The sequence below is a fragment of the Acinetobacter sp. 24-47-67 genome, assembly GCF_056779735.1.
In genome coordinates, this window is the sequence record NZ_JBWYIK010000001.1 from 113,585 (window position 1) to 171,255 (window position 57,671).

Genomic DNA, 57,671 nt, shown 5'->3' on the forward strand with positions numbered 1-57,671 from the left:
AAGGTGCTATTACGCATAGCATTTTAAAAGATGGGCATGCATCATTTGCCTATCAAACATTTAAAAGTGGCTACCAACAATTTAAGCAAAAGTAAAAAAGACCCACTATGGGTCTTTTTTAATCATCGATACAAAACTGCAACGTGTTATTAGACTGCTAGGCATTTCATTTTTTAGAATTTTTCGTTAGATTTAACAAATTGTGTACACAGTTATAATAAACAAGACAATAGGTAAAATCATGAAAATCAAACTAGCGCTTATTTCAGCATTGGTTGTATTAACAGGTTGTGCAGGAAGTTATCCAGAACGTGTTGTAACCAAAGGACCTCTCATCTGTGCTACTGATGAAATTTGCCCTGAGCTTGCACTCCGTTGGAATGATGAAAAGCGTAATGGTTTTAAAATAACTGCAGATGTAAATGACACTATACAGCACGATATAAAACAATTGAACTTTATTGTTGATGGTCAGCCTTATGTCTATTCAACAATTCAACCAACCCAATATGCAACTGCAGCTGGTGTAACGAATTCATCTAATTTTATTGTCGTTCCTGTAAGTTTTTTAAACTCATTTAGAGACGCAAAACAAATTGATCTAAAAATCGTGACAGCTAACGGCGAAGTGACTCGTCCCATCCTGCAAGCTGACGGTCAGAAGTCTTCTGCTTACTTAACATTTATCAAAGGTTATACAGGTCAAACTATCGAATAAATGAATTATTCACTAAAAAGCCAGTTTGTTGAACTGGCTTTTTTTTAAGGCTTACAACTTTTTTGATAACTTGTTCCTAAATCTTGGAATGATAACTCAAAAGAATTTCTCATTTTTTTTGCAAATAATGCTTCTTCTTTTGCTTTAGCCATATAAATATTCTTTTGTGCTATTCGCTCTAAAGCATTTAATGCATCTGCATATTCACAAGCTCTTTGAATGATCAACGAAATATTCTGCTTACTATCGACCGATTGATGTAATCGAATTTGACTCGCTTCAATTTCGTTATAAATTGACTTCACTTCAATATCAAACTGAGATTGTGTTAAGCCATTCGCATAACTATACGATAATCCGCATAAGACCATCGCCCCAACCAATATCCTTATTTTCAATTGAATTCCCCATAAAACGTTCAATTGCAATTTTAAAATTATATTAAAAAGCCAGATCAATCATCTGGCTTTTTACATCATACGCTTTTTTACTTTGGTTAAATTGGCTCAAATGGCGCAACAACGTCGGCATTTTGGGCACGATGACGCATAAAGTGATCCATTAACACGATTGCAAGCATCGCTTCAGCGATTGGTGTCGCACGAACACCCACACAAGGATCGTGACGACCTTTAGTAAGAACATCCGTATCTTCACGATTAATGGTAATCGTTTTGCCTGGTGTGGTAATAGAAGCAGTAGGTTTTAGTGCAATTGATACACGAATATCTTGACCACTTGAGATACCACCTAATATACCACCAGCGTGATTCGCTAAGAAGCCATCAGTTGTCAGTTCATCACGTGTTTCATGACCAAATTGTTCAGCCACGCCAAAACCATCACCAATCTCTACACCTTTAACCGCATTAATTGACATCATCGCATGAGCGATATCAGCATCTAAACGGTCGAAAACAGGTTCTCCCCAGCCTACGGGTACTTTAGAAGCAATAATTTCAAGTCGTGCTCCACAGCTTGTTCCTTTTTCACGCAATGATGTCACAAGTGCTTCAAAGCGTGGTACGGCATCAACATCACCACAAAAGAATGGATTATTCGGCACTTCATTCCAATCTAATTTTGCTGTTTTTTCAGTTCCGATTTGAGTTACATGCCCACGGATTTCAATACCAAATTTTTCAAATAAGAATTTTTTAGCAATTGCACCCGCTGCAACACGCATCGCTGTTTCACGTGCGCTTGAGCGACCACCACCACGGTAATCACGGAAACCATACTTTTGTGTATAAGTATAGTCTGCATGACCTGGACGGAAAGTTTGTGCGATATTACCGTAATCTTTAGATTTTTGGTCTGTATTACGAATTAAAAGACCAATGGATGTCCCAGTGGTTTTACCTTCGAACACACCTGAAATAATTTCAACTTCATCTGGTTCTTTGCGTTGTGTTGCAAATTTAGAGGTACCTGGTTTACGACGATCTAAGTCTATTTGTAAGTCCTCAGCTGATAACTTCAGACCTGGTGGAACTCCATCTACAATCGCCATCAAACCAACACCGTGAGATTCACCACAAGTTGTTACACGGAACAATTGTCCAATACTATTGCCAGCCATGTTCAACAACTCCTTTAAACTTGAACAGATTGAATGAATAAATCACGATATTGACGGCATTGTGCTGCAGTCAGTGCAAAAATACCTGATCCACCACGTTGGAATTGCAACCAGTAGAAATCAACAGTATTAAAGTTTTGCTTCATCGCCCATTCTGAGTTGCCCACTTCAATGACGATTAAACCATCTTCAGTTAAATAGTCTGCGGCTTGAGCCAGCATTTTACGCACAAGATCCAAACCATCTTGACCCGCTGCCAATGCCAATTCTGGCTCGTGATGAAACTCATCTGGTAAATCTGCCATATCTTCAGCATCGACATACGGCGGATTAGAAATAATTAAATCGTATTGATTTTCAGCAGGTATTTTAGCGAAAAGATCAGATTCCAATAAAGCGACTTGATACTGTTTATTGTGATGCTCACAGTTGATTTGAGCAACCTCAAGGGCTTCTTTTGAAATATCAGTAGCATCGACTTCAGAATCAGGGAATGCATATGCCAAAGCAATTGCGATACAACCAGAGCCAGTACACATATCCAAAATACGCTGTGGAGTTTTAGGATTTGGATTCACTGGCAAATTATTGACCGCTTCACCCATTTCACCATTTTCAGTCAAACAATAAGGTGCAAAACGATTTTCAATTAGCTCAACGATTGGTGAGCGTGGAATCAGTACACGCTCATCTACATAAAATGGTTTACCAAAGAAATAAGCAAGATTTAATAAATATGAAGTAGGAACACGGTCATTGATACGACGTTCGAGTAAACTCAAGAATTCCGCAACTTCGCTTGGCAGCAATTTTGAGTCTAAAATCTCAGCATCGGCATTCCAGTCTAGTGACAAAGTTTGTAAAACTAAAGCAGAACTTTCAGCAAAATAATCTTCAGTACCTTGACCTAAGTGTGCATCGTATTGACGTAATGCTGTAACACCAAAACGAATAAAATCTCGAATAGTTGTTAAGTTTTCAGCGGCTTCCTGTAGATGTTCAGGGCTAATAGTCGGTCGATCCACTTAAGGCGTCTCCAAGGTCAATTTTTTAAAAACGGTCTATGATACCTTGTTTTATCCTATTAATAAAAAGTTCTATCCGTGTTATTCGGCAAATTTGTATTGAAAATTTGAATAGTTAGAATTATCCATTGAATAAGGTCTACTCATTCAGGTTTTAAAATAGCGAGAAAGTTGATTAAAACTAACGATATTGAAAATAATCGTGTATACTCGAAGCCAACTAGAAAATTTATGTTGTTTCATTAAATCTTTTATTTCGCAGTGTTAGTCATAATCCTACGTTTGGTTTCAGATTTTAAGTTTCATTTTTTTTCCAAGTTACATCATTGAGTTCAAACTCATAACATTAAAGTTTTATTAGGATTCCTATTATGTCTAATACTGTTAAAGGTACAGTTAAATGGTTCAACGAAACTAAAGGTTTCGGTTTCATCCAACAAGAAAACGGTCCTGACGTTTTTGCTCACTTCAGCGAAATCAAAGGTTCAGGCTTCAAAACTTTGGCTGAAGGCCAACAAGTTGAATTCAGCGTAACTCAAGGTCCTAAAGGTCCTAACGCTGTTGACATCGTAGCAGTTTAATTAACTGTTAAAAAAAGCGGGCTTTGCCCGCTTTTTTTCGTCTCTCGAAAAGTTCACCAGACTTGAAAAAGAAAATTTAGACTCAAACTAATAAAAGTTAAAGTGAATTTCAAAAGTTAAAGTATGAGTTATAAACACAATAATTTAATGGCAATGCGTCAAAATTACTGGAGTGATGATTCTTCCCCTCGTGTAACAACAGAAAAACAATTTCTTAAGCAATTTTTGATGGATCATCAAATTTTTGAAAATCCAAGTTCGGATGATGTTAAATATTTTGTCTTCAGCTTACCTAGCGTCATTATTATCAAAGCATATGCCCTTGGATTTATTCATGAAACTGTTGTCAACTTAATGAAATTATTCATTTCAGAGTATCGCGTGTCTCTGTCGGCTCGAGTTCAACTCCCAGTTAAATATCGACTTTAAAAATGCTTAGGCTATTTAAGTTTGAATAAATTGACCATTTATACACCTGATATTGAAATACTTGAACTATTTTAATACGTTCATAACATGTAATATTCAATACAATGATTTCTCTGCGCGATTCGCTTAAAGGACCTAAACTTCATGTCAGATCAGAATGAAAAGCTTAAACAATTAAAAACTTCTTCAATGGATCGCCGTCTTTCGATTGCGAAAGCTTCTCTACTGGCTGGCACACGCTGGGCTGCTTCAAGTGCGAGTTCTATTTTTTCAAGCGAAGAAGAAAAAGAAAAAAAACGTAAACAAGCGATGAAAGAACAAGCTGACTTTCTTGTTGCTGAAATCGGTAAATTAAAAGGCTCTATCGTCAAAATTGGTCAAATGATGGCGTTATATGGTGAGCATTTTCTACCTGAAGAGATCACGCAAGCTTTAAACACTTTAAATAATCAGACCGTTGCCCTCGCGTGGCCTGCGATCCATGAGCAACTGCGCAACCAACTTGGCTCTAAACTCGATGATCTCACCATTGATCATGAGCCTTTAGGCACCGCATCATTAGCACAGGTTCACCGTGCAACACGTAAGTCTGATGGTCTTGAATTGGTGCTCAAAGTTCAATATCCAGGTGTAGCAAGCGCAATTGACTCAGATATGAGCTTGTTTAAGAACATGCTCAAACTTACACGCATGGTTCCTCAAACTCGTGAATTTGATCAATGGTTTGATGAGGTTCGCGAAATGATGCACCGTGAAGTAAATTACAAAATTGAAGCTGAAACAACACGTCGTTTTAGAGCGCGTTTAAAAGATGATCCGCGTTATGTTGTTCCACAAATTATTGATCAATATTGTACAGATCAAGTGCTTTGTATGACTTTTGAGCGTGGTGTTCCGATTAATAGCCCAGTCATGCTTTCACTCCCTCAGGAGCGTCGCAACAAATTAGGTGAAGCATCGCTTGAAATTGCCGTTCGTGAAGTGTTTGAATGGGGCGAGATGCAGACTGATCCTAACTTTGGTAACTACCTAGTACGCTTAGGTGACGGCGCGCAAATTGAAGATAAAATCATTCTTTTAGACTTCGGTGCGATCCGTCAATTTGATGATCAACTCCTCAAGGTAGCTCGTAATTTAATTACCGCGGGCTATCATCATGATGCTCAAGCCATGGTCAATGCTATGACAGGTTATGAGTTTTTCGATGCAATGCCATTAAGCATTAAACCTGACATGGCAAAAGTGTTCCTTCTAGCTACTGAAGCTTTTAGTACTTATAGCAATAATCCAGACCTACCAACAGGCATTATGGATGAACAGCAGCGCTATGATTGGAAACAAAGCCAACTGCATAGCCGTGTGATGCAACGAGCATCCAAGTCGATGGCATCGCGCTATTTTTCAGTTCCACCGAAAGAATTTATGTTCATCAGTCGTAAGTTCATAGGTGCATATACATTCATGACTGTGATCGAAGCAAAAACAAATGTGCGCAAAATGATCCAATCATATGTTTAAGGAACAAAGACCATAGTGATCTATCGTGTCACTATGGTCAATTTATTAAATAAAAAATTGAATTACTAAAAAGAATATATCTTAAATTTCATTAGAATACCTATTCAATTACCATTTATCTGTTTGGTCAAAAAAGTCTTTTAAGCTAGTCATTTTCGACATAGTCATTTCACTAAACACATGTCACGATCTTGTTGTATAAAAAAACCATCAGGGAATTTACAACAATGAATGATATCGCAAACAAAGCGCAAGGTTTAGGCTTAGCCTTGATCACTAAGCTCGCAGGCAGTGATTTAATCGATCAATTAAAACTAAGAAAAATTATCGAACGCTCGCTTTATCAAGGTTCTAAGGCTGGATTTAAAACCTTGGGCTCTACACAGAAAATTTTTAAACAAAAATCCAATACTCCGACTCAACGTCTATCCAATCAGCAAAAAGGGTTATTTGATCTCAGCCTTTCTGAAGAACAACAGATGACTGTTGATGCGATGCAACAATTTGCTCATGAAGTTCTCTACCCCCTAGCACATACAGCCGACCACCAAGCTACTTTTCCAGAAAACTTATGGGCTCAATTTAAAGATTTAGGTGTCAATTATTATGCATTGCCTGAACAATACGGCGGCGTTGCTTCAGAAAAGAATGTGGTTACAAATGTGCTGATCGCAGAGCAACTTGCACAAGGTGACTTCTCATTAACAGCTACATTACTCTCCACGTTCTCAGTCATTAATGCAATTACACAGTGGGGTTCAGCAGAGATTCAAAATAAGTATTTGTCGGCATTTAGCGAACAAGATGATCTATTTGCAACTTTTGCTGTTCAGGAAAATACACCTGCTTTCAACCCTTTCCAATTAAAAACAAAAGCGACACGCCAAGGCGATCATTTTGTCATTAATGGTGAAAAAACTATCGTTATTCTAGGTGAGCAGGCAGATCTTTTATTGGTTTCCGCAGATTTAGATGGAACAGCTCAGGTTTTCATTGTTGAGCGAAATGAAACGATTTCATATAAAGCAAATCCAGCAATGGGGCTGAAAGCAACCCAATCTGTGAGCCTAAAATTTAACAACACACCAGCATTTAAACTAAATGAGCAAGATTTTGATTATTCAGCGTTCATTGATCTGGGCAATTTAATGTGGTGTGCAATGGCAGTGGGTACATGCCAAGCGGTTAAACAATATTGCATTCAGTATGCCAATGAACGCACCGCATTTGGTGAACCAATATCCCACCGTCAAAGTGTTGCATTTATGATCGCGGATATGGCTATTGAAATTGATGCTATGAAAATGTTGGTTTTGAATGCTGCAAGCCGCGCAGAATCAGGTTTAAGTTTCCATCGTGAAGCATACTTAGCACGAATTTTGTGTGCAGAAAAATCAATGAAAATTGGCACTGATGGCGTACAACTCTTAGGTGGACATGGCTTTACCAAAGAACATCCAGTTGAACGTTGGTATCGGGATTTGCGTGCTACTGCCATTATGCATTCTGGTTTACATGCTTAATCAAATAATAAAAATTTAAGGACAATGATGATGAATTTAGAAAATCCGAAAAAATTTAAAATGCTTGTTGATCAAGCTCATCAGACAGCGTTAAACGTGCTTCGCCCTATTTCACGCAAATATGATAAAGCTGAACATGCTTATCCCAAAGAACTCGACATGTTAGCATCCCTATTGGATGGTATGAATGAAGGTGGCGATGGCATGAATGCTGGCGCTGCCGTCAATAAACGTGGAGATACGACTCAAGGCAACAAAAATGGCGTGAACATGTCTACTGCTTTGGGTGTAATTGAGATGTGTTATGGCGATACTGGTTTATTACTTACCATGCCTCGCCAAGGATTAGGTAACTCTGCAATTGCTGCTGTAGCCAATGAAGAGCAACTTGAACGCTTCAAAGGAACTTGGGCTGCGATGGCAATTACCGAGCCAGGCTGTGGATCTGATTCTGCAGCAATACGCACCACAGCGACTAAAGATGGTGATGATTATATTTTAAATGGCGAGAAAATTTTCGTCACTTCTGGTGAACGAGCTGATTCAGTCGTGGTTTGGGCAACACTCGATAAAAAACTTGGGCGTGCAGCAATCAAATCATTTGTTGTTCCTAAAGGCACGCCTGGCATGACCGTTGAACGTCTTGAACATAAACTCGGAATTAAAGCTTCAGATACTGCTGTCATTCGCTTTATCGATTGTCGTGTCCCTGCTGCAAATTTATTAGGCAATGCTGAAATCGATGTTGCAAAAGGTTTCGCTGGCGTCATGGAAACTTTTGATAATACACGCCCTCTTGTGGCCGCAATGGCAGTTGGGTGCTCTAAAGCGTCTTTAGAGCGTATCAAGGAAATTTTTAAAGACCAACTAGATGCTGAATATGCCACCCCCTACCTTCAATCCTCAAATATTGCAGCTCAGATTTATCGTATGGAAGCAGAATGGGAAGCTGCTCGTTTATTAACCCTAAAAGCTGCATGGATGGCTGACAATAAAAAGCCTAACTCGCGTGAAGCTTCAATTGCAAAAGCGAAAGCTGGACGAATTTGTAATGAAATTACATTGAAGTGTGTCGAACTTGCTGCAAGTGTAGGCTATACCGAAGATGAGTTGTTGGAAAAATGGGCGCGTGACTCCAAAATACTAGATATCTTCGAGGGTACACAACAAATTCAACAGCTTATTGTTGCGCGCCGTGAACTTGGAAAATCATCAAGCGAATTGAAATAAATCACGTTGAATTAAACTCAACTCCGATGAAACTTAGATATACTCTGTGAAGATTTACTAAGTTTCATCAATTATGTACTTTATTCGAACTATTCAACCCCAAGATAATCCCCATATTGCAAAAATCATTCGTGAAGTCTCAGTGGAGTTTGCTCTCGCTGCTGAATCAGGCTTCGCAGTAGCAGATCCAATTCTAGATCAACTCTATGACGTTTATACAAAACCTCACTCCATATATTGGGTTATTAGCAATGACCAACACGAGGTCTTTGGTGGTGGGGGCATTGCACCTTTGCTGGGCCACGAAAACACCCTAGAGATACAAAAAATGTATTTTATGCCCTCAATACGAGGTTTGGGTTTTGCAAAACAAATTCTAGAAAAATGTATCCAATTTGCACGAGATCAGGGTTACACGCAAATTTATCTCGAAACCACAGCATCTCTCTTGCAGGCTGTAAAATTATATGAAAAATTAGGTTTTCAACATCTACAACACCCATTAGGAAATACTGGACATAGTGATGCATGCGAAATACGCATGTTAAAAGTATTATAAAAAAACCGACCCATGGTCGGTTTTTTTATTTTTGAGTGTTAGCCCAATAATTTATCAATAACACCAAATTTTTTAAAAATTTTTGCTCGTCGTTTTGGATGAATATTGGCTTTATTTAAATCGCCACCATAATGGTCAAATACGCGCTTATCCATAATTTTAAACCATAACTTAGGTATTAAAACTGGGATCAACATCGTCGCATATCCACTTGGCAACACTGGCGCTTCTTCAAAGTTTCTCAATGCTTGGAATGGTCGTGTCGGATAAGCATGATGATCCGAATGGCGCTGCAACTGGTATAAGAATAGATTGGTTGTGATGTTATTATTATTCCAACTATGTTCAGGCATAGTACGCGAATAACTTCCATCTTCTTTCTTTTCTCGCAATAAGCCGTAGTGCTCAAGATAGTTGACCATTTCAAATAAAGTCACACCGTAAAGTGACTGTATGGCTAAGAATGGTAAAATTTTCTTACCATACAGTTTCAGCATCGTTGCGTGAAAAGTTGCACTAATGGCTGCGCCGTGAAATAACTCATTTTTCAGTGAAAAGAACGACTCACCCTTACGATTTAATCGATGTTTTTCAATCTGTATTGCTGACTTCAAGCCACCGCTAATGGTTCTTGGAAGAAACTCGTAAAAGGTCTCACCCATCTTAGAAGTCGCTGGATCTTCTGGAGTAGCTGCGCGCTTATGATGCCCATATGGGTGCTCAATACGGAAATGATTGTATCCAAGTGGTGCTAGTGTCACGTGTGACCAATAATGATCTGCACGCTTCGGTCGATGGCATAGTTCATGGGCAGTATTCACACCAATACCGTTGATCAACCCCATAGTACAACCAATCAACAACTGATCCAACAATGGGGTTTCTTTACGAGAGACCACGTATCCAGCAAAAAAATTGGCTGCATATTGTAAAGGAACAAACATTTTTACTATACGATCATAGTAAGGATCACTGACTAATTTTTTGATCTGCTCATCACTCGGATTATTCTCATCAGTACCGACCAAAGCATCAATGGTGGGAATAATTACGTGTAATAATAAAGGTCCACCTAATGCAAACAATTTTTTAGTTGCTTTAGGTCCGTATTGATATCCAGCCAAAAAGCCCATCCCTAATACAGGTAGTGCTGGACTAAGCAACCATAAGTAACGCTTCTTATCCAGTTGTAAGCCTCGCGCTATCGGGTTCTGACTCAATAACTCTTCAACTTTTACCTTTGCATTCACTTGCAATTTTCCTTTTCTATTTCTTATTTTTATCTTTGTTCATTTCAAATTTCAAATACAGTCGTAATCGTCCAAAAAAGCTATTGAGTCGTATTTCCACAACGATTTTGAAGCTAAAATACATTATAGAAATCTTTACACATGTTAAGATTCAGCAATTGTAAGCGTATAGGGAATATACGAAAAACATGGATGCCCTCAGTCAAGTTTTTGAAGATATTCACCTCAAAAATACGGAATATCTCTACCTTCAAGCACAAGGTAAATGGGCTTTTGAGTTAAGTCATCAAACAGCCATGATTACCTATATTTTATTATACGGTGAAGCCTTTTTTAAATTTCAAAATGGCGAACAGCTACACTTAAAAGCTGGAGATATGGCAATTATTCCTTCTGGAATGTCACATCAAGCCTATAGCCATCAAGAACAAACATTAGTCAACATTACTCAAATAGATCATTTATTTAAAGGTTTAAGAGATGATGAAATTATCCTCGGTGACGAAGATGATAAATCTGAGAAATCTCTCATCTTCAGTATACGATCTAACATGGACAGTATTATGGGTGGACCATTGATTCAAGCCTTACCCACTTATATCCATTTAAACAATGCACTGAATGCTAGAGAGCCGGAGTGGTTAAGGATCGGGCTTTATTTCGTGGCTGATGAAACCAAGATGAACCGACCTGGTCGCCATAAGATTATGGATCACGTGGTGAGTATTATGTTAATCGAATGCGTGAGAGATTACATTTCCACGCTTACAGATCAGAATAACTGGTTAAATGCACTTACTCACCCAGAATTGAGCCCTGCATTTTCAGCGATTCACAGCCAACCAGAACGAAACTGGACTGTAGAATCATTGGCAGAAACTTGCTTTATGTCGCGTTCAAAATTCGCTCATTTATTTCAAAATATGGTGAATGAAACACCATTAGCATACTTACAGAAACACCGTTTAAGATTAGCCAGTCAACTTTTACGCTTGAGCCAGCTTTCAATCCAACAAATCGCGCACAAAGTTGGTTATTCATCAGAGACTGCATTTAGTCAAGCCTTCAAAAAACATTATCTATGCAGTCCAAGCCAGTATCGGAATACTTATTTGAATTAATCGAATTAAATAAATCATAGCAAAATAAAAAAAGCACCGAAGTGCTTTTTTTATGAAGATAGAATTACTGGTGAGTTACTTAATTTTTGCAACTGACTTTAAATACTCAGTGTAATCTTTAAGTAATTGTGTACCACGATAGTTTTGATAAAGCTGTGCAAGCTGCTGTTTTTCTTCAGCCGAAATCGAATCCATAGATGGTTTTTTTACCTCAGCCACACCGATAATTACCATTTCATTTGGTAATTGAGCTGTAGTCACAGACCACATTCCTGCTTTAGGTGCAGGCACACTAAATGCAGCACGTTCAATTTCTCGTTTAAGACCTTGAGAACGAGTAAACACACCTGCATTTACGAAAGATTGCTGATGCTTAGTTAAAACCTGCTGTGAAGGTAGTGTTTTAAAATCCTTTAACATTGCAGCAACTTTTGCTTGAGCAGCTTCATATGCCTTTTGATTCAACAGCTTTTCTTTAACCTTCGCTTTGGCTACTGATAAAGGTTGAACACCAGCTTCACGGTATTCACGAACTTTCAACCAAACTGTATCACCATTAGCCAATTGTATATTGCTGGTCGCGTTACGATCACCATTTTTTACATCTTGACTAAAGATCTTAGCTTTTACAGCAGGATCCGCTAGGACTGTATTTTGAGTTGCAAGAGTTACATTATTCGCAGTAACCAATTTAGCCGATTTTAATTCCTGAGGGACTACATCTAAAGCATCGCTACTTACAACGAGCTCATTCAAACCATTTACTAGATCAGAATAAGCATTGGCATTTTTAGATTTTAATAAATCAGCTTCAAGACGTGCTTTTTCAGACTCAAAACTAGCAACATTCACTTGAGCAGCTTTAGCTTGAATAATATGTACACCAAAATCGGTTTTTACTGGCTTAGAAATCGTACCTTTTGAAGCTTGAACTGCATTATCAAAAGCATCACCGAATACACCGACTTCATAACCAACAACTCGACCCGCATTATCTTTGGAACTAGAATCTTCAGAATACTGTTGAGCAGCCTCTGCAAAAGATAATCCTGATTGAATTTTTGCATAGACATCATTGGCTATTTTTTCAGCCTCAAGCGCAGTACGATTATCTGTTGTAATCAAAATATGTTGGACTTCAACTTTGGCATTTTTATTTTGTTGAGTTACATATTGATCATAAGCTTGTTTTAATTCTGCATCTGTAACAGTTGTTGTGGCATTTGCTACCATAGCAGGCGTTACCAATACATAATCAAGATCAACTGAGGCAGGTTGCTTAAACAGCACTTTATGTTTTTCATAATAAGCAGCGACTTCAGCATCAGTTATTTTTACAGACGTTTTGTAATCATCCAATTTTACAGATGACATAAATAACGTACGTTGCTCACCTTGTAGATTTGCGATTTGCTGAATATCACTTTGGCTTACCAAAGAATTATCACGAATGCTTGAAACTAACATTTGAAGCGCATGATCTTGTCTTAAATTTTGGATTAGACCCTGGCTCGTCATATTAATTGATCGAAGATAGTTTTCATAAGCTTGTTGTGAAAATTTACCATCAACCTGCAGACTTGGCTGTTGAGCAATCATTTGTTCAATCTGAGCATCACTTAAACTGATGCCTAACTTTTCAGCCTGCTGAACCAATAAAGCACGATCAATTAAACTATCTAGAGCCATTTGTTCAATATACGATTGATTCAGAAGTGATTCATCACCTTGAACCATTTGTAAGAATTGATCTTTATAATTCTTCGTTTGAACTTCTAGCTCTTTATTAGAAATTTCTAAATCATTAACGGTTTTAGCAATCCCATCTTTGTTTCCACCACCGAAATAGCCTTCAATACCGACCAATGCCAATGGTGTCAAAAATAATACTAGAAGGACTTTGCCGAGCCACCCTTTAATGAGTTTACGAAACGATTCCATAGGTATTCCAATATTTTATTTCAAAGCGATTCTAACTGATAATCCAAACCGAATATATCAGATGAAGCCATAAATTTTCTTTTTAATAAAAAACGCGCCAAGTCGGCGCGTTTTGGACTTAATAAGAATTAAGCTACAGAATCTTTTAAACCTTTACCAGCTTTAAAGCTAGGAACTTTGCTTGCTTTAATTTGTAATTCTTCGCCAGTTTTCGGGTTACGACCAGTGCGTGCAGCACGATCTTTAACGCTGAAAGTACCAAATCCTACTAAAGTAACAGAGTCACCTTTTTTCAGCGCTTCGCCAATAGAAGCAATAGTCGCGTCCAATGCCTTACCAGCATCAGTCTTAGACAATCCCCCTTTCTCTGCAATCGCATCAATCAATTCTGATTTATTCATGAAGATTACGTCCTCTTATATCGTTTGTTTAAAATCCAAGGCTTGTATTTTAAAAGGCCATGACGACTTTATAGCAATGCTTTGGGGGGAAACGCAATACTGCTCGACCTGTTTTGATCAAAATAAGCGACAAAAAATACCAAAATTACAGTTTTATCTCTAAATCCATCATTTTTTTTCGAGTTTGGCTCGTAAAGCTTGATTTTCAGCAATGAGCACATCTAATTTCTGGTGAATATCTAAAATCATATTCTCAAGATGTTGTACATCTTTAGTTGAGACGAGCCCAATACGATTAAGCGAAGTACTCACCCCATGATCTAAAAGTTTTTCCACCTTATCTTTTTTATCCGTAACAGACTCTTTAGTTTTTTCCGCAACTTTGTTTACTGTTTGATCTGTAAATTCAACCGTTTTTGATTCAAGCTCTTCACCAACTTTGACTAAAGAGTCAAACATTTTATTACCTTCTTCCTCTGCGCGAGAAAAAGCACCTAAACCAGCAAGCCAAATTTGTTTAGTATATTTACGAAAATCAAGTGTGGACTTGCGTTGATGCTTTGTTTTACGTGAGTTTGCAGGTTGTGAGTTGTCCATTAATTCCTGTTCTTTATTGTTATTTACATCTTGATCCACCGTTACACTCCTGTATATTTTAGCCTCTAAACTGACTATTCGTGCATAAAATACATTGATAATATCAAATATCGCTATTGAACCTTGTTCAAAACTGTTCTACAAAGCAATGATAAATGATGTAATCTTAGACTTAATTTAAGTTTGTGTTAATAGAACTTTTTAGATTTATTAAATTTGAATAGGATTTTTTTATGAGTGAATCGCAACAACAACAAGGTCATACCCGTTTGTTGCTTAACATTGTTATGTTAGTTTTAGAGACATTCTATTCTTTCGTCTTAAAACATGACTATGTTGTTCGCCTTCAAGCAAAAAAATTTGTAGAACAACAAATTACAATTAAAATGAATAGCTATATCCCCTATTTTGACTTCTATATCCAATTTACGGATAAAGGCATCTTATTTGACCTTCAAGCGCCAGAAAAAGAACCTGACCTCAAGGTAAGTAGTACTTTAGTCGATATCATTCAAATTTTCGGGTTTGCAAACCGCAGAAGTTTGAAAAAAATGCGTATTGAAGGTGATCAAACCCTTAAAGACGAATTCAGAGATTTAGCATTACATCTCTCAACACCGAAATTACTTTCAGATTGGAAAAACTGGTTAACAACAGCTTCTGAAGACCAAGATACAAAGGCTTCGAGAAAACGCATTGCACCATTACTTGAAAAAATTGACTTACAAAGATCTAAAATCAATACACTTCAAGTAGAGGTAAAACAATATAAAAATCGTATTCGTCGCATGCAAACCAACCAAAAACGTATCAATATTGCGTTCGGGATAGTTTCGGTTCTCTTCGTGGCTTTAATCGTGTATAATTTATTGATTATTTATTAAAATAATAAAGTTTTATCTGTTTAAATCCTCGCCATATTTAATTCCGATTAATTTAGTTGGTTTTTAGAAAAAATACTTGACTAAATTAGTCGGAATTCATAAAATTTCATCATCTAGCCTTTTACACGTGTATCGAATCATGCGCTTAACCACTCGCGGTCGCTACGCAGTGACTGCATTACTTGATCTAGCTTTGCAGCCGACTGAACAAACCATTACTTTGGCAGAAATTGCTACTCGCCAAACTATTTCTGTGGCTTATTTAGAACAACTATTTGCTAAATTAAAGCGTCATGGCTTGGTTTCGAGTGTACGTGGTGCTAATGGTGGATACCATTTAGCGCGTAATGCTTCTGATATTACGGTCTTAGAAATTATTGAAGCTGTAAACGAAACTGTTGATGCAACACGTTGTGACCACAAAGGTAACTGCCAAAATGGCGCAATGTGTCTAACTCACGATTTATGGCAAGAACTCTCCCTCCACATTGCCGATTACTTAGCTAAAATCTCTCTTGCTGATTTAGTTGCTCGCGATAACGTTCAAACTGTTGCGATCCGCCAGAATACAGCTCCATTAGATTCAGCCCTTTTATCGGTTACAGGTATTTGACATGAAACGTCCAATTTATCTTGATTATGCTGCAACGACTCCAGTCGACCCACAAGTTGCTGAGCGCATGATGGAATGCCTTACATTCGATGGGACTTTTGGTAACCCTGCATCACGTTCGCACGCATATGGTTGGCAAGCTGAAGAAAAAGTTGAATACGCTCGTGAGCAAGTTGCAAATCTTGTAAAAGCAGATCCACGCGAAATCGTTTGGACATCTGGCGCTACAGAATCTGACAACCTTGCATTGAAAGGTGTTGCACAGTTCTACGCTTCAAAAGGCAAACACATCATTACGAGTAAAATTGAACATAAAGCAATTTTAGATACTTGCCGTGAATTAGAACAAGAAGGCTTTGAAATTACCTATCTTGAACCAGAAGCTCAAACAGGTCTAATTACTCCTGAAATGGTTCAAGCCGCTTTACGTCCAGATACAATTCTTGTTTCATTAATGATGGTCAATAATGAAATTGGTACTGTGACTGATGTTGCCGCTATTGGTGAATTAACTCGTGCGAATAAGACATATTTCCACGTAGATGCCGCTCAAGCTGCTGGTAAAGTTGAAATCGATTTATCAACCATGAAAATTGATTTAATGAGTTTCTCTGCTCACAAAATTTATGGCCCTAAAGGTATCGGTGCACTTTACGTACGTCGTAGTCCACGTGTGCGTCTTAAAGCTCAAATGCATGGTGGTGGTCATGAGCGCGGTATGCGTTCTGGTACGCTTGCAACTCACCAAATTGTTGGTATGGGTGAAGCATTTGAACTTGCAGGTAAAAACCTAGTTGCTGAACAAACTCGCTTACGCACTCTACGTGACAAACTTTGGAATGGTCTACAAGATCTTGAACAAGTTTTCTTAAATGGTCATCCGACTCAAAACGTAGCAAACTACTTAAACGTAAGTTTTAACTTCGTTGAGGGTGAATCTTTAATGATGTCACTTAAAGATGCTGCTGTTTCATCTGGTTCAGCTTGTACTTCTGCAACATTAGAACCTTCTTATGTTCTTCGTGCATTAGGCTTATCTGATGAGTTAGCACACAGTTCAATTCGCTTCAGTTTTGGTAAATATACGACTGAAGAAGACATTGATCACGTACTAGAAGTGACAAAAGCTGCTGTAGAAAAATTACGTGACCTTTCTCCACTTTGGGATATGTACAAAGAAGGGATTGATCTGTCGAAAGTTGAATGGACAGAACACTAATTTAAACCAAACACATGCATCTTATTAAGCTTAAATATTGAAATTTAATAAGATGCACCCATATTAAATATTATCAGCCGACCCTGAGGTTTGGAGACGCATCATGGCTTATAGCGAAAAAGTGATTGATCATTACGAAAATCCTCGTAATGTTGGTGTTTTAGATAAAAACGCAGAAAACGTAGGTACAGGTATGGTCGGTGCACCAGCTTGTGGTGACGTTATGCGTCTTCAAATCCAAGTGGATGAGAATGGTGTAATTGAAGAAGCTCGCTTCAAAACTTACGGATGTGGTTCTGCAATTGCTTCAAGTTCACTTGTAACTGAATGGCTAAAAGGTAAAACTTTAGACCAAGCACAGCAAATCAAGAATATTGATATTGCAAATGAACTTGCGCTTCCTCCTGTAAAAGTACACTGCTCTGTACTTGCAGAAGATGCAATTAAAGCTGCTGTAGAAGACTACCGTAGCAAAAAAGCGAAAGCTTAATTTAGCGCTTGATGATTGAATGGAGTTTTCATGATCAATTTAACTGAAAATGCTGCAACTCATATCAGCAATTATTTATTGAATCGCGGTAAGGGTGAAGGTATTCGCGTTGGTGTGAAAACTTCAGGTTGTTCTGGATTGGCTTATGTTCTCGAATTCGTTGATGAAGTTGACGAACATGATCAAGTCTTTGAACAGTTTGGGGTTAAAGTTTTCGTTGATCCGAAGAGCCTTGTTTATCTAGAAGGTATGGAAATGGACTATGTTAAAAATGGTCTAAACGAAGGTTTTGAATTCAACAACCCAAACAAAAAAGGTGAATGTGGTTGTGGTGAATCTTTCACTGTTTAAGATAATCATTCTCTTTTTACCTGATTAAAACAGTGCCCAGCACTGTTTTAATTCTATTCAGCGCCCACTTTTATTTTTCACTATTTTGGAATTTCCAATCCATGAATCATTTTGAGTTGTTTAATCTCCCTGTAGCACTCGATATTGATTTAGCAACTTTGAAAGCTAACTTTCTAAAATTGCAGCAACAATATCATCCAGATAAAGCTGAAAATAAAGACCAAGCCTTGATCAAATCTAGCGAAATCAATCAAGCTTATAAAGTTTTATCTCAAGTTGACAGCCGTGCTGGATATTTACTTACACTCAAAAAACAAGACTATCATTTAGATCAATCCATCAATGATTTCGAATTTTTACAATCTGCATTAGAAATTCGTGAACAGTTAGATGAAGCTCAAAGTTCTGAACAACTTTCATCTTTAAAAACTGAAGTGCAACAATGGATTGATGGTTTAGTTCGCGAATTCAAAATAGACTATGAAGCTGAAGATTGGGCTGAGTCTCGCGATACTGTTCGAAAATTACGTTTCTTCCAAAAAGTGATGAATGATATACATCAAGCTGAAGATCGTATTCTCGATGATGAAGATTTTGACTTAGATGACGAATTCTAATTTTATTTTTTTGTTTTATTTTCAAGGGATTTAACACATGGCACTCTTGCAAATTGCTGAACCTGGACAATCAAGTGCGCCACATGAACATCGCATTGCTATTGGTATTGATTTAGGTACGACCCACTCTCTTGTAGCAACTGTGCTTTCTGGCAAACCTAAAGTTCTAAACGATGAACAAGGTCAAGTGTTACTTCCTTCTATCGTACATTATGCTGAAAACTCTACTGTGCTCGGCAATGACGCAAAACCGTTTATAACTCGTGACCCACAGAATACTATTGTCTCTGTAAAACGTTTTATGGGACGCTCAAAAGCTGATATTAAATTTCAACACCCATATCAATTGGTGGGTGAAGACAATCAGATGCCTGCTTTTGAAACAGCGCAAGGTCGTAAAACACCTGTCGAAATTTCTGCTGAAATTCTAAAAAATCTAAAAGATCGTGCTGAAGCAAGTTTAAAAAATCCCATAAATGGTGCTGTCATTACAGTACCTGCCTATTTTGATGAGGCACAACGTCAAGCAACACGAGACGCTGCACAGCTCGCTGGTTTAAACGTACTGAGATTATTAAACGAACCTACAGCAGCAGCTGTAGCGTATGGTTTAGATCAAGCAACAAATTTAAGTACAGATCAAAATTATGTGATTTACGACTTAGGTGGTGGTACTTTCGACGTCTCCATCCTACGTTTCTCACAGGGTGTATTTGAGGTACTCGCTACAGGTGGACACACTGCACTTGGAGGCGATGATTTAGATCGTCTTATCGTCAAGTGGGCTAAAAAATCACTCAATATCGAGACCTTAGATTATAACGAGTATGCACACTTCCTTGTTGCAGCACGTAAAGCGAAAGAAGCTTTATCGGACCAAGATCAAGTTAATCTTCAGCTTTTAGAAAACGAATTAACTTTGGATCGTTCAACGTTTGAAAGCATCATTAAAGTTGCTCTAGATAAAACGATTTCAGTGTGCAAACGAGTATTACGTGACGCTAAATTGAAATTAGACGATATAAAAAATGTCGTTTTAGTAGGTGGCTCTACTCGCTCTTATGCGGTACAAAAAGCTGTAGCAGAAGTATTTAGTCAAGAACCCCTGTGTACCATTAATCCAGATGAAGTCGTTGCAATCGGTGCTGCAATTACTGCCAACCAATTAATTGGTAATAGTACAGATGGTTCTCTACTACTTGATGTAACACCATTATCACTTGGTATTGAAACCATGGGTGGACTAGTAGAGCGATTAATTTCACGCAATACTGCAATTCCTGTCGCTCGTCGTCAAGAGTTCACCACGTATCAGGATGGTCAAACTGCGATGTTAATCCATGTTGTCCAAGGTGAGCGCGATTTAGTAGAACATTGCCGTAGTCTCGGACGTTTTGTTTTACGCGGCATTCCACCGATGACTGCTGGTCAAGCACGCATTGAAGTGACTTATCAAGTCGATGCTGACGGTCTCTTATCGGTATCTGCTCGTGAAACAACATCTAACGTCTCAGCTCAGATTGATATTAAACCATCATACGGTTTATCTGATACTGATATGGAGCGCCTACTGGTTGATGGTTTTAAATTTGCAGCAGAAGATAAAGCCCTTCGTCATTTACATGAAACTAAAGTTGAAGCTCAACGAGAACTTGAAGCTCTTTCTCAAGCGCTTAAAGCTGATATTAAACTCTTGACTGAACAGGAAGCTCAGGATTTAATTTCTGCACAAACTCATTTGGCTCAACAACTTGAAACTTCTGATATTGAAGCAATTGAAGCTGCTGTTGCTGCGTTAAAAGTTCATAGTGATGCATTTGCTGCAAAACGAATGAATCAACATATTGATCATGCTCTCAAAGGCACTAAGCTTGACGATTGGTCAAACTCAAACTAAACATAGGTAAAAATTTATGCCACGTATTAAAGTTCTTCCACATGCGCAAATTTGCCCTGAAGGTGCTGAGTTTGAAGTTGAGCAAAATGCCAATCTTTGCGAAAGCCTTCTAAAAAATGGTATCAAAATTGAACATGCTTGTGATATGTCTGCAGCTTGTACGACCTGCCATGTCATTGTTCGTAAAGGTTTTGACGGTCTTGAAGAAATGAATGATGTAGAAGCAGATTTACTCGATCGTGCTTGGGGTTTAGAGCCTGATTCACGTCTTTCTTGTCAAGTAAAAATTGAAAATGATGATTTAGAAGTTGAAATTCCGAAGTACACGATTAACCATGCTTCTGAAAATCATTAATCATTTGTAAAACCATATAAAAAAGGTCACTTAAGTGACCTTTTTATTTATGTAGATATAAAATCCTAATTTAGATATTTTACTTCATCAGATAGTTTTAACTTCACAATACCAGAAGAGTTGGTTAAATCCTGCTGAAGTTTAATACGTTCAATCATTTTTTCTAAAACTGCGATTAATTCAGCATATTCGTAATTTTGTACTTCTTCCATATTCAGCACCAGTTGAAACCCTTTGTACTCGTAATCAAACCAATGTTGATGGGTTTGCTTGGTGCTATATTTTTCCATGACCTGCCAACTTTTAATTGAACCATGAATCCCTTTCAGCTCTATAGGTTCCTGAGGTGCACAAAGATAATAGTTTTTAACTAACTTATAAGTCTCATCCGAGATTAAAATTTCATCAATTTCTGCAGCATTTTGAAGTCTTGCAGCTAAATTTGCATCCCGCCCAACAATGGTATATGCCATTCGATGAACTGCGCCATAGTTACCAACGTGACAATAACCTGTACTAATGCCCATACGTATATGCAGTGCTGAGTATCCCATTTTCACCCAGCGTTCACGCAAAAATTTCATTTGTTGACGCATTGCCATCGCCATATCGATGCAATTTTTGGCATCTTGTTCAACCCCTTGCGAATCTGGATCTCCAAAGAAAATGAGAATCGCGTCTCCCATAAACTTGTCAATTGTTCCACCATATTGCTTGGCAATTTCAGTCATATGGCTCAGATAGTCATTCAAAACAAAAGCTAAGTCATCTGGAATAAGAGTCTCTGAAAGCTCAGTAAATCCCTGAATGTCAGAGAAAAAAATCGTAATTTTTTTTCGTTTATATTCAAGTTTCGCTTCAGTTTCACCACGCATGATTGATTGCCACAATTGAATTGGTGCATAGCGGCTTAACTGATTCGATAACTCAATATATCGATTCATTTCTTTAAAATAAGTTTGACGTTGAACATCTAATTTTTTTACACGTCGATTCTGATAATAATTAGCAAAATTCACAAAAAGAATCGCACATATACACGAGACTACGGACAATTCGATTGAAGTTTGCTGGAAATAATCTTCAAAACCAAAAATAAAAATTGTACAAATATAAAAAACAATGATCGCAACTAAAATTGCAATCGAACTCACCATCATCGAAATTTTATTATTAACGGCGGTATACACTAATCCAAACAGGAAAACAAATGTTGGCAACAAACTTAAATGCACTGCTGCTAAGGCGGTAGCTACAACAACAACATCAATAATAAAGAACGCAAAACGTCTGGTTTTACTACCATAACGATATTGGATACTGTGTGAAATTCGGGGCGCTAATAGAATCAGCAAGAAAATAAATAGAGGGTATAAAATCTGATAATTTTGGTTTTGTGAAGTGAAATAATAGATCACAACAAGAATCGCGATCATCACATACCCCATCATCCTGAGGAGTACTTCAAATTGCTGTGGCTCTTTATCCAGCATTCGTTCAAATGGCAATTGCTATTACCTCAATTCACATTATTTTTATTCTTCCCTGAAATTGACGTATTTACTCCATACGCCAATCGAAAGGCATGTCACCTTGACCACGTAGCGCGAGCATGAGCGTTTGACGCATATGCGCTAAAACATCATTACTGTAAGGAACTGCAGGTGAAGCACCCCAAACAGGCTTAGGCCATGCAGAATCATTCTGATAACGAACTACATGATGAAAATGAAGTTGAGGAACCATATTTCCTAGTGCTGCAACGTTCATTTTATCCGCACGGAAAACTCGAGATAATTGACTAGATAACCAGCTAGATTCTCTTAAAAATTGTTCTTGGTCTGCTTGGCTTAATTCATATAATTCAGTTACACCAGGAACACGCGGTACCAAAATCAACCATGGAAATTGCATGTCATTCATTAAACGACAAGTTGAAAGTGGAAAGTCGCCAACAAAAAAAGTATCTTGAGCAAGTTGTGGATGCAAACTAAACATATATTTATAAATGACGCAAAAATTAAATGGATAGCTAATACTAACACAACAGTTTTAGACTGAGTATTATTAGTCATGTGTTTCGATACAAAAAAATATGTATTTCATTGATTTGAATCTCACTCATTCATTGCAATGCATCGCTAAAAAATCAACCTATAAGGTTGACTGTCAGCCAGTGCATTTTGAGCAATGAACAAGTATTGATTCAAGCCCAACTTAGATCAGTTGAGCCCCCTCATCAACTCATCTAAAAGATCATTAATAAACTGAATTCTTTTATCATTTTCCTCAAGCATAACCATCACTTTCAGACGTTGACCACCGTCCATTCTAAAAAATGTCGGATGTTTTTGCATCATTTGGATAATACTCATCGCTTGAACAGGAGTATCAGGTGAAAATTCAATTTGGCCACCCTGCTTACTCAAATCAATCTTGGTAATACCTAATTTTTCTGCTTTTATACGCACCTGATGAACAGTAAAAAGATATTTCACTTGTTGAGGTAGCACACCAAAACGATCGATAAGCTCCATACGGATATGATCGAGTTTTTCTTGTGTATCCGTATTACTAATTCGCTTATAGAACAATAAACGCTGATGCACATCACCTAAATATTCATCTGGAATTAATGCAGGCATATGTAAACTAATTTCTGCGGTGAGTGACAAAGGTGCATCAAAGTTAGGAGTCTTACCATTTTGGATGGCTTTAGTCGCTTTCTCAAGCATTTCCATATATAGACTATATCCAATTGCATGCATTGAACCACTTTGCTGCTCACCTAGAAGCTCGCCTGCTCCACGTATTTCTAAATCCTCTGTCGCCAATACAAAACCAGCGCCTAAAGTAGAAGCACGCTGAATGGCATCAAGTCGTTTTTCAGCATCACCTTTTAAGCCTTTAATAGACGGAACCATCAGATACGCATAGGCTTGATGATGAGAGCGCCCCACACGACCACGCAGTTGATGAAGTTGTGCCAAACCTAGCTTGTCTGCTCGCTCAATGATAATTGTATTGGCATTTGGTACATCAATTCCCGTTTCAATAATGGTCGAACACACCAATACATTATATTCTTTATGATAAAACTGCTGCATGACCTGTTCTAACTCACGCTCACGCATTTGACCATGCGCAACTGCAACCCGAGCTTCAGGAACTAACAACCGAATATTTTCAGCCGCTCGTTCAATGGTATCCACTTCATTATGCAAAATATAAACCTGACCACCACGTAATAGTTCACGCAAGATCGCCTCTTTCATCGTGGCATCGGTCTGCTCATTGACAAAGGTCTTAACAGCGAGACGGCGTGCAGGTGGTGTAGCAATAATTGAGAGGTCACGCATACCTGAAAACGCCATATTTAAGGTACGCGGGATTGGCGTAGCGGTTAGCGTCAGCATATCTACATCGGCACGCATCGCTTTAATACGTTCTTTATCTCGCACACCAAAGCGATGTTCTTCATCAACAATCATCAATCCAAGTTGTTTAAACTGGACATTTTCCTGCAAAATTTTATGCGTTCCAATGACGATATCAACTTTACCCTCTGCCAAATCTTCGATCGTTTTTAAGTGTGTTTTATTTGAGCCAAATCGAGATAACACTTCAATACGGATAGGCCAATCAGCAAATCGATCTTTGAAAGATTCATAATGCTGTTGCGCAAGTAAAGTTGTTGGAACTAAAACAGCAACTTGCTTATTGTTCTGTACAGCAACAAAAGCAGCTCTCATCGCCACTTCTGTCTTACCAAATCCAACATCACCACAGACTAAACGATCCATTGGTTTAGCTTGTTGCATGTCGTATAAAGTCGCTTCGATAGCATTCGCTTGATCAAGCGTTTCTTCATAAGCAAAACCACTAACAAACTGCATATAAGTAGTGTGATCTAATTCAAATTGGATACCTGGTTTTGAGTGGCGTCTTGCTTGAATATGAAGAAGTTCGGCTGCAACATCATGTATCTGTTCTAGTGCTTTGCGCTTAGCTTTATTCCAAGCATCAGTACCAAGTTTATGCAGTGGTGCTAAATCAGGATCACCTCCACTGTATCGACTAATCAGGTGCAAATTGGTGACAGGAACATAGACTTTGGCATCATCAGCATAATTAAGTTGCAAAAATTCGTGGTCTTGATCATCAATACATAAAGTCACTAATCCCGCATAGCGACCTACACCGTGATCAATATGAACTACAGGAGCACCTATACTTAATTCAGTTAAACTTTTAACTAAGAACTCTTCAGAAACTTCATGCTGGCGTTTTCTACGGCGTTGTACAACACGATGCTCATAGAGTTGATTTTCTGAAATGACAGATATTTGTCCCTTAATCTCCAAGCCACGTTCAAGTGGTGCATGCGTTACTGCTACTGAATATTGTTGATTAATAAACTCCTGATAATGCTCTACAACAGGAATTTCACCCATACTTGCTCGCAAGGAGTCCTTTAACGATTCACGACGTCCCGCACTTTCAGCGACGAGTAAGACAGGGTGTTGCGCAGCATCAATAAATGATTTTACAGCATGAAATGGCTGTTGATGTTTAGGCTCGACCGCTAAACGAGGTGGCTGTTCAGCAGAGGTATTAATTACACCCGCTTTAGGTTCAAAAACTTCGTCAGATGCGATAATACGAGGAAACTGATTGAGTTGTTCAAAAATTTGATTTTGTTGAAAGAAGATTTGTTCTGGAGCTAATAAAGGTTGATCAACATTATGACGTCGGTCTTCATAACGCTGATAAATATCTTTCCAAAATTGAGTTAATTCACTTTCAATATTGCGATCTGTAATGACAATGGAATGATTTGGTAAGTATGATGTAATACTACTTTGTTCTAGCATTTCTTTTTTTGAAAAGAACAGCGGAAAGTAATAGTCCAATCCCGGTGAAGATATACCCTCCATTACATCCTGATAAATTGGATTTTTTTTCGGGTTCGCCGTTGGAAACTCTTCAGCATAACGGTCTCGAAATTGAGCTCTACCTTCTTTTAAAGGAAACTCTTTAGCTGGTAAAACCTTAAAATGTTCAAGTTTCGTCGTGGTCCTTTGAGTTTCTGGATCAAAAAATTTTAAAGAATCAATTTCATCATCAAACAAATCTATTCGAATTGGAGCATCTTGCCCTGAAGCAAAAATATCAACTAAACTTCCCCGAACAGCAAATTCTCCATGATCATATACAGTATCGACCAAATGATAACCAGCCTGAATCAGGCGTTGTTTCTGCTTTTCTAAATCAAATTTTTGCCCAACGCTAATATCAAAATGCTCACCTAACACCCAAGACGTCGGCGCAACACGTTGTGCCAAAGTTGTGCTTGAAATGAGTATTATCCCTTTTGTTGGCATATTAGAGAGCACTGATAATCTTTCTGAGACAATATCTTGATGCGGAGACAACCGATCGTAAGGTAAGATCTCCCAATCTGGAAAGATGGTGGGCTTCACACCATAAAATTCAAGTTCACTCTCAAGTTGAGCTAAATGTTGATTATTTCTAGCTACCAGAACAAAGAGTCGATCAGAGTTTTGACTTATTTCTTTTAAAAGCAAAGCGATGGCAGAGCCTTTAAGCGCCCCTAACCATCTTTTTTCGCCAGATTTTATTTGTGATAGATTAAGTTGAGAAATTTCTTTTTGGAACATGAAGATCGCTTTAAAAGTCTGGTAGGACATTGCACTATTTTATCATGTTCAAAATCGAGAATGAGTTATTTTTAGATATCACAAACATTCAGTCGCAAACATTAGCGCTCACGTTTGAATTCACGATAATAATCATTGAGCAATATCACGAATTTTTTTAACTGTTCTAGATTCTGTTGATTATTACCTAATCTCGTTGTAAAACGACCTGTATTCAACTCGAGATCTATTTTCTCTTTGATCAACATTCCCCGATAAAATAAATTCTCCAAATCATCAAAACGAGTAACCTTTCGGTTCGAAAAATATGACAATCTTTCATTTAGTTCATTCAAAACAACGTCATCGATAATATATCCTAATTCAGGATCATGACGAATTTGATGAGTCTGTAAATAAACTTGCTCAGCCGATGGTTTTTTTTGAAACAAATCAGAAATTTTTTTAAACATAGTTTGGGAAGAAAAGCTGAAAACTCAAAATGATGGTCTATCTTAGCATCTGGTCACGAATACACCTATATTCATGACCAAAAAGCACTCAAACTAAAATTAACCGTAATTTTTTCTTAAATATTCTACAATTTTCTTCGATTCGAACAATTTTACGCCTGTATTAGGATCAACTAAGTACGGGACTTGTATATCCTTCCCCTTGCGATTCATTACCTTTACAACCTGCTCGCGTTTACCGCCAGCCAAAGGAATATATTTCCCAGGCTTCAATCTTAAAATCGCTGGTCCTTGATCCTGCCAACGCTCTTTAGCAACATTATGAAACTTAAATGGTAATTCAAGTTCTGTGAGTTCAGCGCGCACGATTCTGGTGTATGGACTCGCTTCAAACCCCCACAGCTCAATTAAATGCTCGGGTTGTGGCCTCTGCTTAATCGCTTTATTTATAAAAATCCCACGAGCACCATTAATCAGTGTTCCAGCTAGAGCAACTACAGGCAATTTGGGGTAGTGTGAGAATTGCTTCGGTGTTTGACCTGTCTCACCATAATGCTTAAAAAGATAGTGAATAATATCCTGAGACTCGTAAAGTTTAGCCCCAGTATTTTCATCAATTAAAAAAGGAAATTGAATCTTACCACCAAGTGTTTTTACTTGATCTCGATAGACCCTTCCACCTTTCGGACAAGGATACACTTCGTAGTCAAGATTAAGTAAAGTCAACACCTCTCTTACACGACGACAGAATGGTGATCCTTCAAATTCGTAAAGCTTTAATGCTTTTTCTGGCTGTTTAGGAAACGGTGTACCTGAAGTCCCACGTCCACCTTCTGCAACAGCTGAAGCTAGCGCCTGAGCCACTTTTAATTGATGAATCACCATACTGATTACCTCGTTTTTGTTTTATTTAAATTAATCGACTAATTTTGTCTTGGACACAATAATTCCATTATTGTCTGCATAGATATAATCACCTGGTTGGATTGTGATATTTCCAATTTGAATCGTGATATTGGTTTCGCCCACCCCTTTGCGATTACTTTTTTGAGGTATAGCCGCAAGTGCGTGCACGCCTAGATTTAAACTCGCAATAGCATCAACATCTCTAACACAACCATTAATAATGACACCACCCCATCCATATTTAACGGCAGACTCAGCAATCATATCTCCCATCAATGCACAACGCATGGAAGAACCACCATCTACAACTAAAACTTTGCCTTGCCCATCTGTAGCGAGTAACTCTTTTACTCGTGAATTATCCTCAAAACATTTAACAGTGACAGCTTCACCCCCAAAGCTTTTTACACCGCCGTAACTTTTGAAGAATTTTCCATCAATAGATGGATACAATACTTGAATATCTAAATCAGGATGGTCATCCAGTAAATCACACGTCACAAATGTTGGCGTTGTCACTTTTTATACCCTCAGTTATGTTTTTGAATCTCTAAATTATCATAAATCTTAATTTTTTCATTTTGAGTTCTTGCGCTCACGACCATAGTATTAGCGACTTGCTCTGCTGTCACTGGCTTATATTTGAATGTATTTGGCAGAAATTGCGATACTCGCTTGAAAATACTCTGAGAAATATCTTCGAGTGTCCTTGTTTCAGCTCTTTCACCAATTAAGAGTGAAGGTCGAATGATCGCCAATTGATAGAGTGATAATGATTTTAGATAATTTTCTAACTTTCCCTTCACTTGATTATAGAAGAATGGAGATCTTTCATTCGCACCTTCCGCACTTACAATTGCAAAAAAAGTATCGGTATTCACGAGCAAATCAGCAAAATGAGCATTTATCTCAAAATCGATATTGTAAAAATTTTCTTTAGAGCCTGCTTTTTTAATTGTACTTCCTAGGCAACTAAACGCATGTGAGAATCCAGAAGCGTCCTCATCATTTAACATTAAAAAGTCATCAATGACCAACTGATCAACTTTGGTGAACTGTTCAAATTGTTCATCATGCTTACGAACAACTACGACAATTCTTTCGCAATCTACCAATTGATTCAAATGATTTACCAAAGATCGACCAACTAAACCAGTTGCCCCTATAACTATTGCACTTTTAATATTTTTAATCATTTTTTCGCCATTCCTTCCAATATTTATATAATCTAACGTGCTAACCGCATTTTATCTGCATCAAAAATGTTGTCAAAGCATGTCAAGACTTGACTTTGCCGCATCATTTAATCACAATATGGCACTTGTTTACGGGCTGGTGTAAATTCTTCTAATGTTTGTATTTAGTTGAAATTTCAGCCCGCCCAGACCAATCAATTTCAAGGAGTGCACGAGTGGCAAACTCTGCTCAAGCAAAAAAACGTGCTCGTCAAAACGTTAAAGCACGTAAACACAACGCAAGCTTACGTTCTATGGTTCGTACTTACCTTAAACGCACAGTAGCAGCGATCGCTGCAGGTGACTATGCAGCAGCTTCTGAAGCTTACAAAACTGCAGTACCTGTAATCGACCGTATGGCTGACAAAGGTATCATCCATAAGAACAAAGCTGCTCGTCATAAGAGCCGTTTAAATGCACAAGTTAAAGCTCTAGCTTCTAACTAAGTTGCGTTAAAAAAAGCCCTTTAAGGGCTTTTTTTATATTTTAAATTTACCAACAATACTTAAATAATATTAAAATTACTATCTTTCTTGCTCTACAAATTCACGAATAGACAGCTCATTACATTCACCACGCCATATCCATTTCAATTTTGCATCTATGAATGCTTCACCTTCAAACCAAACAAACAAACCTTCCATCATTTCTGGCCAATCATGCTGACTAATTTGTGTTTTACCTGAAATCACAGCCAGAATACCAGCGAGAATAGTGTCATGGCTAACCGCCAAACTTAATCCATGATTCTGTTGAGGGTGAGTTTGATAAAGCAAATGTAAAACATCAATCACACCTATAATTGGCTGCTTCATCCCAGGTAAAGTATTGTTTACAAAGCTATTGATAAAGCCCAAAGCACCTTGTTGCTTAAAATATGGCGCAGCTTGCTCGATATCTAAAACGAAGCTACCAGGCTCGACCAAAAGCCCCTGCTCAACAATTTTAATATGATGGGTATTTGACTTAGGATTGATTTGATCAGCACCTTGAATCATCAGTGCTGCAGTATCAATACAACGTTGAATTGGACTAGAAATACAGTGTTCAATCACACGATCTGTTTGATCAATAAGATAAGCCCCCCAAGCCTGCGCCAGATCCTTACCTTGATCTGTTAATTGCAAATCATATCCAGCGAGTCCTTGACCCACCACCATTTCACGTATTGAGTGGCGAGTAAATAGTGTAACAGGCACAGCAACATCGGGCAGTAAATCAACCGCTCTGAGCATACTTGGAGGAAGCAACTTCAGCGACATAATAATTCTAATAAATGAAATTAATTTGACTATAACACGATGAAATTATAGTTCCACTCCCCTAAAGTACATTTGACAACGCATCTAAAGCCAATTGCCTCATTTCAGGATCACGATAGGCGATAAAACCATTATTCAAAACAGTATCACGCTGATTATAGGTAAATGGCACAGAATCCAAGGTCAACAAACCACCCCCTATACTCTCTAGCAAGCCTTGTCCAGCACTGGTGTCCCACTCAGAGGTTGGATGAAATCTTGGGTAAATATCTATCTCACCTTCAAGCATCATGCAAAATTTATAAGCACTTCCAGCTTCACGACGTATAACCGGTATTTCTCTTTCAATATAATCAATATAGTGTTGATACTTAGGATTTTTACTACTATGACTCAGTCCAATTTGGATGGCATCGACTGGTGAGGCTTTAAATTTGCAATATTTTTCCCAAATATTGTTCATAAATGAATATTTATAAGGAAGATCCGTCAAATAGCCCATATACATAACTTGCTCTGTCGGCACGACTATAACTGAAAATACAGTTTGATGGTTCTGAATAAGACTCAGATTAATCGTAAATTCATCACGCTCATGAATAAACTCCTTCGTACCATCCAAAGGGTCTAGCATCCAACATTGAGGCCATTCATGTCGCTCCGAATAATCACTTTCTTCAGAAATGATTGGAATATCAGGTGTAAGTTTTGCAAGCTCTCTGAGCAGATATTGATTGACCTTTAAATCTGCTTGAGTTACAGGAGAATGATCATCTTTTTCGTTGATTTTAAAATCACGTCCAGCACAATAATTTTGATATTCTTCTAATAATATTTGGCTTGCAACAGCCAAAATCGGAACCAAATTTAACATTTGCTGATCTTGGGGAGCATGCGTTGTGATAAACATGGATAAAACCTATTTTTTCTGGCGCTACACACTCTAAGCACGACGATCATATTAAGAACCTCAGCCTAAAATGCAGCGTGATTTAATTTGCATTGTTGGATTTATATTTATAGTAGCAAACCTATAAAATATAACCACTTTGAAACACATAACCCATTTCAATCATAAGAACTCTAACACTTTTAAAACAAAATCCGAAGCGTGATTGCCAACAACCCTCAATACATCTTAAATAACACCTGCAATAGTTCCAAAAATCAGAGCGCGCCTTAGAGTCAGTATCAACATAAAAAAACAAGCCTTCTTAAAGAAGGCTTGTTTTTTATTTTTGCTCTTTGACTGGACTTTCAGGCTGTTCATTCGGTTTTTTTACAGGCTCTTTATTTTTAAAAGAGTCCTGATTACCTTTATCCTCATTAGATTCTTTGTGTGGTTTCGAACTATTATCATGTTTTGTCATACTTCAAACTCCTATGCACCATTTTCAAAAAAATATGATGCTTTCATAGCGACTTCTATACTATTTTTGTATTCATTCTCAAGATCTAAATTTGTGACCTCACACATCTAATTCGATATAATACGAATGGAATGAAATATAGAAGTAACCACGCACACCCATTCTTGAAGTTCAATTTTAAAATGCTGATGCGAGTCCAACCTTTTGCATCAAATGATGGTGTAAATCGATATTTAAATAACACCCATTTTGTTGTTTTTATTTGTGCTAAATTGCAACAATACCTGAGGAAAGATGAATGAATAAACCCATCATCATGTTCGACATGGATGGAACCCTACTCGATCTTGCTTTTGACGATTTAATTTGGAATCACAAACTCCCTGAGCGACATGCCAAAACTCATCAAATCAGTTTAGAACAGAGCAATCAAATTCTATTTAAATTTTATCAAGATCATAAGCACACGCTCGATTGGTATTCTACGCGCTTTTGGACAGCCAAAGTCGGCGTTGATACCTTTCAGCTTCAACACGATCACAAAGAATTCATCAAGCCGAGACAGGGATGCATTGCGTTATTATCAAGCCTTAAACAAGCTGGATACCGAATGTGGTTAGTCACCAATGCTGATGAAAGAGGTTTGGCATTGAAAATGAATCAAGTTGACCTTACCTCTTATTTTGAAGTGATGATCAGTAGCGAAACGATCGGTTTTGCTAAAGAGCGTTTTGAATTTTGGGATCAATTACAGAAAATGCACCCATTTGAACCTCGTCACTGCGTTCTCGTTGATGATACAGCGGTAGTACTCGAAGGTGCTAAATCTTTTGGTATCGAACACCTAATCACAATTACCCAACCATCTAGCGCTCAACCTGAGCGCGAAAGGTCTAAACTTCAGTATCCTGCAATCAATGATCTAAGATCATTAATCCCCTATTTAGACCAAATTAACCATGAGAAAGAAATGAATGTCAAAACAGCATGAAACTAAAATCACAGATTCAATGCGAATTGATAAGTGGCTTTGGGCAGCACGCTTTTTTAAAACCCGCTCAATTGCCAAGGCAGCAATCGAAGGTGGTAAAGTTCATCACAACAATGATCGCGTTAAAGTTTCCAGAGAAGTACGTGTAGGAATGGAGTTAACGATTCAGCAGGGATTTGAAAAGAAAACCGTCATTGTGAAAGCATTATCGTCTGTTCGAGGTGGTGCGCCTGCTGCACAATTACTCTATGAAGAAACTGAAGTCAGTATCGCGCGTCGTGAGTTGCTTTCTGCACAAAGAAAATTGCATAATCTTGCACGACCAGATCATCGGCCAAGCAAAAAAGATCGACGTGATATTACAAGATTCCGTCAACAAAATGGTCAGCAATATGACGAAGTTTGGTCATACGATGATGAATAAGTTAAAGCGACAAATACTGTCGTTTTGAAGTTTAAAATTATAGAACAGTCCGATTTTTTCTGTCACTATAAATGCCGTGGACATTAGACTTAATTAAAGACATCCACTTAAGTTATCAGTGATTTACATCGTTTTGAGGTTATGAGATGGATGATAATAAAAGCAAAGCACTGAGTGCTGCTTTAAGCCAAATTGAAAAACAATTTGGTAAAAATACGGTAATGCGCCTTGGTGACAATACTGTTCAAGCTGTAGAAGCTGTATCTACAGGCTCTCTTACATTGGATATCGCACTAGGTATTGGTGGTTTACCTAAAGGCCGTATTATTGAAATTTATGGTCCAGAATCATCAGGTAAAACCACCATGACACTTCAAGCGATTGCGCAATGTCAAAAAGCTGGTGGTACTTGTGCATTTATCGATGCTGAGCATGCTTTAGATCCTCAATATGCTCGCAAACTTGGTGTAGATATCGATAACTTATTGGTGTCACAACCTGATCACGGTGAACAAGCACTAGAAATTGCAGATATGCTGGTACGATCTGGCGCTATCGACTTAATTGTTGTCGATTCTGTAGCAGCCTTAACCCCTAAAGCCGAAATTGAAGGTGAAATGGGTGACTCTCATATGGGTCTACAAGCACGCTTGATGAGCCAAGCATTGCGTAAAATTACAGGTAATGCAAAGCGCTCCAACTGCATGGTGATCTTCATTAACCAAATTCGTATGAAAATTGGTGTCATGTTTGGCAGTCCAGAAACCACTACTGGTGGTAATGCGCTCAAATTCTATGCTTCTGTACGCTTAGATATTCGCCGCATTGGTCAAGTGAAAGAAGGCGATGAGATTGTTGGTTCTGAAACACGCGTTAAAGTGGTGAAGAACAAAATGGCACCTCCTTTCCGTGAAGCATTATTCCAAATCATGTACGGTAAAGGTACAAATCAGCTTGCTGAATTGGTCGATCTCGCTGTACAACAAGAACTTGTTCAAAAAGCTGGTGCTTGGTATTCATACCAAGGTAACAAGATTGGACAAGGTAAGAACAACGTGATTCGTCATCTTGAGGAAAATCCTCAACTTGCACAAGATCTTGATCGCATGATTCGTGAACAGTTGTTAACCACAGCAACACCAGCTCCAACCGAAGAAAATGACGAAGAAGCTGATTTATTTGAAGTATAATTTTTCAAAAAATTTGAAATCGAAGCGCCCAAATTATGGGCGCTTTTGTTTAAGAGCATGGATTTAAAATGTCAGAGAAGTTTCCCAAGTTCATTCATTATGAGGACTTAAAATCAATAATGAATGAAGATGAACCTCAACATCTCATCAATGATCAACATGTGGCTAGCCAACACCCGAAAAATCAAGCATCAGATGAATGTGATTTAGATGACAACCATTCATCAGCTCTAGCACAAAATAAAGGCTTAACAGGAACTCGTTTGAGATCGTATGCATTTGCAGTCTTAACTCGCAAAGAATACTCAAAAAAAGACTTAATCGATAAACTTGTTTTGTATGCACAAAATAAGGAAGAGGTTTTGAGCTTAGTTGATGAGCTAGCGCGAGAAAATTATCAAAGTGATGCTCGCGTTGCAGAAATGACGGTACGCAGCCAATTACGCAAAGGAAAAGGTCCAAATCGAATAAAGCTAGCTCTTAAAAGCAAACACGTTGATAAAGCCTTGGCTGAACCAGAAATGAAAGAAATAGATTGGTATGAACAAGCATACTTATTGAAAGTCAAAAAATATGGCTATGAAGTTGCTCAGGACGCAAAATTAAAAGCAAAACAAATTCGCTTTTTACAATATAGAGGCTTTGAAATGGATGCGATTATGAAAGCTATAAAACGAAAAGAGAATGAAGAATAAGAAATAAAGTTATTATAATGGTGGCAACCCTACTAGCAAAACTCCGGCACATTATAGTTCTGATACCGTTGCTACCTTCCGGTCCTGGCGGGGTTCTCAGAGTACAATTGCGAAGCCACCAGCAGGGCTACCATTGCAAGAACAGAGTATAGAGATTTTTAACGATCTTGCAAGACCATAATGGGCTTTAAAGGCACTAAAAAAGTTCAAGTGAATATTTACTAATCTATTAACAACAAACTTGATATTTTTCATCTAAATAACTTCAACTTAAATTTCTTCATTTATACAGTTTCATTGTAAATTTATATTGATTTTAAATGCTATGACGTTTTTAATGATCTGATTATTAAGAATTGAAAATACTCAAAGTTCAAATTTGAGTATGGACACAAATGGAATAATGAACATGCTCAATAAGCGTACTTTTCTTGCACTAGCATTGATGAGCTCAACATCAGTTTTTGCCAATATTCCTATCGAATCAAAAGGATTAAGCCAAAATTCGAGTTTGAACCAAACAGCAGTCGCAGCGAATAACACCGCTACAGCCCCTACCAACACCAGTTGGCAGCTTATCCAACAAAATCAACGCTTAGAAAATCAAATTCGTGCACTTCAAGGCAAATTAGAAGAACAAGAACATCAAATTAATCAACTGACCAACGAATTAAAAAATCGCTATACAGATCTAGATCAAAGATTAGAACTCCTTCAACAAAAAATTGATCCTGTGGAGGAGTCCAATGCCGATGATCCTAATGCTGCGCCACCCATTCCTAACGAGCCAACTGCACCAAGCACTAGCACTAACTCCAATACCACAGCATCACAAAATGCAACGAACTTGAATCAAACCAACCAACAAGAACTTGATAAAGCGGCTTATACAGTTGCCTTAGATGCATACAAACAAGGTGGCGCAAAAAAAGCCATTGCACCTATGCAAAACTTTGTACGTAACAATCCAAATAGTGTGTATACAGGTAATGCCTATTTTTGGTTAGCTGAATTCAATTTAGCAATTGAACCACCCAATTATGAAGAAGCAAGAAAACACTATGAAACTGTCGCTTCGAAGTTTCCAAATTCAGGAAAAGCAGCGCGATCCTTATATCAGCTGTATAGCATCGCGAAAGATGTAAATAAAAACGCTCAAACTGCTGAAATTTATAAAAATAAACTACTAAGCACCTATCCTGACTCAGAGGAAGCTGGATATTTCAAAAAAAGTTAAATAAAAAAGACATCATAAGATGTCTTTTTATTGCTAGCAAAAGCTCTTAACGAACAATACCGCGCTTAGATTCATTTAGAGAATCTATGAGGAGCTGAGCTTCAGAAACATTTGGTAAAATTTCAGCAGTAATCTGCTCAATGGCTTGTTGTGTCGTCAGACCACTTTTATAAATCAACTTAAATGATTCTCGTAAACCATTGATTACATCTTTGGACCAACCCTTACGACGCATACCTTCTACATTCATTCCAAATGCATGCGCCGGATTACCAGACACCATCACATAAGCAGGAACATCCTTCAAAATCAATGATGCTCCACCAATCATGCTGTATGAGTCGATTTTACAGAATTGATGAATACCGGAGTTGCCACCGACAACAACGAAGTCACCAACATGCACATGACCTGCGACACCAACATTGTTTGCAAAAATGTTGTTATTACCCACCACACAGTCATGCGCAATATGCGTATTGACCATCAACAGATTATTACTACCAATTTTAGTAATACTTTGATCCTGCACTGTACCGCGATGCAGACTGCAATGCTCACGAATTTTGTTGTTGTCGCCAATCTCAAGCCAAGTTTCTTCACCAGCATACTTAAGATCCTGACACACCTCACCCACACTGGCAAACTGGAAAATTTCGTTTGATTTACCGATGCGAGTATATCCACCAACCACCACATGAGAATGTAACACTGTCCCACTATCAATCGTCACATGAGGACCAATAATCGAATAAGGACCAATTTTTACATCAGAAGCAATCGTTGCCGTAGGATCAATAATTGCTGTAGGGTGGATTAAATCACTGTTACTCATGCTTGCTCTAATTTCTGATGAGAAATAATAATTTCAGCTGTCGCTGCAATTACACCATCAACGCTCGCACTACAAAGATACTTGTAAATACCACGTTTCTGCATTACAAGCTCTGATTTTAACACGAGTTGATCACCAGGAACGACTTGTTTTTTAAAACGAACTTTTTCAGCGCCAGCGAAAAGAAAAAGTGAACCAGGTTTGGGTTTTTCATTGTTCATGATAAAGCCAAGAACGCCAGAAATTTGTGCCATCGCCTCAACGATTAAGACACCCGGCATGATTGGATAACCTGGAAAATGACCTTGCATAAACTCTTCATTTATGGAGACATTTTTAAATCCGACAATTCCATTCTCAGTCACTTCTGTAACACGGTCTACCAATAGAAATGGATAACGATGCGGCAAATATTCACGAATTGTTTGAATATTCATCGGCAATTCAGGAATTGAAAAAGATAAAGTAGACTCTGTCATATTATTTACGCAATTTTAAAGTTGATTCGATTGACTCTAACTGAGCCTGCATATCATCTATTTGTTTGACTAATTTGGTCAATGGCACATCTGCTAATTGTCTTAGACGAACAACTGTTCGTTTCCAACGAGAATTTTCGAGCAATCCCATTCCTGAAGAATATGTACCAGCTTCTAAAATGCTACCTGTGACCATTGACATTCCAGTTAGCGTCACATTATCTACAATTTTTAGATGTCCTGAGATACCACAAGCACCTGCAAGGATACAGTTTTTGCCAATCACAGTACTGCCTGCAATACCGCATTTTGCAGCAATTGCAGTATTTTCACCGATTTGAACGTTATGTGCGACTTGCACAAGATTATCAATAATCACACCATCATGAAGTATAGTGTCATCCAAAGCGCCACGATCAATACTACAGTTGGAACCAATTCTGACATCATTTCCAATTTGAACAGACCCGAGTTGAGCAATTCGGTTCCACTTACCTTGATAAGGAGCAAAGCCAAAACCCTCTCCTCCAATTACGGTATTCGCATGGATACGAACACGTTTAGCAATTTTAGATCGACCCGTAATCGTGACATGCGAATCAATGAAACAATCCTCACCGATTTCAACATACTCATCAATTTTAGTTTGCGAATGAATGACTGTATTTGAACCAATCACGGCATGCGGGCCAACCACCACATAATGTCCAATATATACATTATCCCCTATCATAGCACTCGGATCGATTACTGCGGTGGCCTCGATACCACGTTGCACAGTTTTAGATTCGAACACATGAGTTAAAATCGCGAAAGCAAGATACGGATTTTGTACGACAATAAAATTATTATGCTGATTAAGCTGAGCCTGCATCTCAGAAGTGACAATTAAGGCACCTGCTTGAGATGAAATCGCTTCGTCTAAATACTTATCAGAATTTACAAAAGAAATTTGGTTTGAGTTCGCTTGAGTTAAACTTGCAAGACCCTCTAGCAACAGATCTGCATCACCAATAACTTGGCCTTGTACAAGTTTGGCCAAGTGATCGAGACGAAATTGATTTGATTTCATTGACTATTTGATTGCATTAACCTTTTGAATCATTTTAGCAGTTAAATCGTATTTTGGGTCATATGCCAAGGCAGCATTTTTATTTAAAACTAAATCAAGATTATTTTCTTTGCGCAATTGTTCAGCAACTTGTTTAATTCTTGAGTCAAAAACTTTGTTTGTATTTTGAATGGTGCTTTGAACACGTGATTGAACAGTCTGTTGCAAAGATTGAAATTCGTTCATCTTCGTTTGATATTGAGAGGATAGTTGCTGGGCATTCGATTGATTGGCTTGAGCTGATTTTGCCAAAGCTTCAATTTCTTTACCTAACTGTTCCAACTTTACCGTTTGCGGTTTAATTGTCTGCTCAAGCTGAGCATTCTGCTGCTTTAAATACGTGCTATTTTCTACCACTTTTTCTAAATCGATTACCCCATATCCTGCTGCATGTGCAAAGCCAACTACAGATGTGAGTAAAGCCGTTGATATCATTGTTTTAAATATATTCATTATTATTCCTTTTAAGGCAAAAGGCCGTACTAGAAAGTACGACCAATTTCAAATTGAACAGACTTAGTTTCATCACCAGGCTTATCATTCAGTGGGTACGCATAGCTTAATGATAGTGGACCAATCATCGTAATCCATGTGAAGCCTACACCAACACTATAACGCATATTTCCGGCATCGAAGCCAAAGTTATCTTTACAGTACTGTCTAGCATCGAATGCCGTCGGGTTGGTTGCGCCAAAATAAATATTTCCAGTAGGTACGTCACATTGAGTGTCGAACACTTGAGCACCTTCAGCAAAAATAACAGGACGGACCTGTCGCGCCCAGTCGCCTTTAAAAGGAACTGGTAAGATTAATTCAGTGCCAAATTGAACTAATGCATTACCCCCCACCTCTTCAGGGTTTCTATCTTCTCGAGTTAGAGCAGCATCTGTAATACTCGGATATTTTGGACCTAATGTACTATTATCATAACCACGAACAGACCCATAACCACCAGCGTAATAGTTTTTATAGAATGGTAAATCATTACCGAAACCTACCTTACCATAACCACGCCATACAAAATCCTTTCCTAAAGGAATAAAGGCTTGAGTATCGTATGTTACCTTCTGATATTCAACATCACTGCCCGGCAATGCAATCTCTGCATTAACACGATGAGACATACCAGACGTTGGGAAGCGTGGATTATTTAATGTGTTATAAGACCAACCTAAATTTAAACTATAAGTAAAGAAATCACCTTTAAACTCATTACCGTACTCAACTTCAGGTTCAGAGCAAGGTTCATAACCAATTACATTACCGTTATCATCTTTAATTGGCTCTAAGTCGACTGGACAATACTTACCAGTACTTGTTTCCCTACCCCCATTGGCAAGTAAATAATCACGTACATAAGTAGAAACAAATGGACCAGTCGTTACTTCAGTTTGATCAATATTAATACCAGCACTTAAGCTCTGATTCTCATCAATTGGGTAACCAAAGCTCAGACCACCACCGAAGCTATCTGTAACATAATTGTTAACGTTATAGTCTTCGTCTAATTTCGTCTTACGATAATAGAGATTGTAACCACGGCTGACACCATCAATTGTAAAGTATGGATCAGTAACACTTAGGTTATAATAATCTTGTGTCTCAGAACGAGAAAGATCAATCGCTACACGGTTACCTGTACCTAAGAAGTTAGTTTGACTTAAACCTGCTTGGAACGTGATACCGCCATTTTGCGAATAACCCACAGCTAAAGTACTTGATCCTGAGTGTTGTTCTTCAACAGCGATATTCAAATCAATCTGATCAGGCGCCCCCGGAACACGTACTGGCTTAACATCTACTTTACTGAAAAATCCAGTACGCATTAAACGGACTTTTGAAAGATCAATTTTTTCGTTACTCGCTAATGCACCTTCCATCTGGCGCATTTCACGACGTAAAACTTCATCAGCAGTCTTGGTATTACCTGTAAAATTAATACGTCTAACCGTAACTTGCTGACCCGGATTGATGTAATAATTCAAATTAACTTTTTTTGTTTCATTGTCAATTTGAGGCACAACATTAATTTCAGCATAGTAATAACCAGCATTACCATACTTACGCTGTAACAACTGTTTTACTGCATTCACCAACTCTTGTGAGTAAGTTGCATCATCTTTATAAATCTTTAGTGCACGAAGATCTTCGTCTTTATATAAAGCATCACCTAAAAATTTGGTTTCACCAAATTTAAATTGCTCACCCTCATTCATTGAAACTTCAATGAAAATATTTTTTTTATCTTCACTGATATTCAAATTAGAGTTGGTAATTTCAAAATTGATATAACCTTTATTAAGGTATAAAGCTCTTAATGCTTCAAGGCTTGCTGCCATTTTTTCACGCGCGTAGCGATCATTTCTGGAAATGACAGATAACCATCCGCTTTCCTTGACAGCAAAGACTTGCTTAATTTCATCGTCTTTAAATACAGTATTACCAATTAAATTAATTTCAAAAACTTTAGCTGGTTTACCTTCAATGAAATTAATATTGACATCAACACGGTTATTGGCTTTTGCAACAGTTTCGACCTGAATATCCGCATTATAGCGACCTTGTTGTGAATACTGCTGTTCAAGCTCAGTTTCTAGCGTCTGAAGTGCAGATTTAGTGAGCACCTCACCTTCAGCTAGACCCATTTTCTTCAAGCCCTCTTCCAAGGCTTCTTTTGGAATGAGCTTATTACCCTTGAAATTGATTTTAGAAATAATAGGACGTTCAACGACTTTGAAAACCAAAACATCGTTTTCTTTGAAAGCTTGAATATCATCAAACGAATTAGAGGCATACAACGCACGAATCGCATTCGCAATCACTGGATCATTAATGCGATCCCCAGCATTCACCGGTAACATTGCGAGTACATTAGCTTGCGTTAGTCGAACTAATCCATCAACACGCACATCCCGCGCGATAAACTCGTCTGCTGCATATACTTGTTGTACTGCTGCCATTGCGCTAACGAGTGCCAATGGCATAAATAAATGTTTGTGCTGCATGCCTATTGTTTTCCAGTAAGTTAATTATCCATCTATAACGCTTATAAACGCATAAAATCATTAAATATTGCGAGAAACATCATACTTCCCAGCAACACCATACCAATTTTTAATCCAACCAATTGTATTTGTTCAGAAACAGGTTTACCACGAATTAATTCAATTATGTAATAAACTAAATGCCCACCATCCAACATCGGAATCGGAAGCAAATTTAATATCCCCAAACTTACACTCATTAATGCCATAAATGAAATGAAAGTTTGCCACCCCATTTCAGCACTTTGACCTGCAACTTTAGCAATCGTAATTGGACCCGAGAGATTATCCAACCCAATCAATCCTCGAATCATTTTGACAATTGAACCAAGGATCATAGAAGATAATTGACCCGTTTTTTCAACCGCAACCACAAAAGCTTCCGCTGGATCATATTGAATTGTATGCTTATATTCAGCAGGAATATTGATCTGACCAGATTGAGCTTGCACTCCCAACATTCCTGTCGTATTGCCCATATTGTCACGCTTTCCTTGCGGCATGACCTTTAATTGAACAATCTCGCCTTGACGCATCACTTCGATATTCAATAGTTTTTCTGGTGATTTTTGTACTATATCAACAACTTCTAACCAATCGTTAATTTTTTTATTATCAATCGCGACAATTACATCACCTTCTTTCATCCCTTGGCGTATAGCAGCACCATCTTCAGATAATTTATGTACAACTGGTTGAATATGAGGTCGATATGGTAAAAACCCCAAGACATCCAATGGTGATTGAGACTGATCTTTTAAAAATTGCTGAATCGGTAAATTAAAAGTTTGTACCTGACCATCACGATCAGCTTGAATTTGAATCGTACCAGTTTCACCTACGCGATCAATCAGCGCATAATTCAATTTTTCCCAAGTTGGTGTCGCAGTTCCATCCACTGCTATGATTTTATCACCAGAACGCATCTCTACTTGTGCGGCTGGCGTATTTTCAATCACTTTACCAACTCGAGTGTTTAATTGTTCCTGAGCTGGTAAGAACAGAATCCAAAAAAGTAAAACAGCAAAAATTAAATTAACAAGTGGTCCCGCAGCAACGATTGCAATTCGTTTTAAAGGGGATTGCCGATTAAACGCATAAGGTAAATCTTCTGCACTTACATTACCTTCACGCTCATCTAGCATTTTTACATAACCACCTAAAGGCAATGCAGAGAGCTGATATTGAATGCCTGACTTTTTAGAGGTCCACTTTAGAACTGTTGGACCAAATCCAATTGAATAAACAAGAACCTTAACGCCAAGTTTTCGTGCTACCCAGTAATGTCCAAATTCATGAATTGCAATCAATGGACCTAGAAGCAAAATAGCCGCGACGATAATGAAAAGTATATTCATCTTAGGTACTCAGTGAATTCGTGAGTTGAATAGCATAGCGACGTGCAAGCGCATCAGTCTCTAAGATTAGCTCTAAAGAATCAGCATTTGAATTTTGAACATGATTCAAAGTGGATTCAACAACTTTAGGAATATCTAAAAATTTGATTTTATCTTTTAAAAATGCTTCAACCGCGATTTCATTTGCAGCATTTAAGATCGCAGGCGCCAATCCTCCAGACTTCATTGCTTCACGAGCCAATTGCAACGCTGGAAAGCGTACAGTATCAGGCTGCATAAAATTAAGCGTATCGTTTAGAAATAAATCTAGCGGAGGAACATGTGTTTCAATCCGATCTGGCCATGCAAATGCATGTGCAATCGGCGTACACATATCAGGATTACCCATTTGAGCCAAAGTACTACCATCAACATACTGAACCATTGAGTGAATAATACTTTGTGGGTGCACAACCACTGTAACAAAATGTTCTTGAATTGAAAATAAATGACAGGCCTCGATCAACTCGAGACCTTTGTTCATTAGCGTTGCCGAATCAACTGATATCTTCTGGCCCATTGACCAATTAGGGTGCTTACAAGCCTGTGCAGGTGTCACATTACTGAGCTCATCTAGCGTATGATGCAAAAATGGACCGCCAGAAGCAGTCAACAAAATTTGTGAAACACCTAACTGGGGTTTACCACCTGTATCTAATTGTAAATAATTTTGAGGCAGGCACTGAAATATTGCGTTATGTTCAGAATCTACAGGTAATAATAAGGCTTTATTCTCTTTAGCGGCCTTCATCATGATGTCACCAGACATCACCAACGATTCTTTATTTGCTAGAAGAACACGCTTACCAGCTTGAACAGCAGCGAGTGTTGGCAATAATCCTGCCGCACCCACTATCGCCGCCATCACGATATCAACCTGAGGATGCTCAGCAACAGCGATTAAACCCGACTCATCAGAGAGAATTTCGGTTGAAGTGATATTTTTTAATTTGAAAAATTGATGTAGTTCATCCACCTTGCCTGAAGGTACAACAGCATAATGTGGATGATATTGTTGACATATTTCGCTTAACTGCTCTACACGACTAAATGCAGATACCGCAAAAACATTGTACTTCTCTGGATGTCGATCAATGACTTTTAAGGTACTTTGTCCAATTGAACCCGTTACACCTAATATACATACTGATTGAGACATCTATAAATCTACACCAACAAGTTTTAAAACAAATATTCCCGCAGCAAAAATAGGTGCGGCAGCAAGCAATGAGTCAATGCGATCTAATACACCACCATGACCAGGCAAAATACGACCTGAATCCTTAATACCTGCACGACGCTTAATCATTGATTCAAATAAATCACCTTGAACTGAGCTAAATACTGTCAGCACAGATAGGAGTAAAAATAGAATATGCTCTACTGCGGTTAAATCTAAATAGTTAAATTGTACAAATAAGATAACAATGATGACTGTAATTACACCACCGATTAACCCTTCAATAGATTTATTCGGGCTCACCTCAGGTGCAAGCTTACGCTTACCAAGCTTCCTACCTACAAAATACGCCCCACTATCAGCACCCCACACTAAGAGGAATAGATACATGAGCCACCAAGGTGAACTTATCCAGACTTCGTATATTGCCGATACTGCAGCGCTAATAATCACTACACCAATCCAATTCAGTGAAGTGTTATACCACGCATCATAAAGAGGATATTGCTTAACCCAATAAATGGTAATAACCCAAGTAATAATCGAAGCACTCCACAACAGCAGTACTAGATCATCAAAATAAAGCGCAATTGCAGAAAATACCGCAGTGATTACACCAAAGCATCCTGCTTTAAATTTATTCACTTGATCAGTTTGACGAGGCATGAGTTTAAACCACTCATAGCCAGCCCCCCCGGCAGCGATAATCATTAACGCTAACATTGGATAAATGGATGTAGTTGCAAACATACAGCTCAAGACTACAGCCACTAAAATCAATGCGGTAATTATCCGCTCTAACATTATTAGTTCTCTATTTTCTCTTGTTGGACCTGCTCAGAGGTTTTTCCAAAGCGCCTTTCACGCCCTAAAAACACACCAAAGGCATGATCCAATTCTTCTGTTGTGAATTCTGGCCACAACGTCTCAGTAAAATACAACTCAGCATATGCAGATTGCCATAATAAAAAATTAGACAATCGATAATCACCACCTGTACGAATCAATAAGTCGACTGGAGGTAAGTCACCTAAACTGACATGCTGAGCAAACAAATCAACATCAACTTGATCAACATCAATTTTTTGTTCTTTGACGAGTTGTGCGATTGTTTTAGCAGTTTGTGCGATATCCCACATTCCACCATAGCTCACAGCAATTGTGAGCGTCATTTCTGTGAAAGTAGCAGTCCTTTGTTCTGCTTGCAACATTAATTGTTGCAATTCTGGCGATAAACGAGAGCGATCCCCGATGAATCTGAGCCCAATCTGAAACTTTATCATTCGAGGAATTTGTTCATTAATCGTCTCTTCCAACAGTTTCATGAGCAAATCAACTTCGTATTGAGGTCGATTCCAGTTTTCACTTGAGAAGGCATAGACAGTAAGTGCTTTCACACCCACTTTACGACAATGCTCTACAATCGGATCAAGGACATTTTTTCCTTCACGATGTCCATCACCCTTTTCTAGATGTTTCTTTTTTGCAAAACGATTGTTGCCATCCATAATGATGGCAACATGTTGTGGCAGAAGCTCTGCTGAGATGGTCATTATATAGCTTAGACCTTCATCAACTCTGCTTCTTTTGCTGCTAAACGCTTTTCAACTTCAGCAACAAATTTATCTGTTATTTTTTGGATTTCATCGCCAGCACGACGCTCATCGTCTTCAGAAATTTCTTTTTCTTTCAACAACGCTTTAATATCACCTAATACATCACGGCGAATATTACGAATCGCAACTTTTGCATTTTCAGCCTCGTTACGTGCCACTTTTTGCATATCACGGCGTGTTTCTTCAGTTAATGCCGCCATTGGTACACGAATTGAATCAGCAGTAATTGGGTTCAAACCTAAATCTGACTCACGAATTGCTTTATCAATTGCAGCAACCATATTGCGCTCGAAAGGTTGAACAAGCAATGTACGCGAATCTTCAACACCAATGTTAGCAACTTGGTTTAATGGCACATCAGAGCCATAGTAAGGAACCATTACGCCATTAAGAATTGATGGATGTGCACGACCTGTACGAACTTTAGCAAAACCATGCTCTAATGAGTCCAATGATTTATTCATGCGCTCTTCAGCATCTTTTTTAAGATCGTTAATCATGTGATCTTCCTTACCTAATTCTCAAAATTTAAATCAAAATAGTGTTTAGTATAAATAGCTTTGAAAGCCACGTACATCAATTAGTAACGTGAGTACCTTCTTTTTCACCCATAACCACTGACAATAACGCACCTGATTTATTCATATCGAATACTTGAAGTGGAACATTGTGGTCACGACATAAGCAAATCGCAGTTAAATCCATTACACCAAGTTTCTCATCTAAGACTTGGTCGAATGTTAATGCATCATATTTAACAGCATCTTCATATTTGCTTGGATCTTTATTGTAGACACCATCTACCTTCGTCGCTTTAAGAATTAAGTTAGCCTCAATCTCAATACCACGTAAGCATGCAGCCGTATCTGTCGTAAAGAATGGATTACCAGTACCCGCAACAAACACACAAACTTCACCATTATTTAAATGACGAATCGCATCACGGCTAGAATATGATTCTACAACCGTACCGATTGGTAAAGCTGACATTAAACGGGTTTTGATATTACGACGTACCAATGCATCTCTTAGCGCCAAACCATTCATCACAGTTGCTAGCATACCCATTTGATCACCTGTTACGCGACCAACCAACCCATCTTGCTGTAATTGGCTACCACGATAAAGGTTACCACCACCCACAACGATACCAACTTGCACACCTAGACCAACCAAGTGAGCAATAGATAAAGACATTTGATCAAGCACCTGCGCGTCGATACCCATATCTTTATTGCCTGCTAGCGCTTCGCCCGAAAGTTTTAGCAGAATACGACCAAAGCGTGGTTTTTTAGAATCTAACATCACAAACTCCAATATCCGAATTCATTTATATGTAATACTTCAAACAATTATGCGGTTTTAATTTCAATCAATTCTGCATAAAGGTCGTATTCATCCGCATCAGTGATTTTAACAACCAGTAAATCACCTGCTTTAATCTTGCTTTTATCAATATCTTCCACAAAGACATTCCCATCAATTTCTGGGGCATCTGCATAAGAACGGGCCACTGCAACTGGAAACTCTTCTTCAAGATCATCAACCAGCACGGTCATGGTTTGACCTATACGCTTTTGTAGCTTTGCAGCAGAAATTTCTTGCTGAACCTGCATAAAGCGTTCATAGCGTTCCTGTTTAATTTCTTCAGGCACATGATCTGGCAGATCATTTGCAGTTGCGCCCTCAACTGGAGAGTAAGTGAAACAACCAACGCGATCGAGCTGAGCTTCTTTCAACCAATCAAGAAGTTGCACAAAATCTTCTTCAGTTTCACCTGGGAAGCCCACAACAAATGTTGAACGAATGACTAAATCAGGACACTTTTCACGCCAAACTTTTAAACGCTCTAGTGTGTTTTCACTATGCGCTGGACGCTTCATTAGTTTTAGAATTTTAGGGCTTGCATGTTGGAATGGAATATCTAAATAAGGCAAGATCTTACCCTGTGCCATCAAATCGATAACCGCATCAACATGTGGATATGGGTAGACATAATGCAGACGCACCCAAATACCCAATTGACCTAATGCTTCACACATATCATAGAACTTAGTTTTTACAGGCTGACCATTCCAAAAATCAAGCTTGTATTTTGTATCTACACCATATGCCGAAGTATCTTGAGAAATAACCAAGACTTCCTTTACACCAGATCGTTTTAAAGCCGCCGCTTCTTCTAATACAGAACCAACTGGGCGAGATACCAGATCGCCACGCATACTTGGAATAATACAGAAGGTACAACGGTGGTTACAGCCTTCAGATATTTTCAAATATGCATAATGTTTTGGTGTTAATCGAATACCTTGTTCTGGCACAAGATCAATAAACGGATTATGTTTAGGAGGTTCAGGAACATATTGATGCACAGCTTCCATTACTTCTTGATAAGCTGCTGCACCAGTAACTTTAAGTACGTTTGGATGCATTTGACGAATTTTTTCTTCATCTTTACCCAAACAACCTGTCACGATGACGCGACCGTTCGCACTCATCGCCTCACCAATCGCGTCTAATGACTCTTGTACTGCAGATTCAATAAAACCACAGGTATTAACAACAACTAAATCAGCACCGTCATAATCCGACGCTACATCATAACCTTCAGTTTTTAACTGAGTAAGAATTCGCTCGGAATCTACCAATGCCTTAGGACAACCTAAAGAAACAAAACCGACTTTGGGGGATTTCATGAATCTGCGCTCCACTAGAATCCGCGTATTGTATGTCTTTTCAATTCATAAAAACAGTTGAAAACCCCACTCTTTGCATAACGCACCAAAATATTCCCATAAATTTTAAAAAATATTGCAATCGCACCAATATGATGCATTATTAAATAAACCCAACTTTGCATGAATATTTTGCAATCGCTTCGCGCTTTTTTTCTTAATAAATGAGTTCATTTTAGTTGTTTTTAACGATTTCAAACAAAGTTGGCTCATATTTTGCTTTATTTGAGGACGTTAAAATTAAATAACTCCCTCTTTGTGAGCAGTGATGGAAAAATACATAGATGCTATTGCTCTATTTTAAGACAGGATTTTAAGGTTAATGAATCAACAACCAACGATTGATTACCGTTTACTCGTAGACAACTTGAGCACTGCGATACTTTTAATCGATAGTGAATTAAATATTTTTTATTTAAATTCCTCATGTGAAGCACTCTTTGATATCAGTTTATTAAGAGCATCAGGTCAATCTGTGCTCAGTATTTTACAATCTCCAGGTGATTCATTTAACACTGAAGAAGCACTCACAAATACATTACTCACGGGGCAAGCTTATACCCGCCGTGAAGCGACTATTATTGTGAACTTTAAAGATGTACATGTTGACTATTCTGTTGCCCAACTTAACACTGGCAAAAGTTATCACCCCCTCCTTCTGATTGAACTCAATCCAATTGATCGAATGTTGAAAATTTCTAAAGAAGAAAATTTTATTCAACAACATCAGGTCGCACGCCAATTAATCAGAGGTGTCGCGCATGAGATTAAGAATCCATTAGGGGGCATACGTGGCGCAACTCAATTATTGGCACGTAGTTTAAATGACCCTGAATATAAAGAATTTACGGACATTATTATTAGTGAAGTAGATCGCCTGAGAAATCTTGCTGACACAATGCTCGGCTCTCGGCAGTTACCAAGCTATGAACCTGTAAATGTTCACGAGCCTTTGGAGCGTGTTCGTTCGTTAATTGTGAATCAAACAAAAAAGAAAATTAAAATTACTCGTGATTATGATCTTTCCTTACCTGATGTTGAAGCAGATCGGGATCAACTTATTCAAGTGATGTTGAATATCAGTGTAAATGCTGTTCAAGCCATGACTGAAAACAATGAGTTTTTTCAAGACACTCAACCTGAATTAACCCTGCGTACACGTATTCATCGCCTTGTCACGATTAACGGAACTTTACACCGCTCAACTGTTCGAATTGACATTGAAGATAACGGCCCTGGTGTTCCAGAAGAAATTTTGGAGTCCGTATTTTATCCATTAGTCACAGGACGCGCTAAAGGAACAGGCTTAGGTCTGAGCATCGCGCAAAATATTATGCATCAACACAATGGAATGATTGAATGCCAATCCGTTCCGGGCAAAACCGTATTTAGTCTTTATATACCTTGGGAGTTAAACCATGTCGCGAAATAAAATTTGGGTAATAGATGACGATCGCGCCATGCGTTGGGTTCTAGAAAAAACATTTAAAGAAGAAGGTTTAGATGTTACCAGTTTCGAAGAAGCTCAATCTGCACTGGATCAGTTACTTGATGATACACCTGATGTAATTTTGACTGATATACGTATGCCAGGAATTGATGGTCTTACCTTTCTCGCTAAAGTCAAAGGTCATTATCCTGATCTACCTGTGATCATCATGACGGCACATTCGGATCTAGAGTCAGCAGTATCAAGCTATCAAACAGGTGCTTTTGAATATTTACCAAAACCATTTGATATTGATGAGGCTCTAGCACTTGTCAATCGTGCCATCATGCACATTAATAAGCTTCAACAACAAGAATCTGCGAAATCAATCGTACAGCCAATTCAATCAACTGAGATCATTGGAGAATCTCCTGCAATGCAGGAAGTCTTCCGAGCAATTGGACGTTTGTCGCAATCACACATTACGGTATTAATTAATGGTGAGTCAGGTACAGGTAAAGAGTTAGTCGCTCATGCATTGCATCGTCATTCACCACGTAGCAGCAAGCCATTTATTGCGCTTAATATGGCTGCCATTCCGAAAGATTTGATTGAAACTGAATTATTTGGTCATGAAAAAGGTGCATTCACTGGCGCTAATACTCAGCGACAAGGTCGTTTTGAGCAAGCCAATGGCGGTACATTATTCCTTGATGAAATTGGGGACATGCCATTCGAAACCCAAACGCGTTTATTGCGTGTTTTAGCTGATGGCGAGTTTTATCGCGTCGGTGGACACATTCCAGTGCGTGTTGATGTCCGCATTGTCGCTGCGACTCACCAAGATCTAGAAAAATTAGTACATGATGGACGCTTCCGTGAGGATCTTTATCATCGTCTGAATGTAATTCGTATTCATATTCCTAAACTTGCTCACCGCTCGGAAGACATTCCGATGCTCGCACAACACTTTCTCGCACGAGCAGGTAAAGAACTTGGTGTAAGTCCAAAGATTTTACGTACAGAAACTATTGAATACATGAAACAGTTGCCTTGGCAAGGTAATGTACGTCAACTTGAAAACACATGTCGCTGGCTGACAGTGATGATTACTGGAAGAGAGGTTTACCCAGAAGATCTTCCTTCTGAGTTAAAACAACTACCAATCCAAAAATCTGATGATCCAAATCATCCACACAATCAAGCAGATCGTATCGCTATTCAGCATTGGGATGAGTTGCTTAGTCAGTGGGCTGTACAAAAACTCAAAAATGGCGAAATGAAATTATTGGATATCGCCACGCCTATGTTTGAACGCACCTTAATTAATGCTGCACTACAACAAACTCGAGGAAGAAAACGCCATGCTGCTGAGCTTTTAGGTTGGGGTCGCAATACCTTGACTCGTAAGCTAAAAGAATTAGGAATGGATACTGCTGAAGATGATGAAGATGAAGTTGTAAGCACTACTGCCGAGTAAACTTCTAGATTTAGGTTAATCAACACATTTGATTAACCTATTCTTCATCATAATTCTAAAATTTTAAATCATGCTCAATATAAAATACAAAAAGATGAGTCCAAATGAACAATAATCACTTAAAGCATAAAACTTATCTAGGTATCATCTTCTGCCTTATTTCTTCACCCTCCTTTGCCACAGTCGGCGGTCCGGAGACAATAGAAGTACTAGGTTCAGATATTAAAGATCAGAAAATATATTATTTACGCCATTACCATGATGAATCTGGTCGACTACCAACACTTTATTATTATTTGCTCAACAGCAGAAACCCACATAAAGCGATTGAGGTTCAATCCATTTATACCCCATTAAATAGCCGAAATCACATTACTGAAACTCAGCATACGCTTCGCAAAATTCAAAGTATTCAAGCTCGCCTTGTCAAACCAGCGCCATTAAGCCCTAAGACTGCTAACCTAAAATTAAATAAACAAAGAGAACAGACTGGAAATTTTTGGTTAAACGTGCCTGAAATTAAAGTAAGTAAATTCCAATCTCAGGTACAACTCAGCCAAAGTTCTAAACCTTCAATGTATAAAAGCCAACAATTCGAGAATATTCGATATCATCGTAATTTACCTCAGATCAAAAAACTTTACGCATTTCCTCACACTTTCCCCAATTATCGCGTTGCAGTTATTAGTTATATGGGTATTCCTACTGAAACAGGCTACGAAAAACAAGATGCCATTTTACTCTGCTCAACAAAATAAAAAGCTCCCGAAGGAGCTTTTTATTATGCTTTTCAAGCACGCTGTTCAATTGGTACAACTTTGCGTAATTCAGGTCCTGTGTAATCTGCACTTGGTCGAATAATACGGTTGTCCGCACGCTGCTCCATCACATGTGCCGCCCATCCTGTTACACGAGACATCACAAAAATTGGCGTGAATAGCTTCGTTGGTATACCCATAAAGTGATAAGCAGAAGCATGGAAGAAATCAGCATTACAGAATAATTTTTTCTCTCGCCACATGACTTCTTCACAACGTACTGATACTGGATATAAAACAGTATCTCCTACGTCCTTAGCCAAGCGCTCAGACCATACCTTAATAATCCCATTACGTGGATCATTGTCTTTGTAAATTGCATGACCAAAGCCCATGATTTTTTCTTTGCGTTCGAGCATACCCAGCATTTCGCGCTCAGCTTCTTCAGGAGATTTCCATTGCTCAATCATATCCATTGCCGCTTCATTTGCACCGCCATGCAGTGGACCACGCAAAGAACCAATCGCACCTGTAATACACGAATGTAAATCTGATAACGTCGAAGCACACACACGTGCCGTAAATGTTGAAGCGTTAAATTCATGTTCTGCATAGAGAATTAAAGAAACATTCATGACTTGTTCATGCAATTCATTAGGTTTTTCGCCACGCAATAAATGCAAGAATTGAGCACCAATTGAGTCGTCATCAGTATTTTCTTCGATACGAACACCATCATGGCTATATCGATACCAATAACAAATAATGGCTGGCAATGTTGCCAAAATACGATCAGCTATATCTTGCTGTTCACCAAAGGACTGTTCTGTTTCTAAGTTACCCAACATAGAAACACCTGTACGCATAACATCCATAGGATGTGAATCTGCTGGAATACGCTCAAGCACTTCTTTTAGTGCTTGTGGTAATGCTCTCAGTGATTTTAGTTTTGCTTTATAGTCCGCAAGTTGTTGCGCCGTAGGTAGTTCACCAAAGAAAATTAAATATGCAACTTCTTCAAATTGGCAATTTTCCGCCAAATCCTGAACATCATAACCACGATATGTTAAGCCTGCACCACTTTTCCCAACGGTTGAAAGTGCTGTTTTACCTGCGACTTGTCCACGCAATCCTGCGCCAGTCAATACTTTTCCTTCAGCCATTTTTTTATTTCTCCTGAGTGAATAGCTTATCTAGTGTGTTTTCGAAAGTATGATAATCAAGGAACTCGTATAATTCTTTTCGTTGTTGCATTTTATCAATAACATTCACTTGCGTGCCGTCTTTACGAATTGAATGCATCACTTCTAATGCTGCTTTCTGCATCGCACGTGTCGCAGACAATGGGTATAACACCATTGAAATCCCCTGTTCTGCTAGCTCTTCGGTTGTATAATAAGGGGTATCACCAAATTCAGTGATATTCGCTAGCACAGGCACACCTACAGCATCACAGACTGTTTTATACATCGTTATATCAGTCATCGCTTCCGCAAAAATAGCATCAGCTCCAGCTTCAACACATGCACATGCACGATCAATGACGGCTTGAAGCCCTTCTTTTTGCAGCGCATCCGTACGTGCCATGACCACGAAATTAGAATCAGTTTTTGCATCAACAGCAGCCTTAATACGGTCTACCATTTCTTGTTGTGACACAATTTCTTTATTCGGACGATGTCCGCAGCGTTTTTGCGCAACTTGATCTTCAATATGAACAGCAGCAGCTCCAGCAGCGATCATTTGCTTGATACTTCGTGCGATATTAAATGCACCGCCCCAACCTGTATCAATATCCACAAGCAAAGGCGTATCTACACGTTCAGTGATACGACGAACATCTTCAAGCACATTATCTAAACTCGTCATTCCCAAATCAGGAAGACCATAGGAATAGTTTGCAACACCTGCGCCTGATAGATAAATTGCTTTATAGCCAACTTGTTTTGCCATCATTGCTGCATATGCATTTACAGTTCCGATGATTTGTAATGGCTTTTCCACTTCTAATGCTTGTCTAAATCTTAAGCCTGCAGACGATTGTTCTGTCATATTCCTTTCCACAGTGTTTACTATAATTATCGAGTTTTTAGTATATCTATAAATTTAGTTTGATATATGACCGTTTAGTATTTTTGCTCTAAAACTTTAGTCATATAAAAATGAATTATCATTCATTTTTTGATTTTGTTATTATTTTGAGTGTCAGGCGTTAAGTGCTTTAATTTGTTATACTCCATCTTCAATTTCATTTTTCGCTATTGTTACTGCATGCAACATCCCTTTCCGCATATTGAAACTTCTGGTTGTGATATGCCCCATACTCGCCGTGGTCAAGAACGACGTTTAGCATTATTGCTAAGCGCCAATACGCTATTCTTGGAACGTGGCTACGATGCTGTGTCTTTGGATGATATTGTTCAACATGCTGGAGGCTCCAAAGCATCTATTTATAAATATTTTGGCGGCAAAGAAGGCCTTTTTACTGCTATATGTGATTATCGACGTGAACTCTTTTTTAAAGATATCTGTGTTGCATATGATCCAGATCATGGCGATTTTAGATCTTATCTGATACATACACTACTTAACTTTCATCGCCACATTAAAAAAGAAGATCATACTGCCTTTATGCGCCTCGTGATTGAGCAATCCCAAAAAAATCCAGAACTTGCTCTTTATTTGCACGAAAAAGGCCCTAAACATATCCAGTTAGCGATCGCAAATGCATTAGAAAATGCGCATAAACTTGGTGTGTTAAAATGTGAAAATCCTTTATTTTCTGCTCAATTATATTTTGGAATCTTAAGAAATTTAGAATGGAAAATTTTAATGGGGATACCAGTACTTGAAACCGATCAAGAAACCATCGAATACATCAGCTATTCTGTCGATCGCTTCCTAGATGGGCACCAAAAAGTCTAGTTTTTTTGCAATTCTCTTTACATATAGTATATTAGTCGATTCTCGTTTTTTTTCATCAACCAACAATTATTGGTCGTCTCATTCACTATTTTGACGAAACAATGATTGTGGAGTAACCATGGCTCTACGACATTTTCTTACTTTACGTGACCTTTCAACTGCAGAATTAAATCGCATTATTGATCGTGCTATAGAATTAAAACGCATGCAGCATAATCATGAAGTCTACCAACCCTTTGTTGGTAAAGTAATGGGAATGATTTTTGAAAAATCGAGCACACGTACCCGTGTTTCTTTTGAAGCTGGTATGACCCAATTTGGTGGTAGCGCAATTTTCCTCTCGTCCCGGGATACGCAATTAGGTCGCGGCGAACCGATTGAAGATTCAGCTCGCGTTATTTCAAGCATGCTTGATATTGTGATGATTCGTACTTTTGGCCACGATATTGTCACACGTTTTGCAGAATATTCTAAAGTCCCAGTTATTAATGCACTGACCGATGATCACCACCCTTGCCAATTGCTTGCTGATGTTCAAACATTCGTAGAACACCGTGGCGCTATCCAAGGCAAAACCGTTGCGTGGATTGGTGATGGTAATAATATGTGTAACTCATATATCGAAGCTGCACATATGTGGGGCTTTAAACTTAAGATTGCATCACCAAAAGGTTATGAACCAAAACCTGAATTTCTCTCTGAATTCGCGCACTGCGCCGAAGTTGTAGACTCTGCTGAAGATGCTGCAGTGAATGCCGACCTTATCGTTACTGATGTTTGGGCCAGCATGGGACAAGAAGAAGAGCAAAAAATTCGTGAAAAAGCTTTTGCTGATTTTCAAGTCAATGAACGTCTAATGGATCTTGCTCATCCAGACTGTTTATTTATGCACTGTTTACCTGCCCATCGCGGTGAAGAAATTTCAGAAAATATGCTCGATCACAAAAATGCTGTGGTATGGGATGAAGCTGAAAACCGCCTTCACGCTCAAAAAGCACTTGTTGAGTTCCTCATCAATGAAAGCTTAAAAAAAGATTAATTTCATCCACTAAAAAAGCACCCTCGGGTGCTTTTTTATTTTCTAAATCTTAATGATCATCTTTTAAATATTTAGGTTCTTTGGGAAGTTGCCAACTACAAAAGAAACATACGATTAAAATAATGATCACGTAAATAAAAAATGAATTTTCAATTCCTGCGGCCTTAAACTGCAAGGCAACAGAAGGTGCAGAACCACCAAATACGGCATTACCTATCGCATAAGAGAAACCTACACCCAACGCACGTACATGCGGAGGAAACATTTCAGCTTTTACAATACCGCCAATAGAGGTATACAAACTAAGCAATAGCATCAGGAAAATCAGTAGCATCGCGACAATGAATGGAGTTTCGCTAAAATATCTCATCCCGATTGCCATGACTGGATAGATAAATATAGCCATCAGACCACTAAATAACAGCATAGAATTTCTGCGACCAATACGATCTGACAATGCACCAAAGAATGGTTGCGCCACCATGAGTACAAAAATGCAGGCTGTCATCATCAACCCTACCGTTTTAGGATCTATTCCAATATTGGTAAGGTAAGTTTTTGAGTAAACTGTAATCACATAGAAACTAAGAGAGCCTGCTGAAGTATAACCAACTACCAAAAGGAAAGTTTTCCAGTGATTTTTAAAAAGCTCACGAAGTGTACCAGAATCTTCTTTATCACTTTCATCACTGGATAAAGTCTCTTCTAATCTACTTCTCGCTAATAAAGATAAAATTGCTGCAACACCACCAATAATAAATGGAATTCGCCACCCACCATCATAGAGTTGCTGTTCAGACATAAATGCCAAGAATATTACACCCAATAAACTTGCAAGGAGTTGACCACCCGTGAGCGTTACGTATTGAAATGATGAAAAAAAGCCACGTTGCCCTTTTAAACCCAATTCACTCATATAAGTCGCCACAGCACCATATTCACCACCAACGGATAAGCCTTGAAGCAATCGAACCATTAATAATAAAAACGGTGCAGCCATACCCACTTGCTCATACGTTGGTAACGCTGCAAACATGAAAGAACTTATAGCCATCAATATAATTGAGATGACCATTGATTTTTTTCGACCGTGTTTATCTGCAATTCGACCAAAAAGCCAACTACCGATGGGTCGCATAAAAAAGCTTGCTGCAAATACACCCCACACATAGATGGCTTGGGTAGAACTATCCATATCTGGCGCAGTTAAAGCTTGGGTAAAATATACAGCGAATACTGCATAAATATAAAAATCGAACCATTCAACTAAATTACCTGAAGCTGCACCAATAATTCCTT

At 38.3% G+C, this 57,671-nt stretch carries 60 protein-coding genes and 1 other RNA gene (2 of these 61 running past the window's edge); 28 read left to right on the top strand and 33 right to left on the bottom strand.

The features are described 5' to 3' along the window. Both AC1M9K_RS00600 and AC1M9K_RS00605 read left to right on the top strand, forming a co-directional pair. Positions 1-95, top strand: partial view of a hypothetical protein gene (locus tag AC1M9K_RS00600; RefSeq protein ID WP_092766323.1) — the 3' portion only. 454 nt of this gene lie to the left of the window's left edge; only the last 95 of its 549 coding nucleotides appear in the window; the start codon falls outside the window, past its left edge; the stop codon is at positions 93-95. 146 nt (positions 96-241) lie between these two features. Continuing rightward, positions 242-718 carry a hypothetical protein gene (locus tag AC1M9K_RS00605; protein WP_035263591.1) on the top strand — a complete coding sequence of 159 codons (477 nt, stop codon included), beginning with the start codon at positions 242-244 and terminating at the stop codon, positions 716-718. Positions 719-762: 44 nt separating this feature from the next. Here AC1M9K_RS00605 and AC1M9K_RS00610 read toward each other — a convergent pair whose 3' ends face one another. From AC1M9K_RS00610 to prmB, 3 genes are all read right to left on the bottom strand, one after another. Beyond that, positions 763-1,116 carry a hypothetical protein gene (locus AC1M9K_RS00610; protein WP_481588179.1) on the bottom strand — a complete coding sequence of 118 codons (354 nt, stop codon included), beginning with the start codon at positions 1,114-1,116 and terminating at the stop codon, positions 763-765. 98 nt (positions 1,117-1,214) lie between these two features. After that, positions 1,215-2,300 (bottom strand): chorismate synthase, encoded by a 1,086-nt coding sequence (gene aroC / locus AC1M9K_RS00615; RefSeq protein ID WP_092766326.1) that lies wholly within the window; start codon positions 2,298-2,300, stop codon positions 1,215-1,217. A gap of 14 nt (positions 2,301-2,314) precedes the next feature. Next, a complete protein-coding gene (gene prmB / locus AC1M9K_RS00620; protein ID WP_092766327.1) occupies positions 2,315-3,325 on the bottom strand; it encodes a 50S ribosomal protein L3 N(5)-glutamine methyltransferase in 1,011 nt (336 codons plus the stop codon). Between the two features lie 371 nt (positions 3,326-3,696). Between prmB and AC1M9K_RS00625 the strand changes: the two genes are divergently transcribed. The 6 genes from AC1M9K_RS00625 (at position 3,697) to AC1M9K_RS00650 (ending at position 9,165) form a co-directional block, all read left to right on the top strand. After that, positions 3,697-3,906, top strand: coding sequence for a cold-shock protein (locus AC1M9K_RS00625; RefSeq protein ID WP_035263597.1), 210 nt, complete (start codon positions 3,697-3,699; stop codon positions 3,904-3,906). Positions 3,907-4,029: 123 nt separating this feature from the next. Further along, positions 4,030-4,335 carry a hypothetical protein gene (locus AC1M9K_RS00630; RefSeq protein ID WP_092766328.1) on the top strand — a complete coding sequence of 102 codons (306 nt, stop codon included), beginning with the start codon at positions 4,030-4,032 and terminating at the stop codon, positions 4,333-4,335. A gap of 144 nt (positions 4,336-4,479) precedes the next feature. Further along, positions 4,480-5,853, top strand: coding sequence for an ABC1 kinase family protein (locus tag AC1M9K_RS00635; protein ID WP_481588180.1), 1,374 nt, complete (start codon positions 4,480-4,482; stop codon positions 5,851-5,853). A gap of 227 nt (positions 5,854-6,080) precedes the next feature. Further along, positions 6,081-7,376 (top strand): acyl-CoA dehydrogenase family protein, encoded by a 1,296-nt coding sequence (locus tag AC1M9K_RS00640; RefSeq protein WP_092766330.1) that lies wholly within the window; start codon positions 6,081-6,083, stop codon positions 7,374-7,376. A 30-nt stretch (positions 7,377-7,406) separates the two neighbouring features. Continuing rightward, positions 7,407-8,606, top strand: coding sequence for an acyl-CoA dehydrogenase family protein (locus AC1M9K_RS00645; RefSeq protein WP_035263603.1), 1,200 nt, complete (start codon positions 7,407-7,409; stop codon positions 8,604-8,606). Between the two features lie 73 nt (positions 8,607-8,679). Then, positions 8,680-9,165, top strand: coding sequence for a GNAT family N-acetyltransferase (locus tag AC1M9K_RS00650; protein WP_481588181.1), 486 nt, complete (start codon positions 8,680-8,682; stop codon positions 9,163-9,165). A 38-nt stretch (positions 9,166-9,203) separates the two neighbouring features. Here AC1M9K_RS00650 and AC1M9K_RS00655 read toward each other — a convergent pair whose 3' ends face one another. Continuing rightward, positions 9,204-10,415, bottom strand: coding sequence for an alkane 1-monooxygenase (locus tag AC1M9K_RS00655; RefSeq protein ID WP_481588182.1), 1,212 nt, complete (start codon positions 10,413-10,415; stop codon positions 9,204-9,206). Between the two features lie 188 nt (positions 10,416-10,603). On the opposite strand from AC1M9K_RS00655, the gene AC1M9K_RS00660 reads away from it, so the two are divergent. After that, on the top strand, positions 10,604-11,536 hold the full coding sequence (locus AC1M9K_RS00660; protein ID WP_092766332.1) for an AraC family transcriptional regulator: 933 nt from the start codon (positions 10,604-10,606) through the stop codon (positions 11,534-11,536). 75 nt (positions 11,537-11,611) lie between these two features. On the opposite strand, the gene AC1M9K_RS00665 is transcribed toward AC1M9K_RS00660, so the two are convergent. From AC1M9K_RS00665 to AC1M9K_RS00675, 3 genes are all read right to left on the bottom strand, one after another. Beyond that, a complete protein-coding gene (locus tag AC1M9K_RS00665; protein ID WP_481588183.1) occupies positions 11,612-13,477 on the bottom strand; it encodes a SurA N-terminal domain-containing protein in 1,866 nt (621 codons plus the stop codon). Between the two features lie 128 nt (positions 13,478-13,605). Further along, positions 13,606-13,878, bottom strand: coding sequence for an HU family DNA-binding protein (locus AC1M9K_RS00670; RefSeq protein WP_035263613.1), 273 nt, complete (start codon positions 13,876-13,878; stop codon positions 13,606-13,608). A gap of 168 nt (positions 13,879-14,046) precedes the next feature. Further along, on the bottom strand, positions 14,047-14,475 hold the full coding sequence (locus AC1M9K_RS00675; protein WP_092766445.1) for a phasin family protein: 429 nt from the start codon (positions 14,473-14,475) through the stop codon (positions 14,047-14,049). A gap of 233 nt (positions 14,476-14,708) precedes the next feature. On the opposite strand from AC1M9K_RS00675, the gene AC1M9K_RS00680 reads away from it, so the two are divergent. The 8 genes from AC1M9K_RS00680 (at position 14,709) to fdx (ending at position 20,901) form a co-directional block, all read left to right on the top strand. Then, the gene (locus tag AC1M9K_RS00680) at positions 14,709-15,359 is read left to right on the top strand and encodes a hypothetical protein (RefSeq protein WP_481588184.1); all 651 of its coding nucleotides are present in this window, start codon (positions 14,709-14,711) and stop codon (positions 15,357-15,359) included. A gap of 139 nt (positions 15,360-15,498) precedes the next feature. Beyond that, positions 15,499-15,972 (top strand): Rrf2 family transcriptional regulator, encoded by a 474-nt coding sequence (locus tag AC1M9K_RS00685; protein WP_035263618.1) that lies wholly within the window; start codon positions 15,499-15,501, stop codon positions 15,970-15,972. 1 nt (position 15,973) lies between these two features. Further along, positions 15,974-17,191, top strand: coding sequence for an IscS subfamily cysteine desulfurase (locus AC1M9K_RS00690; protein WP_035263620.1), 1,218 nt, complete (start codon positions 15,974-15,976; stop codon positions 17,189-17,191). A gap of 103 nt (positions 17,192-17,294) precedes the next feature. Then, on the top strand, positions 17,295-17,681 hold the full coding sequence (iscU, locus tag AC1M9K_RS00695; RefSeq protein ID WP_035263622.1) for a Fe-S cluster assembly scaffold IscU: 387 nt from the start codon (positions 17,295-17,297) through the stop codon (positions 17,679-17,681). A 30-nt stretch (positions 17,682-17,711) separates the two neighbouring features. Continuing rightward, complete coding sequence (iscA, locus tag AC1M9K_RS00700; protein WP_035263624.1) at positions 17,712-18,032, top strand: iron-sulfur cluster assembly protein IscA; 321 nt, start codon at positions 17,712-17,714, stop codon at positions 18,030-18,032. 101 nt (positions 18,033-18,133) lie between these two features. Beyond that, positions 18,134-18,649: a Fe-S protein assembly co-chaperone HscB gene (hscB, locus tag AC1M9K_RS00705; RefSeq protein ID WP_092766335.1), complete on the top strand. Its 516-nt coding sequence runs from the start codon at positions 18,134-18,136 to the stop codon at positions 18,647-18,649. Positions 18,650-18,686: 37 nt separating this feature from the next. Continuing rightward, positions 18,687-20,546: a Fe-S protein assembly chaperone HscA gene (gene hscA / locus AC1M9K_RS00710; RefSeq protein WP_481588185.1), complete on the top strand. Its 1,860-nt coding sequence runs from the start codon at positions 18,687-18,689 to the stop codon at positions 20,544-20,546. A gap of 16 nt (positions 20,547-20,562) precedes the next feature. Beyond that, positions 20,563-20,901 carry an ISC system 2Fe-2S type ferredoxin gene (fdx, locus tag AC1M9K_RS00715; protein WP_035263630.1) on the top strand — a complete coding sequence of 113 codons (339 nt, stop codon included), beginning with the start codon at positions 20,563-20,565 and terminating at the stop codon, positions 20,899-20,901. Between the two features lie 65 nt (positions 20,902-20,966). Here the strand turns inward: fdx and AC1M9K_RS00720 are convergent, their stop codons facing one another. From AC1M9K_RS00720 to AC1M9K_RS00750, 7 genes are all read right to left on the bottom strand, one after another. After that, positions 20,967-22,409, bottom strand: coding sequence for an adenylate/guanylate cyclase domain-containing protein (locus tag AC1M9K_RS00720; protein ID WP_481588186.1), 1,443 nt, complete (start codon positions 22,407-22,409; stop codon positions 20,967-20,969). A 52-nt stretch (positions 22,410-22,461) separates the two neighbouring features. Beyond that, positions 22,462-22,899, bottom strand: a complete 438-nt coding sequence (locus AC1M9K_RS00725) for an HIT domain-containing protein (RefSeq protein ID WP_035263634.1) — start codon at positions 22,897-22,899, stop codon at positions 22,462-22,464. A gap of 224 nt (positions 22,900-23,123) precedes the next feature. Beyond that, complete coding sequence (gene mfd, locus AC1M9K_RS00730) at positions 23,124-26,582, bottom strand: transcription-repair coupling factor (protein WP_481588560.1); 3,459 nt, start codon at positions 26,580-26,582, stop codon at positions 23,124-23,126. Positions 26,583-26,683: 101 nt separating this feature from the next. Continuing rightward, positions 26,684-27,034 (bottom strand): hypothetical protein, encoded by a 351-nt coding sequence (locus tag AC1M9K_RS00735; RefSeq protein ID WP_180027816.1) that lies wholly within the window; start codon positions 27,032-27,034, stop codon positions 26,684-26,686. 99 nt (positions 27,035-27,133) lie between these two features. Further along, positions 27,134-27,919, bottom strand: coding sequence for a glutathione S-transferase N-terminal domain-containing protein (locus tag AC1M9K_RS00740; protein ID WP_180027815.1), 786 nt, complete (start codon positions 27,917-27,919; stop codon positions 27,134-27,136). A gap of 30 nt (positions 27,920-27,949) precedes the next feature. After that, positions 27,950-28,459 (bottom strand): ribonuclease E activity regulator RraA, encoded by a 510-nt coding sequence (rraA, locus tag AC1M9K_RS00745; RefSeq protein WP_180027814.1) that lies wholly within the window; start codon positions 28,457-28,459, stop codon positions 27,950-27,952. An 11-nt stretch (positions 28,460-28,470) separates the two neighbouring features. After that, positions 28,471-29,136 (bottom strand): Rossmann-fold NAD(P)-binding domain-containing protein, encoded by a 666-nt coding sequence (locus tag AC1M9K_RS00750; protein ID WP_481588187.1) that lies wholly within the window; start codon positions 29,134-29,136, stop codon positions 28,471-28,473. A 215-nt stretch (positions 29,137-29,351) separates the two neighbouring features. On the opposite strand from AC1M9K_RS00750, the gene rpsT reads away from it, so the two are divergent. Next, on the top strand, positions 29,352-29,621 hold the full coding sequence (rpsT, locus tag AC1M9K_RS00755; protein WP_035263646.1) for a 30S ribosomal protein S20: 270 nt from the start codon (positions 29,352-29,354) through the stop codon (positions 29,619-29,621). A gap of 78 nt (positions 29,622-29,699) precedes the next feature. Here the strand turns inward: rpsT and AC1M9K_RS00760 are convergent, their stop codons facing one another. From AC1M9K_RS00760 to AC1M9K_RS00770, 3 genes are all read right to left on the bottom strand, one after another. Beyond that, on the bottom strand, positions 29,700-30,437 hold the full coding sequence (locus AC1M9K_RS00760; protein WP_481588188.1) for a histidine phosphatase family protein: 738 nt from the start codon (positions 30,435-30,437) through the stop codon (positions 29,700-29,702). A 61-nt stretch (positions 30,438-30,498) separates the two neighbouring features. Further along, the gene (locus AC1M9K_RS00765) at positions 30,499-31,347 is read right to left on the bottom strand and encodes a 3'(2'),5'-bisphosphate nucleotidase CysQ family protein (RefSeq protein ID WP_481587497.1); all 849 of its coding nucleotides are present in this window, start codon (positions 31,345-31,347) and stop codon (positions 30,499-30,501) included. A gap of 322 nt (positions 31,348-31,669) precedes the next feature. Beyond that, positions 31,670-31,807 carry a hypothetical protein gene (locus AC1M9K_RS00770; protein WP_171076720.1) on the bottom strand — a complete coding sequence of 46 codons (138 nt, stop codon included), beginning with the start codon at positions 31,805-31,807 and terminating at the stop codon, positions 31,670-31,672. 298 nt (positions 31,808-32,105) lie between these two features. Here AC1M9K_RS00770 and AC1M9K_RS00775 point away from each other — a divergent pair, with 298 nt between their 5' ends. From AC1M9K_RS00775 to AC1M9K_RS00790, 4 genes are all read left to right on the top strand, one after another. Beyond that, the gene (locus AC1M9K_RS00775) at positions 32,106-32,798 is read left to right on the top strand and encodes an HAD-IA family hydrolase (RefSeq protein WP_481588189.1); all 693 of its coding nucleotides are present in this window, start codon (positions 32,106-32,108) and stop codon (positions 32,796-32,798) included. Next, positions 32,782-33,222: an RNA-binding S4 domain-containing protein gene (locus tag AC1M9K_RS00780; protein WP_179998087.1), complete on the top strand. Its 441-nt coding sequence runs from the start codon at positions 32,782-32,784 to the stop codon at positions 33,220-33,222. Before AC1M9K_RS00775 ends, AC1M9K_RS00780 begins: the two co-directional genes overlap by 17 nt. Before the next feature lie 146 nt (positions 33,223-33,368). Then, the gene (gene recA / locus AC1M9K_RS00785; RefSeq protein WP_035263652.1) at positions 33,369-34,412 is read left to right on the top strand and encodes a recombinase RecA; all 1,044 of its coding nucleotides are present in this window, start codon (positions 33,369-33,371) and stop codon (positions 34,410-34,412) included. A 119-nt stretch (positions 34,413-34,531) separates the two neighbouring features. Next, positions 34,532-35,107 (top strand): regulatory protein RecX, encoded by a 576-nt coding sequence (locus tag AC1M9K_RS00790; protein WP_481588190.1) that lies wholly within the window; start codon positions 34,532-34,534, stop codon positions 35,105-35,107. A gap of 27 nt (positions 35,108-35,134) precedes the next feature. On the opposite strand, the gene ffs is transcribed toward AC1M9K_RS00790, so the two are convergent. Next, positions 35,135-35,231, bottom strand: an RNA gene (ffs, locus tag AC1M9K_RS00795) — signal recognition particle sRNA small type. A gap of 285 nt (positions 35,232-35,516) precedes the next feature. Between ffs and AC1M9K_RS00800 the strand changes: the two genes are divergently transcribed. Continuing rightward, positions 35,517-36,344 carry a YbgF trimerization domain-containing protein gene (locus AC1M9K_RS00800; protein WP_180027808.1) on the top strand — a complete coding sequence of 276 codons (828 nt, stop codon included), beginning with the start codon at positions 35,517-35,519 and terminating at the stop codon, positions 36,342-36,344. 46 nt (positions 36,345-36,390) lie between these two features. Here AC1M9K_RS00800 and lpxA read toward each other — a convergent pair whose 3' ends face one another. From lpxA to rimO, 12 genes are all read right to left on the bottom strand, one after another. Beyond that, positions 36,391-37,179, bottom strand: a complete 789-nt coding sequence (gene lpxA, locus AC1M9K_RS00805) for an acyl-ACP--UDP-N-acetylglucosamine O-acyltransferase (protein WP_035263657.1) — start codon at positions 37,177-37,179, stop codon at positions 36,391-36,393. Then, positions 37,176-37,658 (bottom strand): 3-hydroxyacyl-ACP dehydratase FabZ, encoded by a 483-nt coding sequence (gene fabZ, locus AC1M9K_RS00810; RefSeq protein ID WP_035263658.1) that lies wholly within the window; start codon positions 37,656-37,658, stop codon positions 37,176-37,178. Before fabZ ends, lpxA begins: the two co-directional genes overlap by 4 nt. 1 nt (position 37,659) lies before the next feature. Then, a complete protein-coding gene (gene lpxD, locus AC1M9K_RS00815) occupies positions 37,660-38,730 on the bottom strand; it encodes a UDP-3-O-(3-hydroxymyristoyl)glucosamine N-acyltransferase (protein WP_092766345.1) in 1,071 nt (356 codons plus the stop codon). A gap of 3 nt (positions 38,731-38,733) precedes the next feature. Then, entirely contained in the window at positions 38,734-39,222 is a 489-nt protein-coding gene (locus AC1M9K_RS00820) for an OmpH/Skp family outer membrane protein (RefSeq protein WP_179998091.1), read from the bottom strand. Positions 39,223-39,251: 29 nt separating this feature from the next. Next, positions 39,252-41,774 (bottom strand): outer membrane protein assembly factor BamA, encoded by a 2,523-nt coding sequence (bamA, locus tag AC1M9K_RS00825; RefSeq protein WP_481588191.1) that lies wholly within the window; start codon positions 41,772-41,774, stop codon positions 39,252-39,254. A gap of 41 nt (positions 41,775-41,815) precedes the next feature. Then, entirely contained in the window at positions 41,816-43,171 is a 1,356-nt protein-coding gene (gene rseP, locus AC1M9K_RS00830) for an RIP metalloprotease RseP (RefSeq protein WP_180027805.1), read from the bottom strand. Position 43,172: 1 nt separating this feature from the next. Further along, complete coding sequence (ispC, locus tag AC1M9K_RS00835; RefSeq protein ID WP_481588192.1) at positions 43,173-44,369, bottom strand: 1-deoxy-D-xylulose-5-phosphate reductoisomerase; 1,197 nt, start codon at positions 44,367-44,369, stop codon at positions 43,173-43,175. Next, complete coding sequence (locus AC1M9K_RS00840) at positions 44,370-45,194, bottom strand: phosphatidate cytidylyltransferase (protein WP_035263666.1); 825 nt, start codon at positions 45,192-45,194, stop codon at positions 44,370-44,372. A 2-nt stretch (positions 45,195-45,196) separates the two neighbouring features. Then, positions 45,197-45,943, bottom strand: coding sequence for a polyprenyl diphosphate synthase (gene uppS / locus AC1M9K_RS00845; protein WP_481588193.1), 747 nt, complete (start codon positions 45,941-45,943; stop codon positions 45,197-45,199). Between the two features lie 8 nt (positions 45,944-45,951). Further along, positions 45,952-46,506: a ribosome recycling factor gene (frr, locus tag AC1M9K_RS00850; protein ID WP_481588194.1), complete on the bottom strand. Its 555-nt coding sequence runs from the start codon at positions 46,504-46,506 to the stop codon at positions 45,952-45,954. 76 nt (positions 46,507-46,582) lie between these two features. After that, positions 46,583-47,311: a UMP kinase gene (gene pyrH / locus AC1M9K_RS00855; RefSeq protein WP_035263670.1), complete on the bottom strand. Its 729-nt coding sequence runs from the start codon at positions 47,309-47,311 to the stop codon at positions 46,583-46,585. Positions 47,312-47,358: 47 nt separating this feature from the next. Then, positions 47,359-48,702 carry a 30S ribosomal protein S12 methylthiotransferase RimO gene (gene rimO, locus AC1M9K_RS00860; RefSeq protein WP_035263671.1) on the bottom strand — a complete coding sequence of 448 codons (1,344 nt, stop codon included), beginning with the start codon at positions 48,700-48,702 and terminating at the stop codon, positions 47,359-47,361. A 361-nt stretch (positions 48,703-49,063) separates the two neighbouring features. Between rimO and glnL the strand changes: the two genes are divergently transcribed. The 3 genes from glnL to AC1M9K_RS00875 all read left to right on the top strand — a co-directional run bounded on the left by glnL (position 49,064) and on the right by AC1M9K_RS00875 (position 52,408). Beyond that, complete coding sequence (gene glnL / locus AC1M9K_RS00865; protein WP_481588195.1) at positions 49,064-50,173, top strand: nitrogen regulation protein NR(II); 1,110 nt, start codon at positions 49,064-49,066, stop codon at positions 50,171-50,173. After that, positions 50,160-51,650, top strand: a complete 1,491-nt coding sequence (gene glnG / locus AC1M9K_RS00870) for a nitrogen regulation protein NR(I) (RefSeq protein ID WP_481588196.1) — start codon at positions 50,160-50,162, stop codon at positions 51,648-51,650. The genes glnL and glnG overlap by 14 nt, the downstream gene beginning before the upstream one ends. Before the next feature lie 104 nt (positions 51,651-51,754). Then, complete coding sequence (locus tag AC1M9K_RS00875) at positions 51,755-52,408, top strand: aminotransferase (protein WP_481588197.1); 654 nt, start codon at positions 51,755-51,757, stop codon at positions 52,406-52,408. A gap of 32 nt (positions 52,409-52,440) precedes the next feature. Here the strand turns inward: AC1M9K_RS00875 and prpC are convergent, their stop codons facing one another. Next, positions 52,441-53,571 carry a bifunctional 2-methylcitrate synthase/citrate synthase gene (prpC, locus tag AC1M9K_RS00880; RefSeq protein WP_092766353.1) on the bottom strand — a complete coding sequence of 377 codons (1,131 nt, stop codon included), beginning with the start codon at positions 53,569-53,571 and terminating at the stop codon, positions 52,441-52,443. A gap of 4 nt (positions 53,572-53,575) precedes the next feature. Next, entirely contained in the window at positions 53,576-54,460 is an 885-nt protein-coding gene (gene prpB, locus AC1M9K_RS00885) for a methylisocitrate lyase (RefSeq protein ID WP_035263679.1), read from the bottom strand. A gap of 219 nt (positions 54,461-54,679) precedes the next feature. Between prpB and AC1M9K_RS00890 the strand changes: the two genes are divergently transcribed. After that, on the top strand, positions 54,680-55,333 hold the full coding sequence (locus AC1M9K_RS00890; RefSeq protein WP_092766355.1) for a TetR/AcrR family transcriptional regulator: 654 nt from the start codon (positions 54,680-54,682) through the stop codon (positions 55,331-55,333). 118 nt (positions 55,334-55,451) lie between these two features. Continuing rightward, entirely contained in the window at positions 55,452-56,372 is a 921-nt protein-coding gene (gene argF, locus AC1M9K_RS00895) for an ornithine carbamoyltransferase (RefSeq protein WP_092766356.1), read from the top strand. Between the two features lie 49 nt (positions 56,373-56,421). On the opposite strand, the gene AC1M9K_RS00900 is transcribed toward argF, so the two are convergent. Continuing rightward, positions 56,422-57,671 carry the 3' portion of an MFS transporter gene (locus tag AC1M9K_RS00900; RefSeq protein WP_092766357.1) on the bottom strand. It continues 43 nt past the right edge of the window, so the window shows 1,250 of its 1,293 coding nt (coding positions 44-1,293); its start codon lies beyond the right edge, outside the window; it ends in the stop codon at positions 56,422-56,424.

Excerpts from the sequence above, each read along its gene's own strand:
- AC1M9K_RS00605 (WP_035263591.1), top strand. The coding sequence starts at position 242 with ATGAAAATCAAACTAGCGCTTATTTCAGCATTGGTTGTATTAACAGGT.
- aroC (WP_092766326.1), bottom strand. The coding sequence starts at position 2,300 with ATGGCTGGCAATAGTATTGGACAATTGTTCCGTGTAACAACTTGTGGT.
- AC1M9K_RS00625 (WP_035263597.1), top strand. The coding sequence starts at position 3,697 with ATGTCTAATACTGTTAAAGGTACAGTTAAATGGTTCAACGAAACTAAA.
- AC1M9K_RS00630 (WP_092766328.1), top strand. The coding sequence starts at position 4,030 with ATGAGTTATAAACACAATAATTTAATGGCAATGCGTCAAAATTACTGG.
- AC1M9K_RS00635 (WP_481588180.1), top strand. The coding sequence starts at position 4,480 with ATGTCAGATCAGAATGAAAAGCTTAAACAATTAAAAACTTCTTCAATG.
- AC1M9K_RS00640 (WP_092766330.1), top strand. The coding sequence starts at position 6,081 with ATGAATGATATCGCAAACAAAGCGCAAGGTTTAGGCTTAGCCTTGATC.
- AC1M9K_RS00645 (WP_035263603.1), top strand. The coding sequence starts at position 7,407 with ATGAATTTAGAAAATCCGAAAAAATTTAAAATGCTTGTTGATCAAGCT.
- AC1M9K_RS00650 (WP_481588181.1), top strand. The coding sequence starts at position 8,680 with ATGTACTTTATTCGAACTATTCAACCCCAAGATAATCCCCATATTGCA.
- AC1M9K_RS00660 (WP_092766332.1), top strand. The coding sequence starts at position 10,604 with ATGGATGCCCTCAGTCAAGTTTTTGAAGATATTCACCTCAAAAATACG.
- AC1M9K_RS00665 (WP_481588183.1), bottom strand. The coding sequence starts at position 13,477 with ATGGAATCGTTTCGTAAACTCATTAAAGGGTGGCTCGGCAAAGTCCTT.
- AC1M9K_RS00670 (WP_035263613.1), bottom strand. The coding sequence starts at position 13,878 with ATGAATAAATCAGAATTGATTGATGCGATTGCAGAGAAAGGGGGATTG.
- AC1M9K_RS00675 (WP_092766445.1), bottom strand. The coding sequence starts at position 14,475 with ATGGACAACTCACAACCTGCAAACTCACGTAAAACAAAGCATCAACGC.
- AC1M9K_RS00680 (WP_481588184.1), top strand. The coding sequence starts at position 14,709 with ATGAGTGAATCGCAACAACAACAAGGTCATACCCGTTTGTTGCTTAAC.
- AC1M9K_RS00685 (WP_035263618.1), top strand. The coding sequence starts at position 15,499 with ATGCGCTTAACCACTCGCGGTCGCTACGCAGTGACTGCATTACTTGAT.
- AC1M9K_RS00690 (WP_035263620.1), top strand. The coding sequence starts at position 15,974 with ATGAAACGTCCAATTTATCTTGATTATGCTGCAACGACTCCAGTCGAC.
- iscU (WP_035263622.1), top strand. The coding sequence starts at position 17,295 with ATGGCTTATAGCGAAAAAGTGATTGATCATTACGAAAATCCTCGTAAT.
- iscA (WP_035263624.1), top strand. The coding sequence starts at position 17,712 with ATGATCAATTTAACTGAAAATGCTGCAACTCATATCAGCAATTATTTA.
- hscB (WP_092766335.1), top strand. The coding sequence starts at position 18,134 with ATGAATCATTTTGAGTTGTTTAATCTCCCTGTAGCACTCGATATTGAT.
- hscA (WP_481588185.1), top strand. The coding sequence starts at position 18,687 with ATGGCACTCTTGCAAATTGCTGAACCTGGACAATCAAGTGCGCCACAT.
- fdx (WP_035263630.1), top strand. The coding sequence starts at position 20,563 with ATGCCACGTATTAAAGTTCTTCCACATGCGCAAATTTGCCCTGAAGGT.
- AC1M9K_RS00725 (WP_035263634.1), bottom strand. The coding sequence starts at position 22,899 with ATGTTTAGTTTGCATCCACAACTTGCTCAAGATACTTTTTTTGTTGGC.
- mfd (WP_481588560.1), bottom strand. The coding sequence starts at position 26,582 with ATGTTCCAAAAAGAAATTTCTCAACTTAATCTATCACAAATAAAATCT.
- AC1M9K_RS00735 (WP_180027816.1), bottom strand. The coding sequence starts at position 27,034 with ATGTTTAAAAAAATTTCTGATTTGTTTCAAAAAAAACCATCGGCTGAG.
- AC1M9K_RS00740 (WP_180027815.1), bottom strand. The coding sequence starts at position 27,919 with ATGGTGATTCATCAATTAAAAGTGGCTCAGGCGCTAGCTTCAGCTGTT.
- AC1M9K_RS00750 (WP_481588187.1), bottom strand. The coding sequence starts at position 29,136 with ATGATTAAAAATATTAAAAGTGCAATAGTTATAGGGGCAACTGGTTTA.
- AC1M9K_RS00760 (WP_481588188.1), bottom strand. The coding sequence starts at position 30,437 with ATGTCGCTGAAGTTGCTTCCTCCAAGTATGCTCAGAGCGGTTGATTTA.
- AC1M9K_RS00765 (WP_481587497.1), bottom strand. The coding sequence starts at position 31,347 with ATGTTTATCACAACGCATGCTCCCCAAGATCAGCAAATGTTAAATTTG.
- AC1M9K_RS00770 (WP_171076720.1), bottom strand. The coding sequence starts at position 31,807 with ATGACAAAACATGATAATAGTTCGAAACCACACAAAGAATCTAATGAG.
- AC1M9K_RS00775 (WP_481588189.1), top strand. The coding sequence starts at position 32,106 with ATGAATAAACCCATCATCATGTTCGACATGGATGGAACCCTACTCGAT.
- AC1M9K_RS00780 (WP_179998087.1), top strand. The coding sequence starts at position 32,782 with ATGTCAAAACAGCATGAAACTAAAATCACAGATTCAATGCGAATTGAT.
- recA (WP_035263652.1), top strand. The coding sequence starts at position 33,369 with ATGGATGATAATAAAAGCAAAGCACTGAGTGCTGCTTTAAGCCAAATT.
- AC1M9K_RS00790 (WP_481588190.1), top strand. The coding sequence starts at position 34,532 with ATGAATGAAGATGAACCTCAACATCTCATCAATGATCAACATGTGGCT.
- AC1M9K_RS00800 (WP_180027808.1), top strand. The coding sequence starts at position 35,517 with ATGCTCAATAAGCGTACTTTTCTTGCACTAGCATTGATGAGCTCAACA.
- lpxA (WP_035263657.1), bottom strand. The coding sequence starts at position 37,179 with ATGAGTAACAGTGATTTAATCCACCCTACAGCAATTATTGATCCTACG.
- fabZ (WP_035263658.1), bottom strand. The coding sequence starts at position 37,658 with ATGACAGAGTCTACTTTATCTTTTTCAATTCCTGAATTGCCGATGAAT.
- lpxD (WP_092766345.1), bottom strand. The coding sequence starts at position 38,730 with ATGAAATCAAATCAATTTCGTCTCGATCACTTGGCCAAACTTGTACAA.
- AC1M9K_RS00820 (WP_179998091.1), bottom strand. The coding sequence starts at position 39,222 with ATGAATATATTTAAAACAATGATATCAACGGCTTTACTCACATCTGTA.
- bamA (WP_481588191.1), bottom strand. The coding sequence starts at position 41,774 with ATGCAGCACAAACATTTATTTATGCCATTGGCACTCGTTAGCGCAATG.
- rseP (WP_180027805.1), bottom strand. The coding sequence starts at position 43,171 with ATGAATATACTTTTCATTATCGTCGCGGCTATTTTGCTTCTAGGTCCA.
- ispC (WP_481588192.1), bottom strand. The coding sequence starts at position 44,369 with ATGTCTCAATCAGTATGTATATTAGGTGTAACGGGTTCAATTGGACAA.
- AC1M9K_RS00840 (WP_035263666.1), bottom strand. The coding sequence starts at position 45,194 with ATGTTAGAGCGGATAATTACCGCATTGATTTTAGTGGCTGTAGTCTTG.
- uppS (WP_481588193.1), bottom strand. The coding sequence starts at position 45,943 with ATGACCATCTCAGCAGAGCTTCTGCCACAACATGTTGCCATCATTATG.
- frr (WP_481588194.1), bottom strand. The coding sequence starts at position 46,506 with ATGATTAACGATCTTAAAAAAGATGCTGAAGAGCGCATGAATAAATCA.
- pyrH (WP_035263670.1), bottom strand. The coding sequence starts at position 47,311 with ATGTTAGATTCTAAAAAACCACGCTTTGGTCGTATTCTGCTAAAACTT.
- rimO (WP_035263671.1), bottom strand. The coding sequence starts at position 48,702 with ATGAAATCCCCCAAAGTCGGTTTTGTTTCTTTAGGTTGTCCTAAGGCA.
- glnL (WP_481588195.1), top strand. The coding sequence starts at position 49,064 with ATGAATCAACAACCAACGATTGATTACCGTTTACTCGTAGACAACTTG.
- glnG (WP_481588196.1), top strand. The coding sequence starts at position 50,160 with ATGTCGCGAAATAAAATTTGGGTAATAGATGACGATCGCGCCATGCGT.
- AC1M9K_RS00875 (WP_481588197.1), top strand. The coding sequence starts at position 51,755 with ATGAACAATAATCACTTAAAGCATAAAACTTATCTAGGTATCATCTTC.
- prpC (WP_092766353.1), bottom strand. The coding sequence starts at position 53,571 with ATGGCTGAAGGAAAAGTATTGACTGGCGCAGGATTGCGTGGACAAGTC.
- prpB (WP_035263679.1), bottom strand. The coding sequence starts at position 54,460 with ATGACAGAACAATCGTCTGCAGGCTTAAGATTTAGACAAGCATTAGAA.
- AC1M9K_RS00890 (WP_092766355.1), top strand. The coding sequence starts at position 54,680 with ATGCAACATCCCTTTCCGCATATTGAAACTTCTGGTTGTGATATGCCC.
- argF (WP_092766356.1), top strand. The coding sequence starts at position 55,452 with ATGGCTCTACGACATTTTCTTACTTTACGTGACCTTTCAACTGCAGAA.